Below are 55653 nucleotides of genomic sequence, written 5' to 3' on the forward strand. Positions count from 1 at the left end.
TCCGCCTGTCGCCCGTCACAAAGATGCTTGTGGCATTGGCTCACCGTCCCTGGAAGACTGCTGGCCGCCGCTCAATAAACGACTGGATGCCCTCGCGCGCGTCGGCGCTCTTGAGCACACGGTCCCGGATCGCCGGAATGCAGGCGATCGCAGCCGCCTCACCCTGCTCGGTGTATTTCGCGGCCGCTTCCTTGGTCACCTGAATCCCAAGCGGTGCGTTGCGGGCGATGATCGCCGCGATCTCCATGGCACGGCCGATCTGCTGGCCGGCCGGAACGACCTCCTGAACGAGACCGATCTCTCGGGCACGTTGCGCCGTGAATTCATCGCACAGGAAGAGGTGGTACATGGCGTTACCCCAGCCTGCGCGGGACAGATAGCGGAAGTGAGCGCCGCCCAGGGGCGCGATGCCGCGCTTGGCCTCCATCTGGCAGAATCGGCTGTCGTCGGCGGCCACTACGATGTCGCCGGCCAGCATCAGCTCGATGCCGACGGTGTAGACGATGCCTTGCGTCGCGGTGACGATTGGCTTCCTGCAGCGCTTGGTGAGGCCGAAAACGTCGACATTGCCTTCCTTGACAGTCCGCTTCTCGGCGTTCGGGCCGAAGAATTTCGGCATGTCGAGGCCCGCGGTGAAGTCCTTGCCTTCCGCGCAAATCACGCCGACCCAGTAGCCGTCGTTGTCGTGCAACTCGGTCAACGCGTCCGACAGCAGATCCATCATCTGGGGGGAGAGGGAGTTCTTCTTCGCGGGATTGTCGATGATGATCTTCAGGATGTGATCATGCGCCTCGGTGCGGATCGTGCCTTCGGTGGTCATGCGAGCGTCTCCTGTCTACCTGTCGTTCTTGATGGCGAGTGCGGTTCGAATGGCTGCGGCCCGCTCCGGCGGGAACGCCGCTGCGCCCTCCTGGAGAATGTCGAGGAAGGACAGCACGCCGCCGCGGGAGCCCCAATTGCCCTCTTCTATGATGCGGAAATTGATCCACCAGCTCGGAGAGGGCTCCTTCATCTCGCAAGCATCGGCGAGCGCCCTCAGCACATTGCGAATGACGACGGCTCGATCCTCGCGGGTCCAGCAGCAGTCCATCACGACGACGTCCACCACCATGACGTCGCTCGGCTGGTCCGAGAGCAGCTCTCCGCCGTGCGCGATCATGTCGAGCGGGCGCTCGAGGAAATGCACCTGGTAACCTCGGCGTGCCTGGGGAACGAGCCGGCCGACCTCCGGCACCAGCACGGCATCCGTCAGCGTCTTGGCAAGCACCCGGCGCTGCTGACCGGTCAATCGGCCTTGCGGGGTCATCACGTGGATAAAGGTCATCTCGAGCTCTCCGGGGCTGACTATGTCACGTGACATACATCCACACGGCGCTAGCTATGTCAACTGTCATATTGTAGCGTCGGACGACGAGGTGCCCGATGACGTCCGATACGAGAGCGAAAATGGTGGCCGGGGCCGCCGATCTGATGAGCCGCCGCGGCGTGAATGCGACGAGCGTACGGGAGGTCGTGCGCCACACCGGCACGCCGCGCGGATCGATCAGCCATCATTTTCCCGGGGGCAAACGGCAGCTCATCGAAGATGCCATTGTCTTTGCGGGCACCCAGGTCAGCGGTCCCCTGCGGCATCTCACCAGCGAACGGGGGGCCATGGCCGGCCTGCGCGCCTTCATCACGCTTTGGAAGAGGACGCTGGAGCAGACGAATTATCAGGCCGGATGTCCTATCCTGGCAGTTGCCGTCGAGGAATATGTCAGCGATCCCTCCGATCAGGAAACCGCCGGCGGACAGGCGGTCCAGCGCCATCTGCTTGATCTCGCTCAGGGCATCTTTGCGGACTGGCAGCAGATCCTGTCCAATGCGCTGAAGCAGGAAGGCCTCACCGCGTCGCGCGCACGGCGGCTTGCCACGCTGATCGTCGCATCGGTCGAAGGTACAGTCGCCATGTGCAGGGCTGCGCGTAGCGCCCAACCCCTGGAGGAGGTCAGTCACGAGCTCGAGCTCCTGCTGAAGAGCGCAATCGACAAGCCATAGCGTCGAGAAGCGAGAGCCGCACAGGTCAACGTCAGGCTCCCTCGTCAAGCGCCACCAGTTCGCGCTTTCTGCGCAGCGTCGGCAACAGCGGTCCGATCAGCAGCACCAGAGCAAGCGCGAGGCACACCGCCGAGATCGGCCGCGTCACGAAGGTGCCGAGATCGCCCTGCGAAAGGATCAGCGACTTGCGCAGATTGTTCTCCAGCATCGGTCCCAGCACGAAGGCGAGCACCAGCGGTGCCGGCTCATAGCCGAGCTTGCGCATGAAGTAGCCGATGATCCCGAACGCGATCATGACGTAGACGTCGAACACGTTATTGCCGCTGCAATAGACGCCGATGATGGTGAAGAGGATGATGAGGGGGAACAGAATGTTGTAGGGCAGCTTCAGGAGCTGCACCCACATGCCGATCATCGGCAAATTGAGCACTAGCAGCATGAGGTTGCCGATATACATGCTGGCGACGATGCCCCAGAACAGTCCGGGGTTCTGCGTGATCATTAGCGGTCCCGGTTGCAGGCCGTGAATCACGAAGGCGCCTAGCAGCAGCGCCATCACCACGTTCGGTGGAATCCCAAGCGTCATCAGCGGAATGAAGGCGCCACCGGCGGCGGCATTATTGGCGGATTCCGGCCCCGCGACGGCCTCGATCGCGCCGTGGCCGAAGCGCTCGGGAGTCTTGGAGAGCCGCATCTCCAGGGCATAGGAAGCAAAAGAGGCTACTACCGCGCCGCCGCCCGGCAGGATGCCGAGGAAAAAGCCGAGAATGGTGCCGCGGCCGACGGGGCCAGCGCTCGCCTTCCAATCCTCCTGGTTCGGAAAGAGCTGGGTGATCTTGGCATTGATAATGTCGCGCCGGATCAACTGCTCGGTGTTGAGCAGTACTTCGGCGACGCCGAACAGGCCCATCACGACAGGCACGAGCCCGATGCCGTCCATCAGTTCCATGCGGCCGAACGTCAGGCGCGGCTGCGCCGTAATGCTGTCGAGCCCGATCAGACCGAGCACGACGCCGATACAGGCCATCAACAAGGCCTTCGCCATCGAGCCCTGGCTGAGGAAGGTCAGCACCACGAGCCCGAGCGCCATCAGGCTGAAATACTCGGTGGGACCAAAGACAATGGCGACGCTCGCGAGCTTCGGCGCGACCAGCATCAAGGCGACCAGCGAAAAGGTGCCGGCGATGAAGGAGCCGAAGGCGGCGATGCCGAGCGCGGGACCCGCGCGGCCCTGCTTCGCCATCTGGTGGCCGTCGATGCAAGTGACGACGGAAGCTGCCTCGCCGGGGATGTTGACCAGGATCGAGGTGGTCGAGCCTCCATACATCGAGCCGTAGTAGATGCCGGCCATCATGATGATACCGGATTCCGGTGTTCCCGAGAGCGTCACGGGCAGCAGCAGCGACATCGCGGAGATTGGCCCGATGCCCGGCAGCACGCCGACCAGCGTGCCGATGAAGACGCCGATGAAGCAGTAAAGCAGGTTGATCGGCGCCAACGCGACCCCGAACCCATGCGCGACATTGACGAGAGTATCCATGGCGAGCGCTCAGCCGATTTCGAACATGCCGGATGGCAGTTGGATGCCAAGCCCATGCTTGAGCAGCCACCACATGCCGACGGGGACCAGGACGGAGATCGGCACCGCGAGGACCCAGCGTACCGGATCGATCAGACGCATCAGCAGCAGCATCAGCGGGATCGAGGACAGCAGGAAGCCGAAAGGATCGAGCGCGAAGGCGAACATGATGAGACACGCGATGACGATGACAGGCTTGGCCCAGTGCACATCTTTCCAGCGCGCGCCGAACGTCGGTCCGCCGTCGGCCAGCGCGGCAACGATGATCGTTGCAGCGAACGCGCACATCAGGATGCCGGTGTAGAACAGCACGAAACCCGAGCCGGGATCGTGGATCGTGCCGAGCTTGAGGTGCAGCCCCGACCGTATCACGAAGAGGCCGAGCCCGAGACCGATCAGCCCGCCCCAGAGCTCGGTGTTGTCGGGACGGAACTTGACGTTGCTGTTGTCACTCATGGCTCAGTTCTTCTTGCCGAGCCCGAGTGCATCGATCACCTTGCGTTCGGAGTCCGTGACCTCGACGACGAACTTCTTGTAGTCCTCGCTGTTCTTGTAGTTCGGCACCATGTCGTATTTGGACAGCGTCGCGACCACAGCCGGATCATCCAGCGCCCTCTTGAAGGCGTCGTGCAGCTTGGCGACGATCTTGGGATCCATGCCCTTCGGGCCGGCTATGCCGAACGGCGAGTCGTAGACCACGGGATAGCCGAGCTCCTTCAGCGTCGGCGCGTCGGGAAAGTTCGGCGAGCGGCTCGCGGTCCACACCATCAGCAGGCGCAGCTTGCCGGCGTCGACCAGCGGACGCCAGCCGGTGGCGTCGGCCTGCAGCATGGTGTGCTGGCCGAGCACCGCGGCATTCGTCTCCGCGCCGCCCTTGAACGGAACAGCCGTGAGCTTGATGCCCGCGAGCATAGCGATCTGCTCCATGCCGACATGTGGCGAAGTGCCCACGCCAGGCGTCGCATAGGTGACCTTGCCCGGATTGGCCTTGGCGTAGTCGACCACGTCCTGCCATGTCTGGAACGGACCTTCCGCACTGGTCGTGACGCCGAAGGTGTAGCCCGAGAGGTGCATGATATAGCTGAAGTCCTTCGACGGATCCCAGGGGGTTTCCTGCATCAGCGGCAGGCGGAACACTCCCATCGGGAGCTGCGCGATGGTGTAGCCGTCGGGCTTCGCGGATGCGGCCATGGTGGCTGGGCCGACCGTGCCGCTTCCTCCGGCCTTGTTGTCGATCGCGATCGGTTGTCCCAGCACCTTCGAGGCGCTCTCGGCGATCGCGCGCATGGTGAGGTCGGTCGATCCGCCGGCTGGCCAGGGAATGATCAGCGTGATCGGCTTGATCGGGTATTCCTGTGCGCCGGCGCAGACGGGCACGAACATGGCGAGCGCCGCGATCGCAATCATCAAACTGCTACGTTGAAACATAAGATCCTCTCTCCAGTGGTTCGCTCGGGGCCAAGCTCGTGTCTTCATGTGCCCTGCCGGCGGCTCGTCATCGGCACCGTGAATTACCGCCCCCTGGCGAACCACGACTGCCGATGGCTTCTCCCGCCTCAATCAATTCGCAGTGCGATCGAGTTGATGACGTCCCGCCATTTTGGAATTTCCTGCGCCATGAACGTCCCCAGATAGGCGGGACTGCTCGACAGCGCCGGGATGATTCCCTGCGCATCGAGAATCGGTTTGATCGAGTTGTCGTTCATGGCGGCGACGAAAGCCGCATTGAGCTTCGCGATGATCGGCTCAGGCACGCCCTTCGGTGCGACGACGCCGAAGAACACGCTGACATCGAAACCTTTCAGGCCCTGCTCGTCGAAGGTCGGCACATCAGGCAGAACCGGCGTCCGCTCGATCGTCGTCACGCCGAGCGCGCGAAGGAGTCCGGCCTTGATGTGAGGTGCGGAGACGAAGATGTCGGCAAAGCTCATCTGAACCTGGCCGCCGATGAGATCGTTGATCGCGGGTGCGCCGCCGCGGTAAGGCACATGCAGGATATCGGTGCCGGCGATGGCATTGAACATGACGCCAGCGAGATGCGTCGATGCGCCGTTGCCGGACGAGGAAAAGCTCAATTTTCCCGGATTGGCTTTCGCATACGCGATCAACTCCTGCACATTCTGCGCCGGCACGGAGGGATGCACCGAGAGCACGTTCGGCATCTTGCCGATCATGATGACCGGATCGAAGCTCTTGATCGGATCGTAGCTGAGCTTGGTGTACAGGCTCACATTGATGGCGAGCGGGCCCGATGTCCCGAACAGGAGGGTGTAACCGTCAGCTGGCGAATTCGCGACGAAGTCGGCTCCGACATTGGCGCCGGCGCCAGCCCGGTTTTCGACAATGACGGGCTGGCCGAGCTTGGCCCGGACCCCCTCGGCGAGAGATCTCGCCAATGCATCCGTCGGCCCGCCGGCGGCAAAAGGCACCACGAATTTGATCGGTCGCTCGGGAAATTCCGCCCTCGCCATCGCAGGCATGGATAACGCAACGGCTGACACGAGAAGTAATTTGCGGCAAAGACTGATCAATCCCATAGGCTTCTCCCCTCCCTCGAGGCAAGGCTGGCGCCATGCCGTTTCCAACTCCTCGCCGGTTGGGTGTGTGACCACGACATCATCGCGCCCCCACGTCCGACTGTTGTTCTTGGAAGATTGTCAGTTCGATCAGATCACGCGTACGTCACCGTCACGCTGCCGAAAGGTCCGAAATCCGCGACGAACGTCTCACTGGCCTTCGGTCTCAACATTCCCGTCACGGTGCCGGTGCTGATCATCTGCCCCGCCTTCAGGCCGATGCCGGTCCGGGAGAGTTCGTTGGCGAGCCACGTCACCGGCACGATCGGATGGTCCAGCGCGATCGCCGCATTGCCCTTCCGCCTCAAGGTCCCATTGCAGGTCAGCACGACCTCCTGGCCGGCAATGTCGCGCTCCCGCCAGTTCTCGATCGGCGGACCGTATGCAATCGTCCCGCTGCCGGCTCCGTCCGCAAGGATAGCGGGCAAAGGAGGAAACGCGGCGTCGTGGACGAAACGACACTCGGCCAGTTCCACGCCCGGATGCAGCGAAACGACGGCCTGCTTGACTTCTTCGATGCTGTAAGGCGCTTCACGCGGCGGAAGATCGGCGCCGAGCAGCGCCTGGTACTCGACTTCGGGAATGGGACTGCACTGGCGTGCATACTCGACCGTGACGGGTGCTTGCTTGATGAGCGGCGCGTAGACCCGGCCATAGATCGGCGAATCCGTACGCAACTCGCGCTGCAGCCCTTCCTTCATCGCTGCGATCTTCCAGCCCGCGACGGTCCAGCCGAGCTCCTCCTCGACCATGCGCGCGACGCGATAGGCGGTCGGCTTGTCCGGCGGCACGAGGCGCTGGTCGAGGCCGCTCTGCTGGCGTCCTTCGCGGCGCAGGGTCGCAAGCAGGCGAGCGAGTTCGCGCTGGGCCGACTGATCCATCGCGATTACCTCACCAGCAGCGCGGCCGCGCGCGACAACGGCACTGGCGCCTCATCCAGCAGCAGGTCGATGGCCTCGTCCTCCCAGCGCTGGCTCTCCAAGTTCAACGTGTTCGGCTCTTGCACCCGGTGCTCCAGCACGAAGCGCGCGAGCAGCAGGCGGCGGGCGTCGCCGCCGGATAGACCCAGGCGCAATCCCTCCTGAATGAACAGCGCGGCGGTGACAGCGTGATAGAGCTTGCCCGCCGCGGCCCGGCAGAAGCGCTCATTCTCCTTGCGGGACGCGACCTCTTCCGCAAAGCGCAGCGCACCATTGACCGCGCCATCGAGCCGCGTGCGAAACTGTCCGGGAATGCCCTGTGTATCCGCGAGCCGGGTGAGGAGATCGTCGCGCAGGGCGGCGTGCGCGCCGATCTTTCCAACGGCGCGCTGCACGGCATCGAGCGCGTTGATGTTGCTGGTGCCCTCCCAGATCAGGCCGAGATGGGCATCGCGCATCAGCCGTGCGTTCGGCCAGTCCTCGACATAGCCGTTGCCGCCGCGCGCCTCCATCGCACCGGTCGCCACCGTGACGTTGTCGCGGCAGACCCGGTATTTGACGATCGGCGTCAGCAGCCGCAGCACCTTCTCCGGTGCGGTTGCCGAATAGAGCAGCGCGGACAGCGCCTGCTCGGTCGGCACCATCAGTTTGACGAGCTGCCGGCGCATCAGGGGATGATCGACCACTGCGCGGCCGAAGGCATTGCGGTGACGGGAGGCCTGCAGCGCTTCGTTGAGGCAGCGGCGCATCATGCCGGCGGCGCGCGCCAGATGCGAGACACGGCTGGAATTCACCATCACCAGCATAAGCTTCAAGCCCTGATCGAGCTCACCGAGCTGATAGGCGACGGCTCCATCGAACACGATTTCGCCGCTGGCCAGGGTGCGGCTGCCGAGCTTGTCCTTGAGCCTCACGATGCGATAGGCGTTGCGGCTGCCGTCCGGCAGCGTCTTCGGCATCAGGAACAGGCCAAGGCCGCGCCCGCCGCCGACTGCGCCCTCCGGCCGTGCCAGCAACACGGCAAGCTCCGCATCGGCGTTGGAGCAGAACCATTTTTCACCATAGAGCCTCCAATGCGCGCCATCGCGCACGGCGGTCAGTTCGGCCGCACCGACATCGGAGCCGCCCGCCTTCTCGGTCATGAACTGCGCGCATTTGAACAGCGTGGCCGGATCCTGGCTCCACATGCGTTGCAGATAGCGCTTATGAAGCTCGTCGCTGCCGAAACGTCGCACCAGCTCGGACGAGCTGTCGGTCAGATTCACCGGGCACAGCAGGCCGAACTCGGCTTGCGAAAACAGGTAGTGAAACACGTATTTTGCGATCGGCGGCATCACCGAGGGCCAGCCCAGCACGCCACCTCGATTGCACATCGCGTGCATACCGAATTGTCCGAATGCGATCCGCTCCATCTCCCGGTAAGCCGGGTGGTATTCGACCCACTCCTCATCGCGGCCATAGCCATCGCGCGGATGCAGCACCGGCTGATGGCGCTCGGCCTGATCGGACAGATCGTAGAGCTTACTTCCGGCAAGCGCGCCAAGCTCGGCGAGATGCGGCCCGAGATGCGCCAGCAGCGGCGCTTCCATGTACAGGGGAAGCAGATCCCGAATGCTCCGGTCGATCGCAAAGTAGTTCAGCCCACGGCAGGTGGGCGCTAACGCGATCGAGCGTCGGGACGACGCTTCGCGACGGGCCAAACCGGCATGAACGGTCATGAGCTTCCTCTCCGGACGGACGTATCTTGGGCGGGGCGGACCCCGGGCCAGTGTTCGGGTATGACTTGACAGCGCTCCACGCAAACGACTTCTTGGGCGGGCGCCTTGAGCGAAACTCAAGGCCCGGTCATCCCGCGGGGCGCACCATCATGGCTTCACGACGACTTCCTCCACTCCATGCCGTGCGGGCATTCGAAGCGGCCGCACGACACCTGTCGATCACGCGAGCCGCCGACGAGTTGAACGTGACGGTCGGCGCAGTCAGCAGGCACGTCCGCGCACTCGAGGTGCGCATGGGCACCGCGCTGTTCCTGCGGGGGTCGCGCGGCCTCGTCCTGACCTCGGCCGGCAAGGCGTTCGCCGATTCCACCCGCGAGGCCCTCGATCGCATTGCGGATGCCGCTGAAGGCCTGCACCTGCGGCAGTTCAGACGGCTATCCGTCGGCGTCTACGGATTCTTCCTGTCGCGTTTTCTCCTGCCGATATGGCCGGGGCTCAAGGCGGCACATCCCGAGTTGGAGATCGATCTGCACACCAGCGCCAACCCGGTTGATCTTCTTGCCAGCCGCTACGATGCCGTCATTGCCGTCTCGGACGGAGAGCCGAGAGCCGGCCTCGTCACCCGGCCTCTGCTGCCGATCGCCACCGTGCCGGTCTGCTCGCCAGCTCTGCTGAAGGATGGCGCGCTGGATTTCGCGTCCGTTCCGCTGCTGCACAACAGGCCGCGGCCCGACGACTGGCGCCGCTGGCTGGACCACGCGCAGCTCACCAAGGTGCCGATCCGCGGCGGAAGCAGCTTTGAAAATCTGGGGCTCGCGATCGAGGCCGCTGCGGCCGGGCTCGGCGCCGCCATCGCCATCGAGAGCCTGCTCGCTCCGGACCTTGCGCAACTCAATCTCGTCAGAGCGCATCCCGTGGTCCGGCCGACGCGGCGCCACTTCGTGCTCGAATATGAGCAACGCATGGCGGACGATCCGGCGGTCGCGGCCTTTGCCACGTGGCTCTGCAACGCCTGCAAGCAACAGGGCGCCAACAAGGCGGCGGCCAGGACATCCTCGCGAAAGCGTGCAAACGATTGAGTTGAGTTTCACTCAAGGGACACCGCGAAAACCTCGTTTGCCAGCCTGAACCGGCTCTGACACAGACCCTCCCACAGCAATGATGGGGGAACGCCGGATGAGGCTGTATTCGGGATGCTCGTCGCGCGCGCTTGCTCCGATTGCCCGGGGCGCAAGGGACAGCGGCCGACCTTCACGCAGATCGGCGTTTATGAGCCGGTGCGTCACTATCTACAGGCCGTGGAGGCGACCGGTCGGACGACGCAAATCAAGTCGTCGCAAAATGCGCGCAACCCGGATCGAGAGCGCCTTCACGCATGGCGCCACGATCCGCGAGGACGGCCGCGTCGTCTGCGACATGTACCTCGCCGGAGGCAAGGCCCCCAAGGACTCCAAGGGAGAGTGGGATCTCTACAAGATCCTCCGCACGATTCCGGCCCAGGACGTGACCATTCCGCTGGCCGAGAGCACTTGCCCGCTCGTGAAGCGCTAATCCGATATCCGACTTCAACATCCGAGGACAGCATGACGACACCCGAGAACGAGTGGCAGTACCCCTATGGCACCAAGCAGCGCTATCACCTGCAGCATGTGCATTTGTTCGCATCCAACGTCGATGCGACAATCGCCTTCTACAAGAAGTGGTTCGATGCCGAGGTGAAGTGGGATGGCGACGTTGCCGGTGCCCGCAACGTCTTCATCAAGGTCGGCATCGGCGCCCTGCATCTCTATGACCAGTTGCCACGCGGCGAGGGCAAGAATGCCGTCCATCATCTCGGCATGCAGGTCGTCGGCATCGACGAGCTTTACGAACGCATGACCGCTGCGGGCCTGCATATTCCCAATCCCATCCGCCGCCTGGGCGGAGGCGGCGGCTATTTCATGCTCGGCGCACCCGACGGGGTCGTCATCGAGATCTTCGAGCCGGGCAAGCTCCGCGAGACCGTGGTGCGTGACTACTATGGCTTCGGGGGATGAGGCCCCTGGACACCGCTCCTCCGCTCGATACCGTCGCCGACCATGCTGCGGAAACTCCAGCCACTGCCCTGACATTTCGTGGACGTGACGGCTGACGGTCTTTTCGCCCACACCCGGCAGGTCGGCGACAACTTCAATTCCGTGCTCGCGCAGATGAGCAGCCGGCCCGGATCGGCGCGCACGCAGAAGCACGCATGCCTTCCCACGAGGTCCTGCTAAATCACAAGGCAAATTCCCGAAAACAGCAGCAAGCCAAGGATGATACGTTTGAAGGCTGCTTCGTTGATTCGACCGAACAAGACGATACCTGCAGCCGTTCCCGCAGCTAAGGCGGGCAGAGAAATGCCAAAGTCGATCAAGACTTTGAACGAGAGGCTGTGGTGCGAAAGCATGAGAGCGAGGGCAAAAAGTTGCATGACCCCGATGTAGGGTTGAACCAGGCCGCGCTGCTGCGTTTTCGGAAGACCATGAATATCGCACCAGATCGCAGGAAGTGCGCCAGGCATCGCTGTCAACCCGCCGACCAGGCCGCCGCCAAACCCCACCAGAGCGTTCCTGCTCTGGCTCTCCATCTGACGCAAGTAGGCAGCCGTCGGCCGCATCAGGGCGTATGCCGCGTAAAGCGACACGAGCGCTCCAAATCCCAATCTGAAAATACCTGTATCCACGTTCTGCAGGAGATAGATCGCAATTGGAACGCCTAATAGTCCACCAGCGATGAAAACCAGGCTGGTTCTCCATTGCATGCTCTTGCGGAGCGCATACAGATTGGCGGCTTGCACGGTGATGCTGCAGGCCATCATCAACGGCACAGCTTCGATAGGCGGAAACACGTGTAGCAGGATGGCGCCAGCGACCGCCGAGAACGCAAACCCGGAAAGGCCAGACACGAACGCGCCTGCAAACACCGCCCCGCTTAGCACAAGATAAACCGCTATGTCGGACATGACACCGCTTCCTGAAGATGCTGGTCGTCGTGGATGGCGGGACAGCGTCGGGTCGTTCGAGCTCACTCAAACGACAAACAACCAATCCATCTAGTCGCCTTGGATCGCTGCCGTTGCCGGCTCGATCGGTCGAATACTCGGCGCCTGATGCAGCGTGCGTTCTCCGACGACGTGCAAAATGCCGAAGCCAACCAGGACAGCCATTGTCCACGCCTTGAGAGGTGGCGCTGCTCGCCGGGCGCGGGGGTTATCGGCAACTCCCCTGTCCAGATTACGCATTGTGCGCGTCCGAAAATTCAACGAAGCACAGTCCTTCGCAAGCAAATGCCGGTACTCTCCGATTACGCGTTTCGCTCCAAGGCGCCGCGATACGTGAAGGGAGACGAGAATATCTTTGAGGACGCTTCGCACCTTGCTGTCGAAAATAGATATTGAGGGAGCTAAATCGCGCGATTGATGACACATCGTCTGCTTCTCATATTCGAGCGTCATGCTTTAAACTCGAAATTGATTATCGCTGCTGGGCGAAATAGCACCGTACCCAGCGACGGCGGCAATGACATCCACATGGATATCACTGAGGCAATCCGCGAGCGATACGGCAGATGTCGTATTTCGTACCCGGCTGGAAGGGAAAGCCGAAAGACCTTTGTCGCCACAGGTAGTGGCGCGGTGGGCGTCCGCGCGGAGATACAACCTCAACCGTGGCCGGTTGATCGCCAATTTTGGTAGCAAGCTACGCGTGCTTTTAGCAGCCGCTCTTGATTGATTGCTTGCGATCTACGTAGGCGGCAACAATCGCTTCATTCAATTGCTCGCCGGCGATCGGCTTGTGGAGAATACGATGACCGCTGGCGCTGGCTTCCTTGATGCGCGCCGGCGAGGTATCGCCGGTCACGATGATGGCAGGCAGGGAGCGGCCGATATAGTCGCAAAGAGCCTCGATTGCGTCCTGGCCAGTAGCACCACCTCCGAGGCGGTAGTCGGTGACGATCAGATCGACCGGCGCATCGCCGGTCGCCATTGCCTCCGCATGAATCTGTTGCACCTCGGCTGCAGACCGGCCGGCATAGACCCGATGGCCCTGCAGCGTGAGCAGCCGCACCATGACATCGAGAACATCCCCCTCGTCTTCCACGACCATGATGCTGATGGTGATATCTGCAGGTGGCGCGCTGTGATCGGGCAAGGGAGGCGCCACTGCACTGGCTTGCGGAACCGTAACGGAAAACATCGAACCGCGATCGACGACGGAAACCAGCTTCAGCGGATGTTGCAGCAGTGCGGCGGTGCGGCGAACGATGGCGAGGCCAAGGCCAAGGCCTTGGGTGCGATCCCTCGCCGGGTTCTGCAACTGCACGAATTCCTCGAAGATCATCGCTTGCTGATCTGCGGGAATGCCGGGGCCGGTATCCCATATCTGGATTTCCACCGAGGCACCGCGCCTGCGGCAACCGAGCAGAACGCCACCGGACCTCGTGTATCGAAAGGCGTTCGACAGCAGATTGCCCAGGACCCGTTTCAGCATCATGGGATCGCTGTCCACCTGGAGACGGCTTTCAACGACACGCCAATCCAGGCCGCGATCCTTCGCTTCGGGAGCGAATTCATTGCTGAGCTGGTTGAAAAGCTGGGACAGATTCACCGTCTCCCTCGCAACAGTGACGACGCCGGCATCAAGCCGGGAGATGTCGAGCAGTCCGTTCAGAAGGGCGCTGAGATTTCCGACGATGGATTTTGCCTTGCCTGCCAGATCGCGTGCATCGCCGGGCTGGACAACGCCGCGGTGGCCCAGCGCCGCCAGCGTGGCAATCAGAAGACTCAAGGCATGGATCGGCTGGCGCAGGTCATGACTGGCGGCCGCGAGGAAACGCGTTTTCGCGCGGTCCGCGGCTTGTGCGCGGTCGCGTTCTTCCTGGAGGTGGCTAACGAGCTCGACATTTTCCAAACGCAACCTGATGCTCTCATGCAGCATGCGGTACGTCGTACGGCAGTAATAGAGATTGATGGTCAAAAGCCCGGCGAGCAGGGCGAGATACGCACCGGAGATATCGCCTCCATTGGTGATCGAGCGTACCGTGAATGGCAGCATCGTTGCGACGATCGAGCCGACCAAAGCAGGCGGAAAGGCCGAGAGCGACGGAACCGTGCCGCAGATCAGACCGGTCAAGACAACAGCAGTGAATGAAAAAAGAATGGGCTCCTCGGGACGGAAGCCAACCCAACCGAGCATTCCCCACAGCAGGCCCGACACGCAGGAAAACGCAGCCGCAAGCCAAGCCCATCGCAACACTGAGGTCGGCTCTCTAACCCGCTTGAAGAACCGGCGCGCCGCCAGGACGCGTATGGCGGTGAGCAGATACACCGCGCCGAGCCATCCGATCAACCAGCTTGCCGGTACAGCGCTCCTCAGCACGGACGCTGCCGCTAGGGAGATGAGGACGTTGGAAGCCACCACTCCATAGGAATTGCGATACAGGAGTTCAACGAGCGCCTCGCGTATCTTGTCCTCTTGCATCGAGACCTCTCCGCGCGCCGGCCGGTGCGGCGGCTTCGTTTGCGAGTTGCCGTTGCGCTAACCCGCTGGAAGGCCGAGACGAACCGCGTAGGCGGTCAACTCAGCGCCATTGTGCAGGTCAAGCTTCCGCATGAGATTTTCGCGATGTTTCCGGGCGGTGAGCGGGCTGATGCCGAGACGGCTGGCGATATCGCGGTTGGTGGCGCCGTGAGGGATCATCGCCAGGATTTGCCGCTCACGCCTTGTCAGCGCAACCGGAGATACGATCGCGGCGATCGGCTCCGGGATTTCGTTCGGGCCGTCATGGTGGTCCACTGCAAAGCGAACCTCCTCCGCAACATAGAGGTTGCCTTTTCTGATGGCATCGATCGCAGCAACGAGTTCGGACGGATCGCCGCTCTTGGTCAAATAGCCGCTCGCGCCCGCGGAAAAAGCTGCTCGAACGGAACGCGGCTCGACATTGGCGGTGAGGACAAGAACCCGCAGCCCCGGCCAAACGGTTCTCAGGTGAGCTATGAATTGAAAGCCGCTCACACCCGGCATGCCGAGATCAAGGATGAGAAGATCGGCGGAGTTTTCGTTCAGAAGCCGATGAACAGCCTCTGCGTCCGCCGCCTCTCCGCTGACAATAAGATCGTCCACGGTCGACAGGAGCTGCTTCAGACCTTCCCGCATGATCGCGTGATCGTCAGCAATGATCGTCCGCACCGGTCCGCACCTGTGTTGCCTGTCAGCAACGGTATTAGGGTATCAATCAACTTCAATCAAGGATTGGCAATCCACCAATCCACTTGCCGGACGTGGTCACCTAGGCAATTTTCGGTGGCCCTGCCCCATAGCCGTGTCGCGCCGCTGGCGGCAAGTGGACGTTGATCCTGTGCGATTCTCCGTCGGATTTGAATCTCTTCTGGCGGCCGACGCCCGCATTCCGGCTTTTCAAGAGAGCGGGCATTCTACTACTTATGGTTGTGCTTACTATGCGAGGGTGGTTGCCGAGTTCTGCGTGGTCGGAGCATCCGCGCGGGTGAACCCTGGCATCGAGTTGGCACCCTATCTCTTGAAGCTACCGCTTCGAGCGGCTCCGCGGCTTAGAGCCTTTTCCGTTTCGATTGATCGAATCCTCGGGTACCCTATTCTAGCCGCGTCGGCGGAACTGCTGAAGTTGATAGATGGCTGCATGGAGAGCGGAGATGGGCCGGCTCGATAAGCAGATGGATCCCTTCCATCCTGCCGCCCATCTGACGACGGCGGATCGCGTTCCCGAGAATCCAGAGCTTGAGCAAGTCGACACGACGTCGTTCGTCGATCCGGCCCGCGAGGAAGCCACCTCGTCGCCTGCGCATTTTGGGTCGGGCCAGGCGGCGACCGGCGTAACGGGCTCTACCAATTGGATCGACCGAGGACGCCGCATCTGGCGGCGCCATCTCCAGCGCGATCAACTCCCCCGGACGACCGGAGGGTCGATGGGAAACTTCGAGCGTTGGCTGATCGCACTGCTGAGTGTCGGCTTCATCGTGAGCTGCGTTTGCGCGATCATCGTCTTCATGCAGGTCAACGCGCGCAAATTGGAGATCGCAACACTGCAACGTGACATCATCGCGCTCAAGCTACGCGTAGCCAGGCTCGATCAGATCGCAAGCACCAATGAGATACGTGAAAAGGCAAGCAGCGGAACACCCAAGCCGCCGTCGGAGACCCAACCTGACCAGGCTCCGCTCATCCTGTCACGTGAAGAGATTCAGCTTATCCGAGACTATATCAAGCCTGCACCAGTTGCTGGCCCCGCGACTGAGACGATAAAGGTCGGCGAACCCGTCGTGGGAGAAACCGTTCCCTTTCCCTCTCCGATCACGGAGAAGGTGCGGAAACTGCTCGGCGCGCGATTTACCGTTCGCAATGGCGTTGTTGTCATCATCCGGAGCGGCAGCCGTCACGCTGATGCTGTGATTGGGCCAAACTGACGAGAACTGGCCGCGATCGCAGCAGCCGATCGACCACTTAAGGCTGGTTGTTTGGTGGTCTTTCAATGAACCGCCGGCTGCCATTGAGGAGCTCGAGGTTATTGGCGATGACCGGATTACCTGGATCGAGCGAATAGGCCTTCTCGAACTTCCGTCGCGCCGCACTCAGATTGCCGCGCAGCATGTACGAGTACCCCTGGTCATTCAGGATCTGAACGGTTTCGCCTCCCAGCCGGATCGCTTGGGCATAGGCCTGATCGGCCAGGTCGAAACGACGCAGCTTGTCGTAGCTCGCTGCGAGACCAATCCAGGCCGTGACGTCCTTGGGTGATTTCTCGACGGCGTCCTTGAAATAGCGCTGTGAGAGCCCGTAACTACCGCGATTGTAATGCTCCAGGCCCAGCCGCACAGGCTCGTCCGACGGGTAGTACTTGACGTCCGTCGGCTCCTGCACCGGGTCCCCACCCGGTGGCTCGACGGGAGCCACGATGGCAGCCTCTCTCGTGGTATAGTCACATGCCGCAAGGCCTGGCGCCAGCCAGCAACAGGTCAGCAGTAGAATGGCACGTCGCATAATTTTGTCCCCCGCCCGGCCCAGCGGACGCACTGCACCGCACTCAACTGTCCCGTCGCTCAACTCATTTACCAGAAGCCGCTACCTGCCCGCTGCCCCGCCGACTGGCACCGATACTCCCGCCGATGCTCCAGCACCCAATCCAGTTACGTTGACATTCTGCGTGACCGGAGGCCGTTGGCCCATGAGTTTCGTCGGATCGCCCATGTCGGGAAGCTGATCCACCGGCTGTTGCTGGTTGCCGTAACGCGTCACGGCCGAGCCCACACGTCGAGCGTCGTATGCGATCCGGCGATCACCGACATATCGCGGCCATGGATGAATTGTATGGGTCACGGCGTTGACCTGCTTGGCATCGCCGGCGGTCATCGTGATGCTGTCGGAACGCTGAAAGTAGCGGTCTACCTCGTCATGACCGGCGACGCCGTAACATCCCCCGAGGAGGAAGGGCGCAAACAGAGCCAGATACCTGATCGTCATCTCGCGCGTCCTCTAGTTTAGAGTTTTGACGACCGTCTGATCGGCACTCGCGGCCGGGACGACGACGGGGGTCCTGACTTCAGGCGCGATGATGTGGCCATACGGCCCCTTCACCTCGCCTCCCGAATTGACGTAGTCATTGTACCGCTTGCGGACTTCCATCTGACCATTGAGGAAGAAATCGACGTCGTTGGCCGGCAGGCGGGAGTCGAGTGGCGACGCCAGTTGCTGACCGGGTGCCGCCGGCGCGACCAGGCGCGGCGTCACGATGATCACCAGATCGGTTTCTTCCTGCTGATACGATTTGCTGCTGAACAGGCTTCCAATCACCGGCACCGAGCCGATCCAAGGCAACTGCGAGACGTCCTGGCGATTGCGGGTCTGCAACAGGCCGGCGATGGCAAAGCTCTGGCCATCGCGCAACTCAACCGTGGTTCGCGCGTCGCGGCGGGTCAGCGCAGGAACGGTCGTCCCCTGGATCGTCACAGCGTTGGCGAAATCAAGTTCGCTGACCGACGGCTCGACGCGAAGATTGATCACACCGCGCGAGAGCACAGTGGGGACGAAGGCGAGCTCAACACCGAACTTCTTGTAGTCAATTGTGATGGTGGGAAAGCCGTTCTGCGTCTGGGTCGGTATCGGCACTGGAAACTCGCCGCCGGCGAGAAAGCGGGCGGCATCGCCGGACAGCGTGGTCAGATTTGGCTCCGCCAGCCGGCGTGCCAATCCTTTGGTTTCCAGCGCCGAGATCAACAGGTCCACCGAGCCCCCGCTGCTGGTCCTGATAATGCTGGTCAACAAGCTTCCGAACGGCGCCGGCGCAATGCCTCCCGCAGTACCGGCGAGCGTCCCGAGTGTTCCGAGTATCGGAAGGCTGCCAGCAGGATTGGCGCCAACAGGAGTGCTGCTGGCGCTAAGGTTACTGGTGCCGCCGGTGGTGGGTACCCTAGTGAGACTATTGACGCCACCGATGGGTGCCCGCCCGACGGCCGTGGTTGAACCAAGACCGGTATTGCCGACGTTGGTACCATTGGCATTCGCCGCGTACAGATTGACGCCCAGGTTGCGTCCAGCCTCCCGGCTCACCTCTAGAAAGCGCACCTCGAGCATCACCTGTTGCGGCGCCGCGACGCTCATCGCGTTAACGACGACGCCCCCTTTCGCGACCGTGCTTGTGGCGATCGCCATGGCCCGCTCGGCCGTAACTGCGTCGGCGGCGACCCCGCTGAGCACCACCTGGCCCTCGGAAGCCGACACGCGGATACCCTGCCCGCCGGTGCTGGTCCGGATGTTCTGCTGTAGATTGCCGGTATCGATCACGACCTCGACGTCGAGGATCCCGATCTGCTTCATCGAGCTGTCGAACAGGATGACATTGGTGGTGCCGGTCTGCTTGCCCTGCACGTAGATGAGATGATCGCTCAGCGACTTCACGTCGACGATGTCAGACGAACCCGCCACGATCGTCGCAAAGGCCGTGTCGACCTTGAAGGTACGTGACTTGTTGACGACGAGCTTGACCCGCTGGACGTCATTCATCTCGCTGACGATGACGCCACCGGAGGAGCCCCGCCGGTCTGCAGCCGCCGCGCGGTCGGCGAACCCAGAGGAGGCGAGTGCCGCGCCCAGACCCATCACGCCGAAGGCGAGAAGCCTCCCGGCCCAGTTACCCGATACGCGATCGCCACTCATCCCCAGTCCCCCCACTGCGATCCACGGAGATCCCCGCAAATCTACGTGCCCGACGTCCTCAACATTTCCCCTCTGCGCACCACGTCGCAGAGCTTACAATCTGTCCCACTACAATTCGTTACTTCGTGTTTCCAAGATCATCCTCCCTCATGCAGGCAGCTTGCAAGACGAGATACTTACCGCACCGCCGCAAGCAGAAAGAAAACCCTTCGATGTTGCCAGCGCGCATCATTCTCACTGGTTGTGGGGAACTATCCCGCAGCACAACCGCTCTTGGCGCGCGCTCTCGTCGTGGCTTTGCGATCGAAGGACAGTCGGTGGCAGCTTGGCGATTCGCCTGGCCGAGTAATTCCGCCCCCGCGCGTTTGGTCCGCACGCCGCGTCCACGAAAAGCTGTCGAGCGAAACATGTCAGTCGTACTGCCATATTTGTGCTAGAAGGGAATTTGGTTGGAGGCGCTCGGCGCATTGAGCGCTGCGCCCCATATGGGCATCAGCATCGTGAAGTTTGCCTGGGAAGCTGTAACGCTCAAGCTGTTGCTGTTGGCCCCCACGGTCAGCGTTGGCGTCAGACCACCGAAAAACAGGAAGGGGGCCGCGTTCTGCTTGGCAGCGGTGGACAGGGGATCCCCGGTGCAGCCGGCCGGCGACTGCGGCGGGCTTTGAAGCAACGCAGGCGTATAGCAGCTGATCATGACCGCACGGGCGCCAGCACTCGCGAGCGTCCGCAAGGATTGCATCGTGATGGCATAGCGCCCAAGATCGAAGATGGCGAACATCAATGTGAAAAGCGCCACGGACACCATGATAAATTCAAACGGCGCCATACCGCGATTGTCGAGCTTTCTCATCATTGCACCAAAGCGACAACCTGGGTGTATACGATGGTGGCCGGCGCACAGCCTTCCGTGCTGAGGTAGCCGCCACCGCTCATGTCGAGCGTTTTGGCGATCACTTGCGAACAGGTCGTGTTCGTACTGGCAGTCGTACCGGCCCAGCTAACGTCGACGTTGGGGAAGTAGATAGCCCCGCCCAGGCTCACCAGACCGCCACCGTTTATGGTGACCTTGTTGCTGGTCTTGCTCGGAGCCTGATCATCAATCAGGACGCCATTTAGATCAGAGGAGAACGTGTTAGTGGCAGGTGCGGAGAGATCAACCGTACCGCCGTTGATGGTAAGCTGCGAGTCTCCGAGCAAGACGAGGGTTACGCCCGCGCCTTTCAGTTGTCCGCCGGTGACCTTTATGTTTGCCTTGTAGAAGACATATGTTCCCGGGTCCAAAACGTACTTGTCGCCGTTCTGCACCGTGAAACTGCCGTAAGCTCCAGTCCCCGCGCTATTCGGCGCGCAATGCTTCCAGCCATCCGCCTGAAGGGTGCATGGCATATTTGTATTGCCCGTTCTGCTGTTGAACGATGCGGTGTCCAGTTTGCTGAGCGGATTGTTAGCGTACGTCATGAAATAGTTGTACGGTACGCCAACATTGCTGCAGCTGCTTGAGGGGGTGCAGCCATTTACACCATAAACTGCCCATCCCGAGCCGGTGAACGTTGGAGTGCTGGCAAGTTGAACACTGGTATCCGACATCAGAGCGCAGCCAGTTCCGTTGTTGCTGAGGTTACCAGCAAGCTTGAGTGCGCCTGAGTCAGGTCCAAGCGCCAGGACGCAGGCCTTGGTCGGCTGCTGAACCACTGCAATGGCTTGGGCGGGGATGTCGACGGTGGTCAAACCCAGCACTGCCGCCAAGTACGCCGGTTGTTGCTGGCTGACTCTAGCGCGAACGGCGTTGCCGGTGCCTGCAGGTGGCGTTGTGAACGTGGTCCCATTGTAATCGCCGATATCGATCTGCACGGCCCGCGAGATTCTGGTCGGTAGGCTTGTCGGACAAGTTCTGCCCGGATAGCCGGTAGCGTCGTTGGGACTTGAGTTGCAAAACCCATTCTGTGCCGCGAATTCCTTGCCGCGATAATCCACTGAGTACGTGTCGCAGGCCGCACCCACCATGATACATGAAAGCCGCAATGCGCCCGAATAGGCGGCCGAGTCGGCGGCGTTCTGCGCATGCTGACGGGTGACGTACCACGATCCGGCCTCAGCCCCGAGTGCGACTACTCCGATGAGCGGCACGAGAGCGATGACCGTTGCGAATGCGACGGAGCCTCGTTGGGAACGGAGCAGACTACGCATGGAAGCACCTACTGGAAGCGTTCTGAGTAAGGCAGCGTGTAGGTACACGTGGTGGGACACAGCACCCCTCTCCACACAATTGGAGCCAAAGTGATGGTTGTCGAAAATGTAATGTACTTGGGAGAAGCCAGATTGCCTGGCGAACAGGTGGCTCCTGCGTCTCCGCACAAAACCTGAAGGTTGCTGATCGCATGACCAGCGACTGTCGTCTGTAGCCCTGTCTTCCAGCTCACCGTGCCGTCAGGGGCGAGCGGATTAGCGTACTGCACATACTGCCCGAAGGAGCGCAATGCGCTCCATGCGGAGATAAACTGGAAGCCCGCAGCAGCCAGGTCGGCGAGCGGCATGAGCAGGAACGCCACCAAAACCGGGTAGACGATCAATGTCTCAAATGCGACGGCGCCGCGCTGATCCACGACGAACGACCTCTTGTGGCTCATGAGTTGACCTCGACCGATACTCACCTTCCGGTCGTCGACCGGAACAGAACTCACCAAACGTAAGGGATCACTCTCCAGCGCGATGCTTCGTAACCAGAATATTCCGGGCAGTTGCGACGTAGCAGGTCCTCTTCGTAATAAATCCGGCAAACCTGAACGCCGATATGCAAGACGAGCAGGACCGCTGTCAGCGGCGTCGGGCTTCTCAGCACCACACCCAACACGGCGATTTCTTCCGCAAGGTAGAGCGGGTGCTTGATCCATCGATACGGACCCGTTTGCACCACGTTGCGCGCCTGTGGCACCAGACTGAACGACCTGCCAAGATGTCGGATGGTGACCAACATCATGATCATGCCGATCAACACGCACACGGTGGACGCCAGGTTTGGCAACGCCTTGTCGGTTTCGCCGAAGAAGGCGATCGTCCAGGGCATATAGGTGCCGACGAACGCCGCTATCCTTGGGAGACGGCCGTTCGCTTGCGCCTTCGCCGGCGGCCGCGTGATGACCAAAAGCGCCAGGAGCACGTAAAAGACAGCGAGGCAAACACTCGACAGGAGCGACGGCCAAGGATCATGAGCCGATGATCCGATCTTGATCGCCACGCCAAGCGCCAGCAACATGAACCACATGCCGCCGAACAGCTGCATTGTCCGGTCGTAAGAGGACGTTTTCGGAAGGGCGATCGTGCTCATGGCTACTTGCCGAAGCTGGCGAACGAACGCACGAGGTGCAGAATGGGACTTCCACCCAAAATGACGAACATGGCTGGAAGCAGGAACAACACCATCGGAATGGTCAGCTTGGCGCCCAACTTGTGTGCTCTTTCTTCAAGCTTGGTAATACGTTCGCGCCGGAGGTCGACGGCGATACTCCGCAGAGCCTGCCCCACCGGCGTTCCGTATTGCAGGCTTTGGCCGACCATGATTCCGAATCGGCGAAGCCCATCCGATGTAGATCCCAGTTTCTCGAATGCGTCGCTGCGGCTTGGCAGGATCCGGAGATCATCAAGAAGGCCGCTCATGACCCGGGCTATAGCGGGATTGGTCTCTTGCATTTCTTGCGCGACGCGTGCCAGCCCGCTTTCCAGGCCCATTCCCGCTTCGCTGCACACAACCAGCAAATCGATCATGTCCGGCGTGCCCAGTCGAATGGCGGCATCAAACCGCCGCTTCAGTACCGCCAGTATCAATCGCGGCGCTAGAATCCCGATCGCCAAGCCGATAAGGGTGAAGACCATCACATCCAGCAGTGCCTTCCCGAAAAGCTGAGCGACACACCCGGCGATGATCGGGGATAGCGCCATGCTGACGGCTTTGACACCGATCCAGGTCGGCAAGGCTCGATGATGATTGAAACCTGACGATTGAAGGATGGTTCGTAGCTGATCCAGATTTTCCTCAGCGTAGAAGCGACGATACCGCATGCCGAGTGACGAAAACCAACCGGTCAAATCCTGGAAGGGTGCAGACCGGCCGGCAACGCCCATCACGGCGTTTGATACCCGGGCGTCCAATGTACGAATGTGTATTTCGCGGATAATCAACATGCAGGACGCGGTTGCAGCCACGACTGCGAGGGCCACCAGACTGAGACCAGAGGTCATAGTTCTGTTTCCCTTCTGACCATCCAGCCTATCACCAGGGCTCCGACAAGCACCGAAAGGACTGCGTAAGCCAGCAGCTTGTTTCCAACCGGATCGGTGAACAACAGATCAACCGTTTGCGGATTGGCTGCGTACAGGACCCCACCTGCAATCAAGGGGGAGACTGTCAGCGCTCGTGAGGAAAAGATCACCTCTCCTGCCAGCGCCTTGGCGCGAGCGGCCAGCGCAACACGTTGCCTGACAGTGTCTCCCAGGTTCTGCAAGGTCTCGGCCAGGCTGCCACCGGACTTCAACTGCACGGCAAGTGTCACCGCAAAGATCGCATACTCCGCCACCTGCGTTCGCCGATAGACAGCTTGGATAGCTTCCTCGGGGGGTCTTCCCAAATTCACTTCGCTGCATACGATGGCAAACTGCCCGGCCGTTGGCTGCGGCATATCGCGCGCGAGGGCACGAAATGCCTCGTGCACAGGCAGACCCGAACGCACGGTACTTGTCACCAACTGGATCGCATCAGGCAGCTGTCGAAAAAGCTGAAGAGCGAAGCGACGCTGCTGCCATCCGAACAGGCCTCGTATCACAATGAGGGCCGCGATTGCGGCTACAATGGACACGTAGACAATGGAATATCCCAGCTGGCTGTTCGCATAAAGGATCGCTGCTGCTCCGAATGCACCGGCAAGCAGCACATAGGCCGGATGCAACGTGTAAGGTATATCGGGATTGTAGTTGGACAACCGATTGAGAAACTGATCCTGGGACCCGCTCTCCAAGCGGCGAATGGATGGCAGGTTAGCCGGATGCGACGTTGGCAGAGCAACCGCCAACCGGCGATTGATGCGTCTTTCCCGAGCGTCGAGCCACAACGAAACGGCCGCTGCGCACATCGCGAGCGCCAGAACAGTGACGATCACGGACTCCAGCGTCATATTTGCCTCATGGCCTCGGCCCAAGCACCATCTAGCCCGAAATAGACGAGACGGCTCTTGAACTTCGGAGTTGCAAGGTTGGACTTATAGCTGCCCGATATCCGCCCGTTCACATCCTCCTCCTGATACTCGAAGGCTGCGATGTCATTGGTGGTGATCACCTCCCCTTCAAGGCCGATCACCTCGCTGATCTGAACGATGCGGCGCTGTCCGTCCCGCATGCGTTCGACCTGCACAATGAGATCCAGCGCAGCGACGATCTGACTTCGAATGGCGCGCGACGGAAGATTGACCTGTCCCATCTGCACCATGTTTTCGATGCGGGTCAGGGCATCCCGGGTACTATTCGCGTGTACCGTGGAGATCGAACCATCATGGCCGGTGTTCATCGCCTGCAGCATGTCGAATGCTTCGGCACTGCGCACCTCGCCAACGACGATCCGGTCGGGACGCATGCGCAGGGCATTCACCAGCAGATCGCGTTGTGTCACCTGACCCGTGCCCTCGAGGCTGGGAGGCCGGGTCTCCAGGCTGATCACGTGCGGCTGCTGAAGCTGCAACTCCGCCGCGTCCTCGATCGTGACAATACGTTCGGTGAGATCGATGAACTGACTCATCGCGTTCAGGAGCGTCGTCTTACCGGATCCGGTACCGCCGGATACCAGAACATTGAGCCGCGAGCGGGCGGCGATCTCCAGCAATTGACCGATGGCCGCGGTCATCGAGCCGTTCTCAATCAATCCGGCGATGTCCAACCGGCGGCTTGGAAATTTTCGGATGGAAATGCACGGACTATGGATCGCCAGCGGCGGGAGGATGATGTTGACCCGGCTGCCGTCCAGCAGGCGACAATCCACCATCGGACTGGATTCGTCGACGCGCCGACCAACCTGCGCGGCAATCTTCTGAGCGACGGAGGCGATGTGGTCATTGTCGCGGAAGCGCACCGCGACTCGTTCCAGCCTGCCGCTTCGCTCCACGTAGATATTGCTTGGACCGTTCACCATGATATCGCTGATCGATTGGTCCAGCAGTAGCGGACGGAGCGGCCCGTAACCTGTCATGTCGTCGGCAATTTCGTCCGCGAGCTGCAGCTGCTCGCGGCCCGACAGCTCCAGCCGTTCCTGGTTGGCAATGTGATGGATGATCTCTTCAATCTGCCGCCGGAGAACTTCCCGCGAGACGGTTGCGGCCACCGATGGCTCGATCTGCTCAATCACCCGCTCACGCAGCGAAGGCGGGATGACGGGTTGGTGGATCGCTGGTTCGTCGCGCCTTGGCGCAGGTGACGGCACGCTCGGTGCGGATGCAGCCGCGCTGGGCGACGGCAAAGGCAAGCCTATCGCAGATGCAGGGAGACCTGCCGCCAATGCAGATACGTGAGCTGGTGCGTCGTCTTCGCGCCTACCAAACTTCTTCATCGCAGATGTGCTGTGAGCACCCTCCTCCACCAGCTAACCCGCTCGGCAGCGACACCGCTGATCTCCCGCACGATCGGTGCCAGGTGACGCCGCAATTTTCTGACGTGTTTCAGAGCTGGAATTCCGAGATTGAGCGCCTCGGTCATGCCCTTGCCGAGATCGGGAACGACGATATCGGGCTCTGCACCCAAGGCCTTGACAACCGCCGCCCTCGGAAGGCCCCCGGGACGACCGGCCCGGTTGAGCAAGGTAAAGACCCGGTCCTTGCCCGCGATGTTGATCACGGCGGTGCGTAGCGCATGGGCATTGCGAAGTCCGGTCACCTCGGATTCGAGCAGCACCATCACATGACGGGAAAGCGCAATCACGGGATAAATCGACGGCGGAAACGGGACGGGTACATCGACGACAATGTAGTTGAACCGTTGACGCAGCAGACCCAGCACGTGTCGTATGCCAGCTTCCGTAATTTCGAGCTGCGCATCGAGGTCCTCGTCGGCCGAGACCAGGCAAACCCTTTCGTTGACTTCGATTGCCGCGCGCTCGAGGAAGAGTGTGTCCGCCCGCGTCGGATTTTCCAGAGCGATACGCAGCCCCGGCCCGGGACGAACACCCAGCATCACGGCGGCTTCGCCGCCCTGCAGATGAAGATCAAGCAGGGCCACCTTCGCCTTGGTTGTCTCGGCAAGCTGCAGCGCCAGATTGATCGCGATGCTCGTGGCGCCGGCGCCGCCCTGCGCCCCGCAGATCGAGACCACGTGCCCGCCACGATCGATCTGGTTGGCTGCGACGTCGCCGAGAAGCTTGGGGCGCAGCTTGTCCAGCACCAGATCGCGCGTGAGCGGCCGCGGCAGATACTCGGTCAAGCCGAGCTCCAGGAGCTCACGGTAGAAGGTGATCTCCCGGTTGTCGCCAATCACGGCTACGCGGACATCGGGCGGACAGACGCCGGCCAGTCTTTCCAGTTCAGTAAAGGGATCATCGATGCCACTGATGTCTACCACCAGCGCGAACAGATCCGTGTCGGTTTCGAGCATCCTTATGGCATTGCGGATCGTGCCGCGCCTGATCGATAGATTGGCGCCCTCGAGCCCCTTGCGCAACGCCGCGGCGCTGAGTTCGTCATTTACGAAGCCGATGATGCGGTTACGCGTAACGATCGACGTCGATTCTTCAGGCGGGGTGGCTATGGCAATGTTCATCACCGTTTCTCCGACAACCTGTTATCGTAACCCGCCGCCGTCGCAGTCGGGCGTACAGCTTCCGATGCACCGTCGCAGCTGACGAGAGCGTCTTCCTCTTGCTTCCTGACCGTGTATTGCTTGACCTCGCCGCCTGAATGAACGACCACTGCCGTTCTCTGTGCGGAAATTGCATACTGGCGGGCAAGTTCAGGCGACACATCACAGCTCGACATCGCGCCGGTGTCTGCCTTGTCCCACTGATCGACTGCTGCGCGCACGGCCAAGGAAAGCGTCCCGAGCTGCTTTGCGACAGTGACTTTCTTGACCTGCACCTGCGTAAGCTCCAGTGACACGGTCTGGGTTTGCTTACCTGCCATCCCGCTGATGGGTCGCGCGCCCTGCACGATCTCCTGATCAATCGCGATGACTCGAACATTACGCAGAACGGTTTCGCTGAGGGCGCGGCGCGCGGTATCGACTTTCTCGAAGACCTGGGTCAACACGACGTCGACGTGATCGCCTGGCCTGATGAGGCCCGAGACACCGGCCTCCTCGTCAACCTTGATGCTGATGGCACGGCTGTCTGGCGCCAGGACACTGGCGAGGAAACCTCGATCCCGCGGACGCAGGATGTCCTGCAACGTAACGGGACTGCCCGCTTCGACGAAGTTGCGGATGAGTGAACCGGGAAGTCCGGCCTTGGACTCGGGGTTTTCAAGGATAGCCCCTTGGGGAACGCGCTCCGGTGGCACCGAGCGGACGGCGAAATCCTCTTCGCGGGCCAACGTCCCCCTCGGCAATGGTCGTGCCGCGACAAAGTACCCGGCGGTCGCTGGCGCCGCCGGCGCGAGGGGCGCCGCTGTCACCTGTACTGGGACCGGAGTCTGCGCCTTCGGCAGATTCATGCTATAGGCGATCAATCCGAACGCTGTGGTTGCAAGCAAAAGCACCACGATGATCGACAGACGCAGCGCGGATGACATTTCATGATCCTTTGCTCAAAATGGTCCAGATACCGCCGCAGGCGATAGCGGCTCCGTAAGGCAGCGGGGCGTGTCGCAAATGGCGCCAACGCTCGATCGCGTAGATCCGGCGCGCAAGCGACGATCCGGCGGGTGCCAACCTGGGATATGGCAGGTGACGCATCATCAGATGCACCAAGGCAAGAACGCCGCCGGCCAGCACGGTGACGGTCAGCAACTGCATCACGCCGCTCGGCGGAAGACCAACCGCCAGGGCAACCAGCAGCTTGACATCGCCGCCACCAATTCCTCCGCGCGCGTATAGGACAAAAAGCAGCAGAAACAGGATCGCGGCTGCGATCAGCGACACAGCGACTTGAATCGGGCTGGGCAATTGACCGGCGATCCCGAGGAGCGCCAGCGCAAGACAAAATTCGTTTCGGATCAAGCGGGTCGCAACGTCCATCGTTGCGACATAGAGCAACAAAAGGATTTCCAGGATCGAGGCTGTGGGAGCAATCCAACTCATGAAATGCACGTTTCAAAAAAGTGGAAGGCAAACTGGCGGGAGCACTCCTGCGGGAGGGGGGCAGCTGGATTGCCCCCCTCTGGCGCCAAAATGGCTGTATCAGCCAGCGATCGCGGTAGCGAAAGCGGTGGTGATTGCGGTGATCCCGGTGGTCAGCGCCGCCCCAATCTGCCCGCCGGCTCCACCGCCGAACACGGCACCCACTGCGCCAACGATGCAAACCGCGACGATGATGTACTCGAATGACACCACGCCGTCCTGGTCCGTCCGCAGACGCTTCAACGCTTCCTTGGTCTCGATGAAATGATGCAACATAGGAAGAATCCCTTCTTTCAAGATGAATTTGCAGACACCTCGGCAACTTCCAGCGGCCGCGGATTTATGTCCGGCCCCGCCAGCGATAAAACTATCCATTAAATGTTTATTATCGTCAACATTTAATATATTAATGACCTTTCTGAGTTAATCGCGCGCGAAACAAGCCACCGTGAGAATCCATAAACCGGCAAAAACGTCGAAATATGAAGATGATGGCAGACTCCGCAATCGAACCCCGCGGAGGGCGCCGGCCAAGGGTCGGCAAAGATTCACCGGAATAGTACGGGTGACCAAGGGTATAATTTTGTTATTCTGAGCTTCGAGAATAATGTGACGGCAACAGCTATCGCGCTGCAGCAACCTGTCAGTGGCGTCGATGCTGAAGTCGCCGTAGCTGCCGTGCGCATTGCTCTGCGCCACGACATGGGCTTCGCCCGCATCCGGGTCAGTGATGCTGAGCTGCCCGGTGGTATTGAGCGCCGCCGCGGCATTGCCCTCGGTGACGGACTTCGCCTCGGAAGAGACCGTGGCCGCATCGTTTGTGTGTGATCGTGACAGTCACCGTCTGGCTATCTGTCGGGCCGTGGCCGCCATTGATCGTCACCGGGAAGCTCTCGGTGATCGCCTGGTCCGCAGCGAGGTACTGGGCGGCCCCGTTGTTCAGAACGTAAGGCCATTCACCGAGCCGTTGGCGGCATTGTGCGTTAAGAGCGAGGCGCGTCGCCAGACCGCTGACGCATCCAATGACCGGGTCATGGCTCGGTAGCCGGCGCACGTGCCCTGGGTGCGGCGTGAAGAGCCCTCGGTTGGGATTTCTGACATTGCGATGCTCGCGCACGAAGCTTCGCATCACCTGGTGCTGCCCCGCGCACGCTTTCTCGTTCGCTTTAACGCGCAAAAGGGCGCGGCAAGGCGCATTCGAAATCCATGTGAAGCTTAAACCGAAACCAGTTCCCGCTTGACTCGGGAAGTCGGTCAAATCGACCTGCCATTAAATGATATATTTGATTATCGTATATAATCATGATGACTCCATCGCAAAATTGAAAAATATGTTGGGGAAAAGAAAACATGGGAGGTTGGAATGGAAGCTGCCCGCCGCTTTCGCGCAATGGCGTTGCTTTGCCGACAGACTGCCGCACTCCAACCTGAGAGAAGCTGGAAACTGCTTGCAGAGGCAGAGTACTGGGAGCATCTGGCGGCTGCGGCTTTAGCTCATTGAGCTTCGGTCGAGCGTTCTTTGTGTCTTTCGCTTTTCGTCGACTTCTTACTTCAAGTCATTTTCTGAGGCATGTGATGTCGAGTACGCGTCGATTTTTTTCGAGTGCTGTTCTGAGCGAACGGCATCAGGCGCTTCTGGCGGAGCTTAGAGAGGTGGAGAAGCTTCGAAGTAAGCTCCGACATGTAGAAGCAAAAACAATCGGCAGAAGACGGCGTATCAAAGCGAGCGGCAGAGCAAGAGCCGGTTAGAGACCCCCGCCGGGTCCGAAGGTTGACCCGCGTTGGCTCACTCGCGCGAATCGATGCACGGATTGCCCGGGTTCCTGGCATCTGCCACTATCTTGAAAGAGACTGGGCGCCTTCATCCCGGCAGTAGCGAGCCTCGGCTATGACGTCGCTGCGACATGTCGCCAACCAGCCAACGCTTTAACTAACTCGGCGGCGAGACCGGCCACCTATTCAGGATCGCGCGTTAGCTCCGACGTTCATTCGACGTTGCGCTTCGGAACACAGCAACGAGTCGATCGCCTTCCCAAAGCTCAACGTCGTGCTCGTCATGCATTTGCTCGGCTCGGCGTCTCGCCGCCTGCTCGTCAATGCAGTCGAGCTTTGCTGTGCAGATTACTTGCCGGCTGCCGTCCACCACGAACACCTTGTACCGCATGATGCAGTCCGATCCAAAAGGCGACCGTCATCATACTCGAATGTCCGTCTAGGACAGTGTAAAACTAAGTGACGACACACGGAACCTTGGTACGTGTGGCAGTTCGGCTATACCTGCTCGTTCAATCCCTCGGTCGCGCGGCCGGCAGTACCTTGTACTACCTCAGTGGCGTAATCTCACTGCGTGCCGAAGCGTGCGGTTCGAGCTTAAAAGCGAGAGACCACCAAGCGTCATCAGCAGCACACCGAACCAGGCCGTCCAGCTGCGCGCTTCGCCGTGCGCCTCTGCAGTGCGCGCGCCCAGCGGCATATCTTGAGGTGGGTCGGCGGGCGCGGCGGCGAGAAGCTGCCCAGCGTCGACTTGGCCCGGCACGGAGTGTTCGGGCGTGAGCTGGTTGCTGGGAAGATCTACGATGGGGGCCGCCGACATCAGGGTGGGGCTCGTGCCAGGATCGGGGGCGGCATCTGCTACCTGCATTTCGGGTACAGGCGTCTGAGATCGCTCGGGCGGTGCGGAGCGCAGCAACTCCGCGCGCGCATCAACGACCGCGCTCCGCCTGGTCTGCGTGGTCCGGTTTTCGTCCAGACTGGCGCTATGGTCTTTGGCCGCGCGAGCCCGAATGGGCTTCTTCACCCTCGCGATGCCCTCGGCCAGGAACCAGCATTTGCGGCGACCGTCCGTTCGGTAGACCCAATGCTGTCCGCCACTGGTCGAGCTACCGGGACGCGGCACGCATTCGGCTTGCGGCGGAGGGGTTACCGTGGGTTGGGACGTAGCAGTATTGAAGAAGTCGGCAACAGGATTGGAAGACGCGGGCGCCGCCGAAAAACCCCCGACAAGGACCAAACTGGCTAAGTACAATCGCAATTGACCGGACATCGAAAACTCCCGGGTGCGCCCCACCCCCGCTTGAGCCTCAGCGGCGACAACGGCCCCGATGCGGCTTAAATCGGGCGGCGCGATGAATTAATTATTCTCTTGGCCACCTAATTTAATATGCCGGCCCGGCACTCCAGGGGTGCACACGAGGCGGCGCGATCGATAGATCGATCCATCTGAATTCCGCCGGGCCTCGCTCCTGCCCACGATCCGCGCCGCGGCCGCCCGCTCGATCGCCAACGTTGCGCTCGTCGATCACGAAAGCGCAACTCGCCGAGGGATGAGTTTGTGGATGTCACGAGACGTGGCTACCCCTCGCGGCGAATTAAATACTGCGCCACGATATTACCACTGTCGCGCCTTTCTCCCTGCCACCTCTCGATTTAAATGTGGATTTCACGATCAATATTTAACTGACGGCTTGTCTGCTCCCGGATTCCCGACTTGTCTGCCTGGGCCTTCTGCCCAAGATTCGGATGGAGCCATGAACACCGCGCATTTTAATTCGCTCTCCGTTGACGAGCTCTGGATAATTCATCAAGAGGTCGCCGCCAAACTCACTCAGAAAATGTTGGTGCAAAAAGCGCATTTGGAGGAAAGGCTCCACAGGATTGCACTGGCCAACGAGGTCACGCGGCTCAATCGTAAGCGCCGCCGTGCATACCCGCCCGTTCGTCCCAAATATCGCAATCCGAAGAACCCAGCGGAGACATGGTCGGGTCGCGGCAGGCAGCCGCGATGGCTGCGTCCGCAGCTTCGAAGCGGCCGAGCTCTGGACGATTTTCTGATCGATCAGGCTTCAGCTCAAAAGCGGCAGACAAATTGAGCGCCGATTGCGGCATTTCGGGATGGGAATGCCGGCGCACCCTGGGGCTCTGAGCTTTTCACATTATCGTTTCAACGCGGGTCATAACCATGTTTGGAGGCATGGCCGTAGCGAGCGCACTTGCGATCTGGCTGATGGTTCTCGCTGAATCGCTCGGGGGGCCCGCGGCGCAGTGAAGACATCGACGAGAATCTCAAGCGCGCGATGGCCCACGTCTAGTCGTGGTGCCCTCTGAAGTGCCGCCTAACCGCATTCCACGCTCGAAGGATTGGAAGGAGGAGGACGAGGAAAAGAACTCTGATTGAAACCGGCGTCATCCCGCGCTGCAGGAGTGGTAGGTCGTGATCGTCCGAGCGACCGGCCGTCGTGTTGATCGTCACCGGAGATGGAGTTCCTGCTCGTCGAGTAGGTGCCGGTCTGCGCGAGGGCAGGACAGCTACAACGAACAGAACGTTCGCCAGTAGCCATATTCCCACAATGAGAAGGAAAGTACGCACGAGACGACCATCGTTGATCTAAAATCTGTCGAGCTTAATCCTGCCTCATACCCGGCACGCAGCCGGCAACACTGCGTTCGCGGACGGAGCCGCTTCAGCGCAGCGCCGGCACAATTTGGCATCCCCCCGAGGCCGTTGGGCCCTGAGCGCTTCGCGAGCCTGCAGGATCGCTCGCAGCCTAGTCGGGCGCAACACTCGCGTCTGTGCGCTTTCGAACATTCATGCCCCTTCAGGTATGCTAGTTCTATGCGTCATCCGGCGAGAGCCGGACAGGGATGGCTCATCAGCCAGCGGCGTCCTCCAGCCCGCAACCCCTGAACAGGGGCATGGTCATAGAGCATGGCCTAAATATCGCAGCACGATGAGCGGCGAATTTGGCGGTCCGCCTAGAACCAATATCGAGTTTCGGCAGTTGACTCCCGGTGGATCCGAACAAGCAAACTGATTGTTCGGGCCGATAAAGTTTAAAAGCTAAGCTGGCACACATGAAGGACTTCCGACGACGTTTGCAAAAGGTCCGCGCTGACGCCAGAGAGTTTACGCTGATGAGTCAGCAGGCCACGGACATGGAAAAGCGTGAGCTGTTTAGGCGCTTGGCGGATGAGCTCGCCTTCGAGGCTCTCGAGCTTGAGCTAATCGTGAAGAAAAATGAGCCACCTGATCCGAGCAACCCGCACGAGGTCGTGGAGTTTAAGCCACCCTCTGAGCGAAAGCGCGGCTGACGCGGAAGAGGTTAAGCCGGCCAGATCGTGCGTGCACGCTGTGTCCACCCCACACAAAGAACGTCGCACGAGACGCGCTTTGTTCTGTCGAAGAATCTAAAAAAGCCCTTGCGGGCCAATCTCTTAAGGATGGTGGGCGCACCAGGGCTCGAACCTGGGACCCGCTGATTAAGAGTCTGCGGGTCTACCGGAAATCAGCTCCCTCCGGAAGGATTAGTGGGAAGCTAAGCTCTCAAGAATGTTTCTGAGATCTCAAGGAATTAACCCTGAATCGCGCGGTGCCTGAACAACGACGGGCCTTCGTTGACTCCTTGGCGTTGTTTCGCGACTTTGCCCCCGGCTCGCCCCCGATTTCCGGCGGGGGCAAGGGGGTGAGAGTGGCCGACATCATCACGCAAAAGACCATCACGAAGGCGTTCTCCGATCAGATGAAGGGCGTCAGCCGCGACATCGCCGACGGCCGGGTCGCCGGTCTCGAGCTGCGGATCAGGCCGCGCAGCGTGAGATGGTCGATGAGGACGGCGCTCCACGGCAAGCGGACGCGATACGACCTCGGGCTCGCCGTTGTGGGATCCGACGACGTGGGGGGCCTTTCCGTCGACGGCGCGCGCTCCCTCGCCAACCAGGTCGCCACTATGTGCCGCAAGGGGCACAACCCGGCGACCTTCCTCGCCGCCCTCGCCTCCGGCGTCTCCATGGAGACCCAGCTTCGCGTCGAGGCGGCCAGACCGAAGGAGAGCTGGACGTGGGAGAAGGCGAAGGACGAATTCCTGGCCGACGTGAAGCGCACCCGTCGCCCCGACACTCACCGGGACTACCGGGGCAAGCTGCAGGCGGCGGAGTTCGACACCTTCGCCGGGCGCTTCGTCAACACGATCACGCGCAACGAGATGGCCGCCGCCGTCGCCGCGGTCCACAAGCGAAAGAAGGAGGTGATGGCGGAGGGCATGGTGCGCGTGATCCGGCGGATGTGGAATTGGCTCGCCGAGGCCGCTCGCCAAGATCGTACGTCCGTGGCCGAGGGCGTCATGGCAGGACTGAAGGCGCCGGACCGAACCCGAAAGGAGATCGGAGAGCCCACCAGGCGCAAGCGCGCGCCGGCGCCGGTGCTAGATAACGATCCGAAGGTCGGGGTCGGCAAGGCTCCACCGGCCATCGAGATCGGTCGCGTCCTGGTCGTGTCCAGGCTGGGCTGCCTACCCGCCCGCATCGGTCTCGGCCTCGAGCTCTTGATCGGGACCGCACAGCGACGGCGCACCGTCACCGGCGCCAACAGCGCCGACTTCCATGAGCAAACCGACGACGAAATCCTCTGGCGGATCCCGCCTTACTTCAGGAAGAGCGGCCGCTCCGCCCGTGGCGAGGACACGCACTCCGTTCCATGCATCGGCTTCGCCGCCGCCGCCGCACGCCGGCTGGAGGAGCTCGCGAACGCCGACAACACCAACTGTCTGTTTCCAGCCGGCACCTCGGCGCGGTCCGACGACGGTCACGCCGAATCCGGACTTTTCAACGATTGGTTGGCAGCTATCCCCGGCGTGACGTGGTCGCCGCACGGCATCAGATACGCCTTCGCCACCTACGGCGAGCGCGACCTCTGCTTTCGGCCCGGCGAAGGCGGCGTGATCCTCGATCACTTGGAGGGCACCGAGCCGGACAACGTCACCAGCCAATTCTACAGCAGCGACCCTCAGATCCGGCGCAAGCGCGAGATGATGCGCGCGTGGATCGATCGCTGCGAGGAATGGGCGGAGATGGCTCTCAAGGCCGATCCGTCACTCGCGGATTCCGACGGCCTGTACCGAGCGATCCGCGCCGAGCGCTACAAGTTCAAAAAGAAGAAAGCCCCCGCCGGCCAGGCGGGGGCCCTTCTTGGGTAAGCAGGCGCTCGGTCTACCCGCCTGTCGGCGGAGGGTCTTTGAATTTGACGACGACGATGCCGCTGTCGTCGCGTAGCCACTTGGTCGGATACCGCCTGACGTGCGTCCATTGCACGCCGGGCCCTGCCCAGCCATAGGGGCGGAATTCGAGAATGGCTCCGCTCTCGTCCTCGACGACGACGAGCAGCTTGCTCCGATCGGTCGAGATCACCTTCGCCGCTCGCCTGACGCCGTCGCGCTCGCGCAGCACGGCTGCGCTTCCGATGGCCGGATATGGATAATGCGCCATGGTGTCACTTCTCCAGTTCTGCGATCATCTTGCCGGCCATGAGGCCGATCTTCTCGGACGCCGTGATGAGCCGCTCCGACTCGGCGAACAGCGCGTCGGCGACGTTGCGATAGACATCGTCGGACACGGGCTTGGCGCCGGTGACGATGAAGCTGAGCATCTGCTTCGAGACGTCGGCCGCCTTGGCGAGCTGCGTCAGGCCGCGATTGCCGTACGCAACCTCGGCGGCGGCCTTGATCCGCGCGCCCTGGGCGAAAGCTTAGCCATCGACGAGAGCCTCCCACTTCCCGGTCGCGCCGCTCCACTGGTGCGTCTGCTTCCAGCCGTCGTAGCGCGCCTGCTGGGCGGCGATCTCGGCGCGGCGCTGCTTGATATCGTGGTCGCGCGCATCGAGGTCCTCAGCCTTGACGCGGTCAAAGCTGTCCCACCTCTCGACCCGGAAGCGGGCCTCGTCGGCGGCGCGGGCCTCGGTCCAGGTGGCGCGGGTCACCTCGATCACGCAGCGCGGTCGGTTGCCCATGGCGTCGCGGGGGGCGTCGTAGTCGACGTAGCGCAGGACCACCGGCGCCCTCTCGGCGGCGACCTCCTCCTGGTTCGCCTCCGCCATGGCCAGGCGCTGCTTCATGCGCTCGAGCATGGCGCCCAGGGCGACGCGGTCGACCTCGAAGGGCAGTTCCTTGGCGCCGAAGCAGGACGCAGTTTGCCAGCCGTCGCCGGGGCGTTCATAGCCGTGGTGGGCGATGGTGCCGGTGTTCGCCAGGATCGGGCGGGCACAGCACTGACACGTCATGGAGTTGGCCTCGCGCCAGATCTGCTCGGCCGTCTTGGGCTTCGGCGGCAGGCGGGCGTCTCCGCGCTTCACGATCAGTGGCTTTGCGTCCTGGATCAGTGCGTGCAGCGGCAACAGGTGGTCCTCGAGGAAAGAGGCATATTCGACTAGGCCGCCGTGCTTCTTCGCCCGCTTGATGAAGGCGGGAAGGTTGTGCGCGTCGAAGCTAGAGATCGATGCGTTCGCTTCGTAGGCGAAGTGGTCCCAGGACTTCCTGTAGTCCGGCTCCGGGCAGGACTTCAGGAAGGACTCGGCGGACTCCTCGATGCAGCGGTTGATGATTTCCTTGGCCTTGGTGAAGTCCTGGTTGCGGACGAGGCCCGCGGCGACGTCCGCCTCCAGGCCGGCGACGCCGTCGCGCAGGGCGGCGTGCAGGCGGGGGTGGGTGGGGTCGAGGCGGGCGATGATGGCGGTCAGGTCCATGGTCGAGGCTTTCCAGATCAGGCCGAATAGTCGAAGCCGTGGTCGGCCTCGCGGTTGACGATGCGCTCGGCGTGCTTCCAGGCCGCGAGCTGCGCGCGGCGGCTCGTCATGGCCGGGAACTTCCGGCCGTTCCAGTACGGATCGAGCCGGTCCTCGAGCGGGCGACGTAGCGGAAGAAGCTTTTGCGGACGGGCTTCGCCGCGACGGCGGCACCCTCTGACGCCCCGAGCCCGGTAGCCGGCCCGACGCGACGTGTTAAAGAGACTAACGTTCAAATGCATAGAGCTCTCCGTAGTTGGCTTGAAGCAAGGGTGATCGAGCCGCCGTGAGAAGGTCACGGCAGCGCCTGCCGCTCGGGCAATAGTGCCCAAGCTCGGGGCCGCTAAAGAGCGGAGAAATGGCAGACCCGCGAGAGCGCGGAAAAAGACCACCGCCAAGAGACGGAGCCACGCCGGAAAACAATCCAGCTGCACACGAATGTGTGCGCCTCCCGCCCAGAAATCAAGCCCAAACGCGGGTATGGTTAACGTAAGCCTGAGCGCAATACGGCACTTGTCGCCAGCGCTAACGCGGGAGGCAGATTGCAGTGCGACGGCTCGCATTGTGCTAGACTTAGCGCGGCGCAGATATGTTCATCGGTGATGTGGAAACCTAGCTGGACACGTACCTAAGGGTTGGCGTTGCCTATATGCGAGCTTCCGCGCTGAATTTGGTTATGGCCAGTCGCTCATAACGGTCTGGTTACAGATTCCTGTCGGGCTCATCGGACTAGACTATGGCACTTGTGTGCGGACCCTTTGAAAATGACTCGATTTCCCTTTTGAAACGACTCGATTTCGCTTTTGAAACGACTCGATTTCAGATCCTACTGACACGACTGGCGAATTTTGCCTCTATTTTTTCCCGATTTTTGAGCGCGGAAAAAACCGAGGGGGGTCTTTTCTCGCTCCAGACCTTCATTTGCAGTCCCGGCAGATGCATGGCGCTGATTGACCAGCGCTCGCTTTTCTGAATCAATCACCCCGATTTCAGGCGGCTTTTTTCAACCCAGGAGCGGGTATGGATTCGGTCTTTCGCGTTCTCATGCCCTTTTTCGGGCCGAAGAACTATTCAGAGATGCTTTGGAAGATTGCACTAGCCGATTTCTGGTTGACGTTGGCCTGCACGTTCGTGGTGAGGTATGACCCTTGGGTCAATGGCCTTTTCTTACGACTTGAGCATTTGCCCGGCTTCAAGGAATTCGCCACCGCCATTAAAGCTCCCGAAGTAAACGTTGGCGGATTTGCAGTCGCTTTGCTGGTGCTAATCTTCAGCAGAGTCACCCGTTTCCACGATCGGATTTCGGACATCTTTAGTATCAGGGCGAGATTCGATCGGGCGAATATCCTTCTCCCCCTTGCTGTTATGTCGGGCACGCAAATGTCTGCTCGGCAGGTGGCGAATCTCAAACGCGACCGTCATCCCCTCATGAGACAGACGTTCTACAAATATGCCTCCAGCCGGAGCGAGCATCCGCTCGTCGACAAGCACGACATCGAAAGTGCCTTAGAGGCTTGGCACACGTATTGGGTGGCGCTGGAGTGGCTCTTCATCCTCACCGGCTTTGCGGCCTTGTCGGCATTCGCTAGAGCAGATTGGTTGTTGATCATTTTTTGGATCGCTTCGATGGGCGCGCTCCTGTTTATGCATTTTCGCTATGCGCTCCTGGAACGAAGGGCCGATCCTCAGATACAGCAGATTGCCGGGAATGCCGAGGCAAATGCCGCCAACCGCCAAGCATTCGCGGAGTCGGCCATCTAATGCGGTACAAGATCGGGAAGGATATCATCGTCCGGAGCGAAAACGCGGCCAAGCCAGAAACACAGAGTTCGGCCTACCTTAATAAGCTGATCTCGCGTCTCGAGCCTGTTCGCTCCAGCTTCGACTTCGGATGCGGAAAACTGCGTTACGAACGAGCGATAGCCAAGACCACCGAGGAACTTGCGCTAGTGGACTCGGAGGTGCAGCTTTCAAGGACTCAAATGATCCGCGGTCGTTCAACGAACATCCGCAATCACGTCGGGAAATCAAATCATGTACACGCTTATACGGTGGGCCAATTTGCTGCCCTGGACAGGAAATACGATCGCGGCTTCTGCATAAACGTTCTTTCTGTTATCCCATCCGCAAGCGTCAGGCTCGGGATCGTTCAACTGGTGAGAGCCAAACTGAAACCACGGGCCACTTGCCTCTTTGTGACGCTCTATCGAAATTCCGATTTCACTAGGATGCAGAAACTTCCCAATTGTCAGCCATACGGGAACGGCTTCCTCATGGATTCGCTGAGGGGCTATTCCTTCTACGGACTAATTCCACCTGACGACCTTGCCGGACTGGTCAAACGTGCTGGCTTCATGATCGAGTCCATCGTGCTGGACGAAGGCTCCGCATACCTATGGGCTCGGACGCCAGACGGGGAGCCTGGACCCACCCAGTTCGAAATCCGTGAAACTACGGAAAACTTTCAAATACGCGCGACCTAGCCGGCTACGCGAGTCCGCGAGGATAGATCCGTGGATCTGACCGATCGCCTAATTGACACATTCCAGTACAGCTGCAGGTAATGCTGTCTGCAGCGCATTCCTTTGAGAACGACCAAGGATTCCCGGTTTCATTAGAGAGATGCGCCGCAAGATTCGCAAAACCTTTGCTTGTCTAGGGCTGGCGAGGCTAAACTGAGCTTCGGCTGGGGGAGACGATGGTCGCGGAAGTTGCGCATCTTTTGGCGCGAGACGCGGCGCCCGAAAACGTTCGGGCGCTCATCCGAACCACCATTTCAGAAATTGAAACCGCGTTCGCCGCGATCGACCGTCTGCAGGCGCGTACCCGGCTTGCCCTTACCCTGTCGCTCCTGGAAGGCAGTGCCCAGCAGGTGTCCCTCCGGTACGGCCGAGTGACGGCGACTCTGCGCGGCGAGTTGAATAAGCTGGACGTGGACGACCGGCACTACTGGATCAGCACCTTCTACACCCTGTTGATGAGCACGTCCGCGCGACGAGAAAAGGCAACCTACTTTACGCCGCCGGCCATCGTTCGTCACCTCATCAGCCAGGCCGAGAAAGCCGACTTGGACCTGAAGACGGCTCGCATCATCGACCCAGCTGCCGGGGGGGCCGCATTCGTGTCTAGCCTTGCAGGCCGGATGACCGAGCTCGGTTGCGGTGTCGGAGACATAAGATCCAGAATTACCGGCATTGAAATCGACCCTCATCTCGCGCTTTTGGGCGAAGCATTGGTTCGTGACCGACTGGGGTCCCTGCGGAGCAAAAGCAGGCTCATCCGCACGGGAGATTCTCTGACCGTCAACGAGGCCGCCAGGTACGATGCTGTCTTCGTCAATCCGCCATATGGCCGAATCCTTGGTCTGAAGAACGAAATTCCCGCCGAATGGCAAGATTTCTCCGCGCCGGGGCATGTAAATCGCTACGCGCTTTTCATGGATCTCGCGTTTCGCATGACGAGGCCCGGCGGGCTGGTCGCCACCGTGACGCCGTCGAGCTTCATTTCCGGCCCTCTCTTCGAGAAGCTGCGTGAAAGCATTCGGATGCGAACCGATGTCCTCCGCATCGACGTGCTTGAGCGCAAAGATGTGTTCCACGACGTTCAGCAGGACGCGTGCGTTTCAGTCTTCCGGATGAAGGTGGCGTCGCGAGGGGCAAAACCGTTTGCCCCGAAGGTCGGTCGCCTGGACCGAAACTGGAAGTTCGCCGAAGACGGCGTGGTGACGACAGGTGATGATCTTTTGACCTCTCCTTGGATCCTTCCAGGAAAAGACAGCGCGTTCGAATGCTGCCCCGGAAGGCTTAAGGATTACGGCGTCAGCCCGAAAACCGGTTTCTTCGTTTGGAATCGGGAGACCGATCGTCTGCAGCGCGGGAAGAAGACCGGCAACGCTTTCCCGTTGTTCTGGGGCACGAACATCAAACCGGGAAAGCCCTGTCTGCCGCGGAGCCGGGACGATAGGGGTGTCGATTTTGTCGCATTCGAGAAGGACAACTCTGGGATTACCCGGAAACGTTCAATCCTTCTGCAGCGCACGACCAACAGCAAACAGCCCCGCCGTATCGTCGCCGCTGCGGTTCCCCGCAAGGTGTTGACGAAATACAAGGGATACGTTTGCGAAAACCACACCATCGCTCTCATCCCCGAGGGGCGCACGAACCTTTTCCTCCTCGCTAAGCTGCTAAACACCAACGCGGTCGACAAGCGCTTCCGTCGCGTCGGCGGCACATCGAGCGTTTCCATCGCCGCGCTGCGCAACCTACCTCTCCCCACTCCCAAGCACCTACGCAGCGCCTTGAAGAGGACGGACGATTTCGAGGCGGCCGTCGAACTCGCGTACTCCATGTCGGGACGTCCTGCCTCTCATCGTAGGGCGGCATGAGACCGGGAAACAAAAATTACAGGTTCGGACGCTCCGACCGTGATCTCAACCCCCTCGCTCGGCAAGAACAATCGCGGGCGCAAACTGAACGCATTCGGACGCTCTTGCAGTCGAACCGGGCACCAGCAACACCCGTCCAGATGGTGCGGCCCGGCATCTCCATGCCGACCGTGGTCAGGTACGCCACGACGGCGGATCCGACGCATTGGACGTCGATCGAGGCTGGCCGCCCGCTTCTCGACGCCATGTTCACAGGCGTCAAAGACACTGCCGACAGGGCCATCATGTCGTGGCCGTCCAAGCCGGGCGGCGCCTTTGTGGCTACCTGCATCTTCCTCAGGGAGGCGCGGGCATCAGGACGCCTCGCCCACGCCACGGTCGGATATTGGCCTTGGCGGGAGGGAGCGCTACGCGCGGCGCGATCCATTCTGGTCAACCCCGACGACGTCGCTTGTACGTCCCTGAATGCCTACAACGACGCAAAGAAGGGCGAATGGCAAGCGGGCGCGCTGGCGCATCAGTCCCTTTGCATGCTCGAAATGCGGCTTAGAGACCTCGTCAGAAGTCGGGCGAGCTCGACCACGATCGCGAACGTGAAATCCATTGTCATCCGCAGCCCGACGCTCCTGGAAACCACATCCGTATTCGCGCCCGGACGCCAAAAGGGCGCCACCCCGTATGAAGGCGCTCCCGAGCAGGTCCTGCGGCGGGTCCGAAAGTACACCTCGATGGGCGAACCCAACGCTGGGTTGGTCGAACACGTTGGTGCAGTTGGCGATCCAGCGCGCGCGCCTTTTGTTCTGTTGGGGCTGCCGGCAGCGCACACCTCCGAAGGTTTGAACCGCCACCTGGGCTCCTCGCGCATTAAGCAGCATGGTCTTGATCTGGTCGTCGCCGACCTGACCCGCGTTGGCCGATCCGAGATTCATGAGGACTGGGAGAAACGGCTTGAAGCCCTGTTGGCGGCTATAGATTCGATCGAAGGTCGCCGTCCAAGCGTCCTCGTCGTTACAGAAGAGTCTTTCGTCCAGCGCCGTGCTTTCCGCCTCTTGAAGGGCCACGCGGAGACGCGCCGTCCAAAGCTGAAGGCACAGCAACTCGGACTCTACCTCGAACATCCGACTCTGCTCGGTCCTGCACCCGAAATACCGTCAGAGATCGGCCCGATAACATTTCAGGCGGACATCAAGGACGCATCTCTCGCGCCGCTACGGACGGAACTTGTCACTTTAGGTCGTCGGATGCGCGAAGAAGGAGCCTCCTACGCCGCCGAAGCCGTCTCTCGCACGCTCGCCTTCGTCAGGCGCTGCGCCTCGCTTCCTCTGGGTCTCACAGAAGCCAGAGAAATCGCTGATGTTTTGTACGACGAGGACGAAGAGTTCGATGCCGCGCTGCGGGCCATGTTCCGTCCGAAGATGGTTCTTTCGGACCTCCTCGCGGCCTGCGAGGTTCACCCGACCTTCGCGAACGACATCAGGATTGCAGTCCAAAAAATTGAAGCCAAGGTGTCGATGTGGGAGCAAGACACGCCAGTCGCTGCGAAACTTGCTGAGCTATTGGCGGCACCCGGTATAGACACACCAAAGACGACTGTCGCGCTTCCGGACCGGCGCGTCGGCGAGGTGTTCTTGGCATCCGATCGCGCCGTACACTATCGCTGCGCGGTCGTCGACCATCGCAACCTCGCGTCTCACTTGGCATCAGAGGCGCCCGAGCGTCTAGTCGTGGTTGGTCCAACGCCTGAGGCGATCCAGGCTCTCCTGACGACCAGAAGCTCATTGAAAACGGCCTATCTCCTGGGCGACGCCTCAGGCAGCGCCCTGCTCTCGGCCGAACTAACTTCGATCGAGGTAATTGCCGCCTTTTCAGCTTTCGCAGCGCGCGCAAGAGCGCTCATTGCCGCCCTGAAGAGAGGCGGTTCGGACGAAGCACTTGATCAGGCCGAAGCTGAATTCAGCGTGGCGAGTGTGATCAAGGAACGCGAGATCGACCTCACTCAATCGGACGAGGCCTATCGCGGCGAGGTGGTTCAACTGACGATGCAGAGTGGGCTCCGCCTGGATTATCGCCCGGGCGGCGAGATTCTCCTGCTTTCGCCAGGCGAACTGCGACCGTTCGAAAGGATCCAGGCCAGAGAGGTCGAGCCAGGCCAGCGCATCCTGGTCTTGGACGCATCGATCCGCGAGCCGTTGCGGTTGGCGATCGCCGGCTCTCGAAAAAGCCAGCAGCAGCTCGCCCAATATCACGCGCGCATCGCGGAAATCTACTCGAAGACCCCCGGCTCTACGAAGGCCGACAAGGCACGTCGTGTCCTCGAGAAGATGCGCGAGATCGACCCATCCACAGGCGATGAGATCGACAACATCAAACGCTGGCTCACTGCGGACGTCGCGCGCCCCACGCCCGAGGGAAGTCGCGCGCCCGGCGCCGCACGCGATTGGAAACGGTTTCTCGTCTTCATGAAATCCGTAGGAGTCGATGAAAACCTGGCTTCGCTCTACTGGAAGTTCGCCGTTCTTCCCGCGCGGTCCTACCGAGCCCAGGAGGGCCATCTTTTCAATCAGCGCGTCGTCCAGTTCGTCCTGGATCCGGAGTCGACAGGCGTCTGGAAGGTGATGCAGGGCCTCTGGCAGCAGGTCATGGAATCCGTCGACGTCGTCGAGGAAGTGACCACCATCACTGGGGGAGACCAGAATGGCTGAACCGGACGCTTTGGCCGGAATGACTTCCGACGAACGCCAGGAGCTCAAGGAAGCCGTGTGCGACGCGGTGCTCGAACGCACGCGTCAAGTCGTCAGCGGCGCCGGGGAATTCGGCCGGATCGTTTTCGGCGACAGGCCCGCGCGGAAGCTGTCGAGCGGTTTCATCTTGCCCCGCCTGAATGAGAGCGGAGACGACGAGTCGAGCGACATCAGGATCGCCACTCACGGGCTCGATTTCCGCATTCTCCCCGGCTCTGGCGAAGCTATCGTAGTCCAACCAAATTTCGACGTATACGTGCGCGCGCTTCCGACGACGGACGAACTATTCGCACGCAATGGCTGGCTGGTACCACCGGCCGGCTTCAACCAAGCCGCAAAGGTGCAGATCCGCAACGCCATCCGTCAAAGGTCTGACGCGGAAATTCCTCAGGACGCGAGCCCGAGCGAGCGCTTGCGGCTTCGCTCGGTAATCTCCCGCGAGGTCCACCTGGCCCTGGGAGTCGCGATACCGCAGGGCGCCGAGGCGCCGCCCGTTGGCGATGATCCGGAAGCCGAGCCGGGAAGGCCCGAGGTGACTGAGGAACCGGCACCCCTCACCCGCCCCGAAAGACTTCAGATACCCAGCCGTATCTCGCAGCGATACGACGTGCCTCCAAAGTGGATACGGCTCGCCGTCAACGTCGAACCTCTTCAGCTTCCACTTCCTTGCGATCCGGAGGCGTGGACGGCGCTCGCATTAGCATACAGGCAGGTCCTCCAAGCGGCGATTAGAGCGACCTTTCAAGGTTGGATGGCAACGCCGGAGGGACAGGAAAACGCCTGGCGCAAGTTACATCCGCCCTCCGAAGCATTCTGGTCCAGAGAGCGTTGGGATCGCTTTCTAGTCGATGCTCGTGGACGACCCATCGTCGGCAGCGACCTCATCCCCGACTTCGACGTTCAGATCTTGGCTCAGGCGCTGCCGGACCCGATCGTCGACGGCGCATTCTCCGTACGCGTCGCGATCGAGAACCTCCAGGACAACGATTCTTCACAGGAATCCGGTCTCTTCGGCGTGACCCTGTCCATCGAGGTCCCTACGAACGCGCTCGGACCGATGCGTCTCGAACGGGTCCGACGCAGCTACCATCTTGCCGGGTTCATGACGATGCCGGCGATCGGAGTGAACGGGGGCGTCGAGGACCTCGGCGTGTCGGCCGGACGTAGACGGCTCCGAACCTCATGGATGCCGCGATTTGTCCTCCCAAGGACAAAAGCCACCGAGATTCCGGCGGTGGCGACGCAGTACGATGCGTTGTGCCGAGCGGACACCGACATCGGGTCGCTCGGAGCGCTCCCAGCCGAAATGGACAGCTGGATCGATCGTGTCGCCCGCACGACCGTACTTTCTCAACCTGGCGAAGAAGGGTCGGAAGCCGACGAAGCCGCACAAACAACACGCTTCGAGGATGACCTGCAGGCTTGGCGCCGAGAGGCGGGCCGGATCAGAAAAGGCATCCTTTTGCTCGCCCGATCGCAGCAGGCATGGAGAAGCTCTCCGACTTCCTCCGCCGCCATTCCGTACCGCGCTTGGCTGCTGCTCAATCAGACCTTCGCCCGGGCGAATCCGGTTTCGCAGGGCCAACGACCGGGCTGGCGTCTCTTTCAACTTGCGTTCGTTCTCGCGCACATCCCGACATTCGCGTCCCGTGTGCCCGAATACGCCGTCGAATTCGATGCCGCATTCGACGAGGATTCTGCGAGTCTCCTCTACATGGCGACCGGCGGCGGCAAGACCGAAGCGTTCTTCGGCGTCCTGGTCTTCGCCCTCTTCCTCGATCGGCTACGCGGCAAGGCCCGGGGCGTAACCGCGATGATGCACTACCCGTTGCGCCTGTTGACCGTGCAGCAAGCGCAGCGACTCGCGCGCCTGCTGGCCAGAGCGGAATTGGTTCGACGGCGAGAAGGCGTCGGCGGAGCGCCGTTCGAGATCGGATTCTGGGTCGGAAGCAGCAATACGCCGAACGCGACCGAAGGAAAGCCGGGTACGCTCCTCGAGCAGATGAAGTGCATCCCGGTCGCCGGCGGGGCGCGGGGCCGCGACGAACAGGCGCTCCTCAATGGGCAGGAGAAAGCGGACCGCGAGTATGTCATCGCGAACGAAGCGTGGAACAAGCTGCCTCGATGCCCCTTCTGCAATTCGTCGCGGGACACCGGCCTTCGCCTCTTCCCGCAGCGTCACCATCGACTTGGCATCGTCTGCTTCAACCCGCAATGCGACTGGAACGTCGAGGCCCCGGATCAACCGCTTCCGTTTCTTCTGATCGACACCGACATCTATCGGGCCGCTCCCTCCGTTTTGCTGGGAACGATCGACAAGCTCGCGCTCCTCGGTCAGAACGTCCACACCATCGACCGTGTTGCCGGCATGTTCGGTATGGCGCGCTATGTCGAGGGCGGCCCTCTCGGCCTGCTGCACATGATTTCCGGTCAACAGATCAACGAGGTGCCCGCGCACTATCAGAGGGTGGCCCCCTCGTTCCGATCGGGGAGCGAGGTCTTCTTCGATCCCTTCCCCAGCCTAATCGTGCAGGACGAGATGCATCTTCTCGAAGAGAGTCTCGGCACTTTCGGCGGCATCTTCGAAACCGCGCTGTTCGAGTGGTTGAATCGCTTGACGCCGCTGCTCGGGGAGCGCGTCATTCAAGTTCCCTCCGCACCTGGCCGCCCCCGTTTGCCGCATGTCGTCGGGGCAACCGCCACGGCGGCGGACGTGGCGAAGCACACGAAAGCACTCTATCAGCGCAGGGTCGTTCAATTTCCTCATCCCGGCCCGGCTCTTCACGAAGGCTTCTACACGCGGATGGCTATCTTCGAAGCTGGCGGCGCGGCCGCGGCCGCACGGGCGGCCGCCGGCGGCAGCCCTCGGGGACTGGAGCAGGCCGCGCCCTGGGGGCGCGTGTATGCGAGCCTGATGACGAACGGCCGACTGCACACCGTGACGACATTGTCCGTTCTCGCCGCCCACGCTGCCACGATAACGCGCTGGCAGCGCGATCTCAGCTCCGGCGACCTATCCCGCCGTACGCGTGCCGCGAACGAGATGGTCGCAAGCGTCTCGTCCGCTCCTTGGTCAGACCGTCGCATCGCAGCGCTCCGAGAGGCCGCCGCCGCGGGCCGGCATGACCGACTGGCCGAGCTCGTCGATCTGCATCGGATTCAGCTTACCTATGTAACCAACAAGAAAGGCGGCGACCAAATCCTGTCGGCTCTCGGCACGGAAGTCCGGGAAGTGCATGCGGCGATGGGCGACGATTATCTGCTCTCCGACTTCTCGATGGAGCTCATCTCCGGCGGCGTGGACATCGCCGGGGTCCAATCGGTCATCCGGCGCGCGGAGCAGCGGTTCGATCCAATGTCGGGCGATATATCGACAACGTTGCGCGGCATTGTTGCGACGTCGGCGATATCTCACGGCGTGGACGTGGAGTTCTTCAATGCGATGGCCTTCGCCGGCATGCCGCCCGACATCGCCGAGTACATTCAGGCGTCCTCGCGGGTCGGCCGCACCCACGTCGGCTTCTCGCTGTTCATCCCGACGCCCCAGACCAGGCGGGACCGATTCGTCGTCGAGGTCCATGAATCGTTCCACCGGCTGCTCGAACGCATGATCTCGCCACCGGCCGTCGAAAGGTGGGCCGACCGCGCGATCGGACGCACCATTCCGTCCATGGTGCAGACTTGGCTGTCCGGCGTGCGGCACAACGAGCGCTTCGTGGCCGCGACAGACGAGCAGAAGGCATCGGTAGCTCTTCCTGGATCCGTGGAGTCCGCCGCCAGATTGCTCCGCGGTCGCCAAGACTTCGACGATTGCGTCCGGTTCGTCGCTGCGGCCATTGGCATTGGCGCCCCGACGGGTGCTCCGAACAATCCGGAATATTACAGCAATCTCGCGCGCCAGGAAGCGGAGCGGATCAGGCAGGTCCTGGACAACAAGAACTACACCGGCGGATTGAACGATTTCTGGAAAGCGACAAATACGGGCCTCATGCTCCCGATGACGAGCCTGCGAGACGTTGACGTCCAAGGGCGCATCGAAGGAAGCAGAAGATCGCAGATGAACCGACCGATCACAGACGAGCAGTTGGTCGACGCCATCACCATGATCCGCAACCGAGGCGTCGCGCGCAGCAGGCGAAGCTCCGCGAGCGAGCTCGACAACGGCGCCGATGGAGACAATACGTGAGCACCGCCAAGCCCCCGACGATGCAGCGATCTCGAGGTCAGCTCGCAACCGCCTACGCCCCCCATAGCCTTTTCACTTTCGAAGGCGGGTCCGGCGCGTGCTTCGCTCTGCCAAGCCCCGGCAATCGGACGACCGGCGACGATCTTCGGCCGAACACCCAACGGATGATCGCCGAGCAGATCCAGGAATACTTCGATGCCTGGGCGCTCCGCGCGACTCGCGGCACAAATCTCAAGCATGCCGTTCCTTTGAATCTGGCGGTCGACGGCCGCGTTATCAGCGATGATTCGGTTCGCGTTCGCCTCGGCGAACTTGCCTTCCAGGTACCGGATCACGTCGGCTACGTGCCTTTCCCGCTCTCGTTCGTCTGCACACGATGCGACCTCCACAGACACAGCGATCGGGTCGAACGTCTGGCGGAAGACGCGTCGAGGTTCAGAAGCGCCTGCCCTTCGGGCTCCGAAAACTGCGCGAACGACTGGCAGCAGCTCGACGTCGTTTTCGCGCACTGGTCGGGGAACGTCGAGGCGATCACGCCGAACTACAGATCGTGGCACGACGGCGCCGTCCGGGAAATGGGTCGCTGCACGTCGTGCGGATCCGATCGGTTCTATCTCCGTCGACCGCCCGGGCGCCTCGGCAACTGGGAATTCCAGTGCGCCGTTTGCAGGCTACCAAGGCAGATGCAGCAGAGGGACCTCCTAACTCTCGAAGAGCTCGGCCCTCTGATCCCGCAGAATCAGGCGCTTCCAGCAGAAATCAACATGGAGCCTGTATCCTACCGGGCCTCGGCCGCCTATTACGTCCATGGGGACAGGCTTCTTGTGTTCGACCAGGAACGCTACATCCAGTTGCTCGGCGCGCCCCATATGGCGCCGTTGAGCGCGGCTCTGTCGAGCGAGTACGGCTATCCCCCGACGCAGATCGATGACGTTCAGAAGGAGCAGCTCCTCCGCGCCGCGGGACAATCGGCACAGTGGGACAACTATCGCCACATGCGCGATTTCATCCCGCAACTCGAAACCATGGGGGCTCCGGCCGAGGTCATCGCCGCGCAGCGAGCAACAATCGTGCGGACCGAGGCCGAATGGAATGCCACCGTTTTCGCCGGTCATCACCAAGCGGTCGACGGCATCGAAAGGGCATGTCGGGAACGATCCGACTACGTTCGCCGGTTCGACCCGGTCCGGATGGCTCTCGAACACAAGACGCTCACGGAAGAACGCCTCCACGGTAGGCAGATGCCCGACGGAAAGGACGTCTCCGTGGACCTCACGATCCTCGATCCTTTCCTCTTCCCGGACGACGTACAAGGTGATGAGCGTTCGCGCCTGCTCGACCAGGTCCGTATTCGCCGCGATCTCCTGGGCATGGCAGAAATCCGGTTGGTCCGCGACGTGCGCGTCTGCGAGTATACATTCGCCTACACGCGAACCAGCTCATCGCCGACCGTCAGCCGCGAAAAGGCTGGCCCCGCCGAGATGCCCGTACGCCTCCGTCTCTTCGACAAGGTTCAGGTCGGCGATAGAGCGCAGCATCCGGTCCTGTGTCTTGTTCAGTCGAACGAAGGGTTTTACGTGCGCCTAGACGAAGCCTGCGTCCTGGAGTGGCTCGAAGCGAATGGTATTCGCCCCGCCCCCGCCGAGCCGGGGGTCCGGCTTGGCGGACGACTGATAGAGGAATTCGCTCGGATGCAAGCCGACGAAGACGTCCGCTTCACTCGCTTCCTTGACGAGTACCGGCGCGAACGCCGCATCCCCCGCCTCGCTTATCCGTACGTGTACACTCTGCTGCATACGATGGCGCACCATCTACTGGGCATTTCGGCATCGATGTCCGGACTCGACCTAGGCTCGTTCGGCGAACACATCTTCGTTCCAGACCTCGCCTTCCTCGTCTATCGACGCGGCATGACGATGGATCTGGGCAACCTGTCATCGATGTGGCGCGACCGAGGAGATCCCGCATACGGCAACGAAGTCCTCGACCGGATGGTCGATCCCGCAAGTCTGCGCTGCGGATCAGAAAGCGTCTGCAACCATCGAGGCGGGGCTTGTCCCGACTGTCTCCTCATACCCGAGACTGCTTGTTTGACTCGCAACGAGTTGCTTTCGCGTTCCGTGCTGATTGGCCGAGGCTCCCCCCGGTGGGATGTTCTGGCCGAACCGCTGATCGGGTACTACGAAATTGCAAGGCGACGACGAGGCGCCAGCGCGAGCGGATCGACATGAGGGCCGTCCTCGGAACTTCCCTATCGCGCTCGCTGGTAGTTTCGCTTGGCGGCGACTGCGGGACTGCGTCCGAAGTGGCGAGGCTTATAGCTGAACGCCCTGATGGCACATTAGATGAAAAGAGCCTCGCATTCGCTTCCAAATCGGCCTTGACGCGGATCGCGGACGATTTCGTTCGGCGCGGATGGCTCACCACAATAACCTCCGGTTGGCGGGTGGGTCCCCTCCCGATGCCTCAAGCGGTCGTACCGTTTCTGGAAGGCGCTGCGGTCATGCATGCAATTGATCCGGACAGACCGACTTCGATCGCCGTCGTGACGCTTCCACCCAGCCCGAGCTCTATCGCCGCCGCGCTGCCGCAGACCGGACTTGCTCACGCTTCGCTCGTTTCGACCGGCGACGCGTTCGAGCAGATCGCCGATGCCGCAGTAGAAAACTTCACAATTCTCACCCCGTTTCTGAATCAGGACGGACTAGAATTCGTGCTGCGGCTCTACGAGAGGACCTCGGCCAAGACGAAGTGCCTGATCGTTCGACAGGCTGGGGACGCTTGTCGATTAGTGCAGCAAAATTCGGCGCAAATCAGCGCTCTCGGAATATCTGCTTTCGATTACACAATCGAACTGGGCTTCGGTTTCGAGACCTTTCACGCCAAGGTAGGACTCGCCGACAACGCGCTCGCCTACGTCGGAAGCGCAAACATGACGATGTTCTCGAGAAACTCGATGGAGTTAGGATTACTCAGCGGGGGCCAGGCCGCCCGCGTAATCGCGAACGTCATCCGCGCTGTAGTCAAAGTCGCACGCCCGATTCCGCTCCTTCAGTGAGAGTGACCGGAATTCCCTCCGTTGGCCTGCCGCCGAGACAGCCGAATTCTTTAGAAAGCTCTAGCTTGGACCGACTCGCGGCTTCCCGCGGCGCCTCAGAAACTCCCTTGCCGCCTGCTCCATGATGTCCCAGGCGGCCCGATGCTCATCGATGGCGACCTGCTTGATGTCGGCGATCACCTCCGGATGCATCATCGTCAGGAAACTGAACCCTCTCTCCGATCGGGGTTCGCTTGCCCCGTTTCGGCGCCTTCCTTTTCCCAACCAACCATCCGTCCGGCGCGCGAGAATGGAATCATCGATCAGTGCACCTCTCCTTCTTTCGCCTGATTCAGCATGCTCAGATGTTCATCGTCAACGACTGGCGCGGCCCGATCTCGACGACGAGCGTCGGATCGAAATCGGGGTTCTCGCGCATGCCGTTCGCCAAGGCGTATCCGCGTGGATTGCAGACCACGCGCGTGCAACCTCCGATTGCGTAGTCAAGCGACTTGTGAACGTGGCCGTGCAACCAAAAGCTCGGCGCGTTCGGGCCCGTCATCAAGGCTTCAATATCCTTGGATCCATACAACCAGGCGTGCATCCCAGGCTCAACTGACGATGCCGGGCCCATGTGCGATACGCAGACCGTCGCGCCCTCGTATGGTGTTTCAAGCACGCGCGAGAAGAAGCCGAAGGATTCATCGTGCAGCTTGAGCCACTGCGACGGCGTGAAGCGATGGCCGCTGTTGCCGGCGCCCGTGCGGATCTCGATGAAGTCGTTATGCTTGTCCCTGAGCGACCAGCGGTCGTCGCGCAGGCGCCCATTCTGCGAAAAGTACATCGCCATCTTCCGCGACCAGCCGGGCGGCAGCAAGCTGAAATCGGACCAAAGCGTCCCGCCGACGATGCGGACGCCCATATCGTCTAAATGGAGGACCTCGTTCTGCAGGAGATCGATGCCGATGCTCGCGGCGATCTCACGTCCGCGCTTCATCTGATCTTCGTAGAATGTGTGCTCCTCGCCCGAGCCCGGCGGACCGCGGTAAAAGCAATGATTGCCGGGCACGTAGACGCAGCGCCGCACTCGATCGCAGAGGTTTTCCGCAATCCAGTGCAGAGAGCGCGTCATCGCATTCGTGGTGTCGCCGATCACGACCAGCACGTCGGCCTCGACCGGCGGCGGCTTCGGATAGCCGTTCCGCTCATGGTCGATGTGCAGGTCTGACTGGACTGCGAGGAGCGTCATCCGAACCTCCGCTTCGCTCCAGAGTCGCCCTCGGCGTAATCGGGCAGGTCCTCGCCCGGGGAAAGTACCTTCGAAAAAAGCAGCAGGCAGTGCTGCAGCAGCTGAACGAAGACAACAGCGTCGATGCGGCGTCCTGACGTGCCGGGAATAAGCCTGATGATCGCCGCCGTGCTCGCCCGCAACAAGCGCCCCAGCTCGTCGACTTTGAGAGCCGTGAGCGAGTTCATGATATCCTTGGACATGCGCAGTGGCAGCGCAGCGCGCTGGGGCTCGCTGACGGTGGCGTGCGCGCTGACGTAGATCTGCCGCGCGGTCCGGCGCTGGTCGAGATCGAGAGCACGCCGAAGCTCGCGCGGGGTCAGCGAGTTGTCTGTGTCGGCGGTCTCGACGCTCATGGCTTCAATCCATCGTTCTCGAAGTCGTCTCCGCCCTCGGGATCCACCAACGGCGGCAGGGTAGTGAGGTGCGCCTTGATCTGGTTGAGCCTGACGGGCGCCGGACCGAACACGTCGACGCCGACGTCGCACGACTGCTGGTTGCCGGGCATACGGCCGTGGTGGTGGCCGAATAACATGAGCGCTCCACGCTTCATCCGGGGCCACGAACGCCACGGATAGTGAGCCAGGACACAATACGTGTTGTCGATAGTCACGCAGGCTACGTCACGGACGCTTTCCCACGGCAACGCGAGCGTGTCAGGGCCGTCGTGATTACCGATGATCAGATGCTTCCGTCCCGGCAAGGAATCGAAAAGCTTGCGCAGCGCCTTCGGTTCGGCGCGATGGCTGAAGTCTCCGACCACGATCACTTCGTCGGTCGGCTTGACGACCTTTCGCCACGCCGACGCCATGGCGTTGTTCATCTCGGCGACGTTCGCGTAGGGACGCGTGTCCGGGCAGAACTTCAGCATGGAGCCATGGAAGAAGTGGCTGTCTGCGGTCAAGAACGTGCTCACTGCACCCTCCCCTTCGGTTCGAAACACATCGCCTTGGCCGCCGCGAAGTCGGTCGGGTTAACGTGCAGATCGGTGTCGTCGTCTCCGTCGCCGGGTTCGTAGACCAGCTCCGCCATGCGGCAGAGCAGGACGTCGCCCGGCTGCGTGACGAGGACGTGGCCCGCCGCGATCTTGTAGTTAGAATGAAGCCTCACAGCCCGGTCCTCCTCTTGGCGTCGTCGACGATCCAGCGCTTGACGTGCCGCATCGTGTCGGGATGCGCGCGCAGCTCCTCGCCGACGACGACGGCGTGGCCAACGATGACGAGCGCCTCGACGGTCGGCACCACGGCGATGATCCCACCGTCCTTGCTGATGACCACGCGACCGCGGTCGATGGACTGGTCGGTGAACCTCACGACGCATCCTTCGCGTTTTCGATGAAGACCCGGCCCTTTTCCGTGGCGCCCCGTGCGGCGCCGCCCGCCCTCCCAAGGCAAAGCGGCGCCGTAGCCCTCACTAGAAGCTGCAGGCGGCGTCGACATGCGCTGCGATGGCGTCCGCTTCCGACAGCGGCTCGCTGATCTTCGCCGTGATCTCGGTGACCTCGGCCTTCGCCTTGGCCTCGATGTCGGCTAAGTGGCTCTCGACGTACTGCAGCGCCGAGCGCAGCGCGCCGCGCGCGTTGGCGAGCCAGGTGCTGGCGGTCTCGCCGACGTCGTGCAGGTCGATGTGCGCCTCGATCTCGCGGATCATCGCGGCGATGTCGGAAACGTGCAGCGCGCCGTCGGTCGCCGGCAGATCGGCGCCGGCAGACATCGCGCCTGCGGCCAGGTTGCTCTCTTCGGTCATGGGGTGCCTCTCCCGTCTGAGAAAAGGGACCGATCGCTAAAAGGCGATGGATCCTTGAAACGGAACGTACACCGACTGTGCGCTAAGATCAACTATGTCGGACGATAGGCGTCCTGACGAGTCCTTCCGGAGGCACCCCCATGTCAGACTCCCACACCAACTTCGACGGTCGCGCGTTCACCGCTTGCGCGGCCTGCGGCTCGCTCACCCTCGCCGCCGCGTTCGTCGGCGCGGTCCGTAGCGCGGCGCAGCTCAACGCCGGCCGCTGGGCGAACTGGAACCGCGGTCAGCTCGAGACCGCGCTCAACCTCTCGGAAGAGCTGAGGCGCGACGCGTGCGAAGAGCGCGACGAACTCCGCGTCGAGAACGCGAGGCTGCAGGCGGCGATGCGCCGCGTGACTATGCGCCGGGTCGCGGCGTAGCAGCGAGCACGAAGTCCGGCGCCGGCCCGATCGAGACCGGCGCCGGCGACCACTCCGCCGCCGTCAGCGGCTGCACCGGCCGGACGCCGGGAAGCGCGTAGAGCTTGCGGATATGCGCTGAAATAGCGGTCTTTTCAGACGAAATGACGCGCTCGCACTCCGCTCTCGACAGCCCCTTGATCCACTCCTTGACGTCCCTCGGCAGCGCCGACGGCACCGGCACCGGGCGGTCCGCAACGATCGAGTCGGCGCACCAGAGCAGCACCATGCGCGCCGTCTTGTCGTGGTCGACGGCCTCGCCCTTGCGCGCGGCCAGCTCTTCTCGGAGCTCGCTGACGAGCGGGCTGTCGCCTACCGGCGGGGGCGTCAGCGACCCTCCGAACAGGCCGCCGAGGAGCCGGCCAGGCAGCCCGATCAGCCAGGCGAGAGCGGCGGCGATGGCGGAAAAAATGCGACGCAGCATGACGAGACCTCCGTGTTTATCCGGAGCCAGAATTTCACGGGGAGCTGCAAAACCAAAACGCGGCACCCCGCGAAGGATTCGGAACCGCGGTTGACAAATGCCGCGAGCCGAACGCATAGTGTCCGCCGTACCCTGACCTTGTTACCCCTTCGCGAGGAGTTCCAGGAAGTGCCGAAGCCTCAGAAATCGACCCTGCCGGAGCGCATCGAGCTCGTCGGCGCCGCTCTCTACGGAGCCGGCCGATGGACCGCCGCCCTGGCACGCGGCCTGCGGATGAGCCGCAGCCAGCTCTTCGAGTATCGCCGCGCGGGCCGCATCAAGTACGGCCGCGACATCGACGGCGAGATGCTGGCGCTGATCGATCGGGAGCGCGACGCCGCCGCCGAGCGCGGCGTGGCCCTGACTAAGCTGCGCAACCTCCTCCTCGTCCTGCGCAAAGGAGCGTCCGATGCAGCTTGATCTCCTCGCGTGGTCGGCGCCTGTCGCCGCGCCGGCGAAGT

General features: G+C 61.6%; 57 protein-coding genes (1 of these 57 cut by a window edge). 19 read left to right on the top strand and 38 right to left on the bottom strand.

Annotated features, from left to right (window positions below; all coding sequences use genetic code 11):
- Nucleotides 1–40 precede the first annotated feature (40 nt).
- A complete protein-coding gene (locus GGD61_RS08830) occupies nucleotides 41–820 on the bottom strand; it encodes a crotonase/enoyl-CoA hydratase family protein (protein WP_092253196.1) in 780 nt (259 codons plus the stop codon).
- A 15-nt stretch (nucleotides 821–835) separates the two neighbouring features.
- Entirely contained in the window at nucleotides 836–1324 is a 489-nt protein-coding gene (locus tag GGD61_RS08835; RefSeq protein WP_092253198.1) for a tautomerase enzyme, read from the bottom strand.
- Nucleotides 1325–1446: 122 nt separating this feature from the next.
- On the opposite strand from GGD61_RS08835, the gene GGD61_RS08840 reads away from it, so the two are divergent.
- On the top strand, nucleotides 1447–2037 hold the full coding sequence (locus GGD61_RS08840; RefSeq protein ID WP_244550611.1) for a TetR/AcrR family transcriptional regulator: 591 nt from the start codon (nucleotides 1447–1449) through the stop codon (nucleotides 2035–2037).
- Between the two features lie 31 nt (nucleotides 2038–2068).
- On the opposite strand, the gene GGD61_RS08845 is transcribed toward GGD61_RS08840, so the two are convergent.
- From GGD61_RS08845 to GGD61_RS08870, 6 genes are all read right to left on the bottom strand, one after another.
- On the bottom strand, nucleotides 2069–3577 hold the full coding sequence (locus GGD61_RS08845; RefSeq protein WP_092253202.1) for a tripartite tricarboxylate transporter permease: 1509 nt from the start codon (nucleotides 3575–3577) through the stop codon (nucleotides 2069–2071).
- Between the two features lie 9 nt (nucleotides 3578–3586).
- Nucleotides 3587–4072 (bottom strand): tripartite tricarboxylate transporter TctB family protein, encoded by a 486-nt coding sequence (locus GGD61_RS08850; protein ID WP_092253205.1) that lies wholly within the window; start codon nucleotides 4070–4072, stop codon nucleotides 3587–3589.
- A gap of 3 nt (nucleotides 4073–4075) precedes the next feature.
- The gene (locus GGD61_RS08855; RefSeq protein WP_246785915.1) at nucleotides 4076–5023 is read right to left on the bottom strand and encodes a tripartite tricarboxylate transporter substrate binding protein; all 948 of its coding nucleotides are present in this window, start codon (nucleotides 5021–5023) and stop codon (nucleotides 4076–4078) included.
- 149 nt (nucleotides 5024–5172) lie between these two features.
- Nucleotides 5173–6096, bottom strand: a complete 924-nt coding sequence (locus GGD61_RS08860; RefSeq protein ID WP_244550612.1) for a tripartite tricarboxylate transporter substrate binding protein — start codon at nucleotides 6094–6096, stop codon at nucleotides 5173–5175.
- A gap of 191 nt (nucleotides 6097–6287) precedes the next feature.
- Nucleotides 6288–7073, bottom strand: a complete 786-nt coding sequence (locus GGD61_RS08865; protein ID WP_183230540.1) for a 2-keto-4-pentenoate hydratase — start codon at nucleotides 7071–7073, stop codon at nucleotides 6288–6290.
- A 5-nt stretch (nucleotides 7074–7078) separates the two neighbouring features.
- Entirely contained in the window at nucleotides 7079–8830 is a 1752-nt protein-coding gene (locus GGD61_RS08870; protein ID WP_210311011.1) for an acyl-CoA dehydrogenase family protein, read from the bottom strand.
- Between the two features lie 149 nt (nucleotides 8831–8979).
- On the opposite strand from GGD61_RS08870, the gene GGD61_RS08875 reads away from it, so the two are divergent.
- From GGD61_RS08875 to GGD61_RS08885, 3 genes are all read left to right on the top strand, one after another.
- Complete coding sequence (locus tag GGD61_RS08875; RefSeq protein ID WP_092253214.1) at nucleotides 8980–9909, top strand: LysR substrate-binding domain-containing protein; 930 nt, start codon at nucleotides 8980–8982, stop codon at nucleotides 9907–9909.
- A gap of 262 nt (nucleotides 9910–10171) precedes the next feature.
- Nucleotides 10172–10381, top strand: a complete 210-nt coding sequence (locus GGD61_RS08880) for a hypothetical protein (RefSeq protein ID WP_092253216.1) — start codon at nucleotides 10172–10174, stop codon at nucleotides 10379–10381.
- Between the two features lie 32 nt (nucleotides 10382–10413).
- Nucleotides 10414–10866, top strand: a complete 453-nt coding sequence (locus tag GGD61_RS08885) for a VOC family protein (protein WP_183230541.1) — start codon at nucleotides 10414–10416, stop codon at nucleotides 10864–10866.
- A 215-nt stretch (nucleotides 10867–11081) separates the two neighbouring features.
- Here the strand turns inward: GGD61_RS08885 and GGD61_RS08890 are convergent, their stop codons facing one another.
- From GGD61_RS08890 to GGD61_RS41420, 4 genes are all read right to left on the bottom strand, one after another.
- Complete coding sequence (locus tag GGD61_RS08890) at nucleotides 11082–11813, bottom strand: sulfite exporter TauE/SafE family protein (RefSeq protein WP_092253221.1); 732 nt, start codon at nucleotides 11811–11813, stop codon at nucleotides 11082–11084.
- 90 nt (nucleotides 11814–11903) lie between these two features.
- A complete protein-coding gene (locus tag GGD61_RS08895) occupies nucleotides 11904–12305 on the bottom strand; it encodes a hypothetical protein (protein ID WP_092253223.1) in 402 nt (133 codons plus the stop codon).
- Between the two features lie 256 nt (nucleotides 12306–12561).
- On the bottom strand, nucleotides 12562–14331 hold the full coding sequence (locus GGD61_RS08900) for an ATP-binding protein (RefSeq protein WP_177236950.1): 1770 nt from the start codon (nucleotides 14329–14331) through the stop codon (nucleotides 12562–12564).
- Nucleotides 14332–14388: 57 nt separating this feature from the next.
- Nucleotides 14389–15039 carry a response regulator transcription factor gene (locus GGD61_RS41420; RefSeq protein ID WP_092253227.1) on the bottom strand — a complete coding sequence of 217 codons (651 nt, stop codon included), beginning with the start codon at nucleotides 15037–15039 and terminating at the stop codon, nucleotides 14389–14391.
- 482 nt (nucleotides 15040–15521) lie between these two features.
- Here GGD61_RS41420 and GGD61_RS08910 point away from each other — a divergent pair, with 482 nt between their 5' ends.
- Nucleotides 15522–16292 carry a hypothetical protein gene (locus tag GGD61_RS08910; RefSeq protein WP_177236951.1) on the top strand — a complete coding sequence of 257 codons (771 nt, stop codon included), beginning with the start codon at nucleotides 15522–15524 and terminating at the stop codon, nucleotides 16290–16292.
- A gap of 37 nt (nucleotides 16293–16329) precedes the next feature.
- On the opposite strand, the gene GGD61_RS08915 is transcribed toward GGD61_RS08910, so the two are convergent.
- The 15 genes from GGD61_RS08915 to GGD61_RS41615 all read right to left on the bottom strand — a co-directional run bounded on the left by GGD61_RS08915 (nucleotide 16330) and on the right by GGD61_RS41615 (nucleotide 29037).
- Complete coding sequence (locus GGD61_RS08915; RefSeq protein ID WP_246919628.1) at nucleotides 16330–16779, bottom strand: tetratricopeptide repeat protein; 450 nt, start codon at nucleotides 16777–16779, stop codon at nucleotides 16330–16332.
- Between the two features lie 168 nt (nucleotides 16780–16947).
- Nucleotides 16948–17346 (bottom strand): hypothetical protein, encoded by a 399-nt coding sequence (locus GGD61_RS08920; protein ID WP_092253229.1) that lies wholly within the window; start codon nucleotides 17344–17346, stop codon nucleotides 16948–16950.
- Nucleotides 17347–17358: 12 nt separating this feature from the next.
- Nucleotides 17359–19038, bottom strand: a complete 1680-nt coding sequence (locus GGD61_RS08925; RefSeq protein WP_183230542.1) for a type II and III secretion system protein family protein — start codon at nucleotides 19036–19038, stop codon at nucleotides 17359–17361.
- A 433-nt stretch (nucleotides 19039–19471) separates the two neighbouring features.
- Nucleotides 19472–19891, bottom strand: coding sequence for a TadE family protein (locus tag GGD61_RS08930; RefSeq protein WP_018318128.1), 420 nt, complete (start codon nucleotides 19889–19891; stop codon nucleotides 19472–19474).
- Nucleotides 19888–21225, bottom strand: coding sequence for a pilus assembly protein TadG-related protein (locus GGD61_RS08935; protein ID WP_092253233.1), 1338 nt, complete (start codon nucleotides 21223–21225; stop codon nucleotides 19888–19890). The genes GGD61_RS08930 and GGD61_RS08935 overlap by 4 nt, the downstream gene beginning before the upstream one ends.
- An 8-nt stretch (nucleotides 21226–21233) precedes the next feature.
- Nucleotides 21234–21665, bottom strand: coding sequence for a hypothetical protein (locus tag GGD61_RS08940; protein ID WP_049814884.1), 432 nt, complete (start codon nucleotides 21663–21665; stop codon nucleotides 21234–21236).
- A 50-nt stretch (nucleotides 21666–21715) separates the two neighbouring features.
- Nucleotides 21716–22363: an isoprenylcysteine carboxylmethyltransferase family protein gene (locus GGD61_RS08945; RefSeq protein WP_018318131.1), complete on the bottom strand. Its 648-nt coding sequence runs from the start codon at nucleotides 22361–22363 to the stop codon at nucleotides 21716–21718.
- Between the two features lie 2 nt (nucleotides 22364–22365).
- Complete coding sequence (locus GGD61_RS08950; protein ID WP_018318132.1) at nucleotides 22366–23274, bottom strand: type II secretion system F family protein; 909 nt, start codon at nucleotides 23272–23274, stop codon at nucleotides 22366–22368.
- Nucleotides 23271–24203 (bottom strand): type II secretion system F family protein, encoded by a 933-nt coding sequence (locus GGD61_RS08955; RefSeq protein WP_183230543.1) that lies wholly within the window; start codon nucleotides 24201–24203, stop codon nucleotides 23271–23273. The genes GGD61_RS08950 and GGD61_RS08955 overlap by 4 nt, the downstream gene beginning before the upstream one ends.
- Nucleotides 24200–25624, bottom strand: coding sequence for a CpaF family protein (locus tag GGD61_RS08960; RefSeq protein WP_092253237.1), 1425 nt, complete (start codon nucleotides 25622–25624; stop codon nucleotides 24200–24202). Before GGD61_RS08960 ends, GGD61_RS08955 begins: the two co-directional genes overlap by 4 nt.
- Nucleotides 25621–26826, bottom strand: coding sequence for a pilus assembly protein CpaE (locus GGD61_RS08965; protein WP_092253239.1), 1206 nt, complete (start codon nucleotides 26824–26826; stop codon nucleotides 25621–25623). The genes GGD61_RS08960 and GGD61_RS08965 overlap by 4 nt, the downstream gene beginning before the upstream one ends.
- The gene (cpaB, locus tag GGD61_RS08970; RefSeq protein WP_092253241.1) at nucleotides 26826–27791 is read right to left on the bottom strand and encodes a Flp pilus assembly protein CpaB; all 966 of its coding nucleotides are present in this window, start codon (nucleotides 27789–27791) and stop codon (nucleotides 26826–26828) included. The genes GGD61_RS08965 and cpaB overlap by 1 nt, the downstream gene beginning before the upstream one ends.
- Nucleotide 27792: 1 nt before the next feature.
- Entirely contained in the window at nucleotides 27793–28299 is a 507-nt protein-coding gene (locus tag GGD61_RS08975) for a prepilin peptidase (RefSeq protein WP_177237000.1), read from the bottom strand.
- A 99-nt stretch (nucleotides 28300–28398) separates the two neighbouring features.
- On the bottom strand, nucleotides 28399–28713 hold the full coding sequence (locus GGD61_RS08980) for a hypothetical protein (RefSeq protein ID WP_244550615.1): 315 nt from the start codon (nucleotides 28711–28713) through the stop codon (nucleotides 28399–28401).
- A 48-nt stretch (nucleotides 28714–28761) separates the two neighbouring features.
- On the bottom strand, nucleotides 28762–29037 hold the full coding sequence (locus GGD61_RS41615) for a hypothetical protein (protein ID WP_409362357.1): 276 nt from the start codon (nucleotides 29035–29037) through the stop codon (nucleotides 28762–28764).
- Here GGD61_RS41615 and GGD61_RS40410 point away from each other — a divergent pair.
- Nucleotides 28948–29166, top strand: coding sequence for a hypothetical protein (locus tag GGD61_RS40410; RefSeq protein ID WP_244550616.1), 219 nt, complete (start codon nucleotides 28948–28950; stop codon nucleotides 29164–29166). The two genes, GGD61_RS41615 and GGD61_RS40410, sit on opposite strands and share 90 nt — an antisense overlap.
- Nucleotides 29167–30664: 1498 nt before the next feature.
- On the opposite strand, the gene GGD61_RS08990 is transcribed toward GGD61_RS40410, so the two are convergent.
- On the bottom strand, nucleotides 30665–31381 hold the full coding sequence (locus GGD61_RS08990) for a hypothetical protein (protein WP_092253252.1): 717 nt from the start codon (nucleotides 31379–31381) through the stop codon (nucleotides 30665–30667).
- Nucleotides 31382–31865: 484 nt separating this feature from the next.
- Here GGD61_RS08990 and GGD61_RS08995 point away from each other — a divergent pair, with 484 nt between their 5' ends.
- From GGD61_RS08995 to GGD61_RS09005, 3 genes are all read left to right on the top strand, one after another.
- Nucleotides 31866–32207 carry an H-NS family nucleoid-associated regulatory protein gene (locus GGD61_RS08995; RefSeq protein WP_092253254.1) on the top strand — a complete coding sequence of 114 codons (342 nt, stop codon included), beginning with the start codon at nucleotides 31866–31868 and terminating at the stop codon, nucleotides 32205–32207.
- Nucleotides 32208–33189: 982 nt separating this feature from the next.
- Entirely contained in the window at nucleotides 33190–33426 is a 237-nt protein-coding gene (locus GGD61_RS09000; RefSeq protein ID WP_183230544.1) for a hypothetical protein, read from the top strand.
- A 377-nt stretch (nucleotides 33427–33803) separates the two neighbouring features.
- Nucleotides 33804–35306, top strand: coding sequence for a hypothetical protein (locus GGD61_RS09005; protein ID WP_183230545.1), 1503 nt, complete (start codon nucleotides 33804–33806; stop codon nucleotides 35304–35306).
- Between the two features lie 13 nt (nucleotides 35307–35319).
- Here GGD61_RS09005 and GGD61_RS09010 read toward each other — a convergent pair whose 3' ends face one another.
- The 3 genes from GGD61_RS09010 to GGD61_RS09020 form a co-directional block, all read right to left on the bottom strand.
- Complete coding sequence (locus GGD61_RS09010) at nucleotides 35320–35595, bottom strand: hypothetical protein (RefSeq protein ID WP_183230546.1); 276 nt, start codon at nucleotides 35593–35595, stop codon at nucleotides 35320–35322.
- Between the two features lie 4 nt (nucleotides 35596–35599).
- Entirely contained in the window at nucleotides 35600–35755 is a 156-nt protein-coding gene (locus tag GGD61_RS09015) for a hypothetical protein (RefSeq protein WP_183230547.1), read from the bottom strand.
- Between the two features lie 99 nt (nucleotides 35756–35854).
- Nucleotides 35855–36847, bottom strand: a complete 993-nt coding sequence (locus GGD61_RS09020; protein WP_183230548.1) for a hypothetical protein — start codon at nucleotides 36845–36847, stop codon at nucleotides 35855–35857.
- Nucleotides 36848–37906: 1059 nt separating this feature from the next.
- Here GGD61_RS09020 and GGD61_RS09025 point away from each other — a divergent pair.
- The 7 genes from GGD61_RS09025 to GGD61_RS09055 all read left to right on the top strand — a co-directional run bounded on the left by GGD61_RS09025 (nucleotide 37907) and on the right by GGD61_RS09055 (nucleotide 51255).
- Nucleotides 37907–38647 carry a hypothetical protein gene (locus GGD61_RS09025; RefSeq protein WP_183230549.1) on the top strand — a complete coding sequence of 247 codons (741 nt, stop codon included), beginning with the start codon at nucleotides 37907–37909 and terminating at the stop codon, nucleotides 38645–38647.
- Nucleotides 38647–39369, top strand: a complete 723-nt coding sequence (locus GGD61_RS09030) for a hypothetical protein (RefSeq protein WP_183230550.1) — start codon at nucleotides 38647–38649, stop codon at nucleotides 39367–39369. The genes GGD61_RS09025 and GGD61_RS09030 overlap by 1 nt, the downstream gene beginning before the upstream one ends.
- A gap of 215 nt (nucleotides 39370–39584) precedes the next feature.
- Nucleotides 39585–41270, top strand: coding sequence for an Eco57I restriction-modification methylase domain-containing protein (locus tag GGD61_RS09035; RefSeq protein ID WP_183230551.1), 1686 nt, complete (start codon nucleotides 39585–39587; stop codon nucleotides 41268–41270).
- A 161-nt stretch (nucleotides 41271–41431) separates the two neighbouring features.
- Nucleotides 41432–43972, top strand: a complete 2541-nt coding sequence (locus tag GGD61_RS09040) for a hypothetical protein (protein WP_246785902.1) — start codon at nucleotides 41432–41434, stop codon at nucleotides 43970–43972.
- Nucleotides 43965–48197 (top strand): DEAD/DEAH box helicase family protein, encoded by a 4233-nt coding sequence (locus tag GGD61_RS09045; RefSeq protein WP_183230553.1) that lies wholly within the window; start codon nucleotides 43965–43967, stop codon nucleotides 48195–48197. The genes GGD61_RS09040 and GGD61_RS09045 overlap by 8 nt, the downstream gene beginning before the upstream one ends.
- Complete coding sequence (locus tag GGD61_RS09050) at nucleotides 48194–50428, top strand: hypothetical protein (protein WP_312012632.1); 2235 nt, start codon at nucleotides 48194–48196, stop codon at nucleotides 50426–50428. The genes GGD61_RS09045 and GGD61_RS09050 overlap by 4 nt, the downstream gene beginning before the upstream one ends.
- Nucleotides 50429–50658: 230 nt before the next feature.
- Entirely contained in the window at nucleotides 50659–51255 is a 597-nt protein-coding gene (locus GGD61_RS09055; RefSeq protein WP_246785903.1) for a hypothetical protein, read from the top strand.
- Between the two features lie 340 nt (nucleotides 51256–51595).
- Here the strand turns inward: GGD61_RS09055 and GGD61_RS09060 are convergent, their stop codons facing one another.
- From GGD61_RS09060 to GGD61_RS09085, 6 genes are all read right to left on the bottom strand, one after another.
- Nucleotides 51596–52483 (bottom strand): metallophosphoesterase, encoded by an 888-nt coding sequence (locus GGD61_RS09060; RefSeq protein ID WP_409362456.1) that lies wholly within the window; start codon nucleotides 52481–52483, stop codon nucleotides 51596–51598.
- The gene (locus GGD61_RS09065; RefSeq protein ID WP_183230555.1) at nucleotides 52480–52878 is read right to left on the bottom strand and encodes a hypothetical protein; all 399 of its coding nucleotides are present in this window, start codon (nucleotides 52876–52878) and stop codon (nucleotides 52480–52482) included. The genes GGD61_RS09060 and GGD61_RS09065 overlap by 4 nt, the downstream gene beginning before the upstream one ends.
- Nucleotides 52875–53438 (bottom strand): metallophosphoesterase, encoded by a 564-nt coding sequence (locus GGD61_RS09070; RefSeq protein WP_183230556.1) that lies wholly within the window; start codon nucleotides 53436–53438, stop codon nucleotides 52875–52877. Before GGD61_RS09070 ends, GGD61_RS09065 begins: the two co-directional genes overlap by 4 nt.
- On the bottom strand, nucleotides 53435–53632 hold the full coding sequence (locus tag GGD61_RS09075; RefSeq protein ID WP_183230557.1) for a hypothetical protein: 198 nt from the start codon (nucleotides 53630–53632) through the stop codon (nucleotides 53435–53437). The genes GGD61_RS09070 and GGD61_RS09075 overlap by 4 nt, the downstream gene beginning before the upstream one ends.
- On the bottom strand, nucleotides 53629–53835 hold the full coding sequence (locus GGD61_RS09080; protein ID WP_183230558.1) for a hypothetical protein: 207 nt from the start codon (nucleotides 53833–53835) through the stop codon (nucleotides 53629–53631). Before GGD61_RS09080 ends, GGD61_RS09075 begins: the two co-directional genes overlap by 4 nt.
- A gap of 100 nt (nucleotides 53836–53935) precedes the next feature.
- Nucleotides 53936–54268, bottom strand: a complete 333-nt coding sequence (locus GGD61_RS09085; RefSeq protein WP_183230559.1) for a hypothetical protein — start codon at nucleotides 54266–54268, stop codon at nucleotides 53936–53938.
- Nucleotides 54269–54408: 140 nt separating this feature from the next.
- On the opposite strand from GGD61_RS09085, the gene GGD61_RS09090 reads away from it, so the two are divergent.
- Complete coding sequence (locus GGD61_RS09090) at nucleotides 54409–54690, top strand: hypothetical protein (RefSeq protein WP_183230560.1); 282 nt, start codon at nucleotides 54409–54411, stop codon at nucleotides 54688–54690.
- Here the strand turns inward: GGD61_RS09090 and GGD61_RS09095 are convergent.
- Entirely contained in the window at nucleotides 54668–55153 is a 486-nt protein-coding gene (locus GGD61_RS09095; RefSeq protein ID WP_183230561.1) for a hypothetical protein, read from the bottom strand. The two genes, GGD61_RS09090 and GGD61_RS09095, sit on opposite strands and share 23 nt — an antisense overlap.
- A 168-nt stretch (nucleotides 55154–55321) precedes the next feature.
- Here GGD61_RS09095 and GGD61_RS09100 point away from each other — a divergent pair, with 168 nt between their 5' ends.
- Complete coding sequence (locus GGD61_RS09100; protein ID WP_183230562.1) at nucleotides 55322–55612, top strand: hypothetical protein; 291 nt, start codon at nucleotides 55322–55324, stop codon at nucleotides 55610–55612.
- Nucleotides 55602–55653 carry the 5' portion of a hypothetical protein gene (locus GGD61_RS09105; protein WP_183230563.1) on the top strand. Its footprint extends 284 nt past the window's final position, so 52 of the gene's 336 nt are visible here — the first part of the coding sequence; its start codon is at nucleotides 55602–55604; its stop codon lies beyond the right edge, outside the window. Before GGD61_RS09100 ends, GGD61_RS09105 begins: the two co-directional genes overlap by 11 nt.

This window comes from Bradyrhizobium sp. SBR1B, from assembly GCF_014198205.1.
Classification (GTDB): domain Bacteria; phylum Pseudomonadota; class Alphaproteobacteria; order Rhizobiales; family Xanthobacteraceae; genus Bradyrhizobium.

Excerpts from the sequence above, each read along its gene's own strand:
- GGD61_RS08865 (WP_183230540.1), bottom strand. The coding sequence starts at position 7,073 with ATGGATCAGTCGGCCCAGCGCGAACTCGCTCGCCTGCTTGCGACCCTG.
- GGD61_RS09035 (WP_183230551.1), top strand. The coding sequence starts at position 39,585 with ATGGTCGCGGAAGTTGCGCATCTTTTGGCGCGAGACGCGGCGCCCGAA.
- GGD61_RS08850 (WP_092253205.1), bottom strand. The coding sequence starts at position 4,072 with ATGAGTGACAACAGCAACGTCAAGTTCCGTCCCGACAACACCGAGCTC.
- cpaB (WP_092253241.1), bottom strand. The coding sequence starts at position 27,791 with ATGTCATCCGCGCTGCGTCTGTCGATCATCGTGGTGCTTTTGCTTGCA.
- GGD61_RS08880 (WP_092253216.1), top strand. The coding sequence starts at position 10,172 with ATGCGCGCAACCCGGATCGAGAGCGCCTTCACGCATGGCGCCACGATC.
- GGD61_RS08940 (WP_049814884.1), bottom strand. The coding sequence starts at position 21,665 with ATGAGCCACAAGAGGTCGTTCGTCGTGGATCAGCGCGGCGCCGTCGCA.
- GGD61_RS08925 (WP_183230542.1), bottom strand. The coding sequence starts at position 19,038 with ATGAGTGGCGATCGCGTATCGGGTAACTGGGCCGGGAGGCTTCTCGCC.
- GGD61_RS09020 (WP_183230548.1), bottom strand. The coding sequence starts at position 36,847 with ATGGACCTGACCGCCATCATCGCCCGCCTCGACCCCACCCACCCCCGC.
- GGD61_RS09000 (WP_183230544.1), top strand. The coding sequence starts at position 33,190 with ATGAAGGACTTCCGACGACGTTTGCAAAAGGTCCGCGCTGACGCCAGA.
- GGD61_RS08870 (WP_210311011.1), bottom strand. The coding sequence starts at position 8,830 with ATGACCGTTCATGCCGGTTTGGCCCGTCGCGAAGCGTCGTCCCGACGC.
- GGD61_RS09065 (WP_183230555.1), bottom strand. The coding sequence starts at position 52,878 with ATGAGCGTCGAGACCGCCGACACAGACAACTCGCTGACCCCGCGCGAG.
- GGD61_RS08960 (WP_092253237.1), bottom strand. The coding sequence starts at position 25,624 with ATGAAGAAGTTTGGTAGGCGCGAAGACGACGCACCAGCTCACGTATCT.
- GGD61_RS09095 (WP_183230561.1), bottom strand. The coding sequence starts at position 55,153 with ATGCTGCGTCGCATTTTTTCCGCCATCGCCGCCGCTCTCGCCTGGCTG.
- GGD61_RS09025 (WP_183230549.1), top strand. The coding sequence starts at position 37,907 with ATGGATTCGGTCTTTCGCGTTCTCATGCCCTTTTTCGGGCCGAAGAAC.
- GGD61_RS08930 (WP_018318128.1), bottom strand. The coding sequence starts at position 19,891 with ATGATGAGAAAGCTCGACAATCGCGGTATGGCGCCGTTTGAATTTATC.
- GGD61_RS08845 (WP_092253202.1), bottom strand. The coding sequence starts at position 3,577 with ATGGATACTCTCGTCAATGTCGCGCATGGGTTCGGGGTCGCGTTGGCG.
- GGD61_RS08975 (WP_177237000.1), bottom strand. The coding sequence starts at position 28,299 with ATGAGTTGGATTGCTCCCACAGCCTCGATCCTGGAAATCCTTTTGTTG.
- GGD61_RS09010 (WP_183230546.1), bottom strand. The coding sequence starts at position 35,595 with ATGGCGCATTATCCATATCCGGCCATCGGAAGCGCAGCCGTGCTGCGC.
- GGD61_RS08855 (WP_246785915.1), bottom strand. The coding sequence starts at position 5,023 with ATGATTGCGATCGCGGCGCTCGCCATGTTCGTGCCCGTCTGCGCCGGC.
- GGD61_RS09090 (WP_183230560.1), top strand. The coding sequence starts at position 54,409 with ATGTCAGACTCCCACACCAACTTCGACGGTCGCGCGTTCACCGCTTGC.
- GGD61_RS08955 (WP_183230543.1), bottom strand. The coding sequence starts at position 24,203 with ATGACGCTGGAGTCCGTGATCGTCACTGTTCTGGCGCTCGCGATGTGC.
- GGD61_RS09045 (WP_183230553.1), top strand. The coding sequence starts at position 43,965 with ATGGCTGAACCGGACGCTTTGGCCGGAATGACTTCCGACGAACGCCAG.
- GGD61_RS09060 (WP_409362456.1), bottom strand. The coding sequence starts at position 52,483 with ATGACGCTCCTCGCAGTCCAGTCAGACCTGCACATCGACCATGAGCGG.
- GGD61_RS08890 (WP_092253221.1), bottom strand. The coding sequence starts at position 11,813 with ATGTCCGACATAGCGGTTTATCTTGTGCTAAGCGGGGCGGTGTTTGCA.
- GGD61_RS08935 (WP_092253233.1), bottom strand. The coding sequence starts at position 21,225 with ATGCGTAGTCTGCTCCGTTCCCAACGAGGCTCCGTCGCATTCGCAACG.
- GGD61_RS08910 (WP_177236951.1), top strand. The coding sequence starts at position 15,522 with ATGGGCCGGCTCGATAAGCAGATGGATCCCTTCCATCCTGCCGCCCAT.
- GGD61_RS08885 (WP_183230541.1), top strand. The coding sequence starts at position 10,414 with ATGACGACACCCGAGAACGAGTGGCAGTACCCCTATGGCACCAAGCAG.
- GGD61_RS08980 (WP_244550615.1), bottom strand. The coding sequence starts at position 28,713 with ATGGATAGTTTTATCGCTGGCGGGGCCGGACATAAATCCGCGGCCGCT.
- GGD61_RS08875 (WP_092253214.1), top strand. The coding sequence starts at position 8,980 with ATGGCTTCACGACGACTTCCTCCACTCCATGCCGTGCGGGCATTCGAA.
- GGD61_RS08900 (WP_177236950.1), bottom strand. The coding sequence starts at position 14,331 with ATGCAAGAGGACAAGATACGCGAGGCGCTCGTTGAACTCCTGTATCGC.
- GGD61_RS08965 (WP_092253239.1), bottom strand. The coding sequence starts at position 26,826 with ATGAACATTGCCATAGCCACCCCGCCTGAAGAATCGACGTCGATCGTT.
- GGD61_RS09015 (WP_183230547.1), bottom strand. The coding sequence starts at position 35,755 with ATGCTCAGCTTCATCGTCACCGGCGCCAAGCCCGTGTCCGACGATGTC.
- GGD61_RS08945 (WP_018318131.1), bottom strand. The coding sequence starts at position 22,363 with ATGAGCACGATCGCCCTTCCGAAAACGTCCTCTTACGACCGGACAATG.
- GGD61_RS09040 (WP_246785902.1), top strand. The coding sequence starts at position 41,432 with ATGCCGACCGTGGTCAGGTACGCCACGACGGCGGATCCGACGCATTGG.
- GGD61_RS08920 (WP_092253229.1), bottom strand. The coding sequence starts at position 17,346 with ATGACGATCAGGTATCTGGCTCTGTTTGCGCCCTTCCTCCTCGGGGGA.
- GGD61_RS08830 (WP_092253196.1), bottom strand. The coding sequence starts at position 820 with ATGACCACCGAAGGCACGATCCGCACCGAGGCGCATGATCACATCCTG.
- GGD61_RS08950 (WP_018318132.1), bottom strand. The coding sequence starts at position 23,274 with ATGACCTCTGGTCTCAGTCTGGTGGCCCTCGCAGTCGTGGCTGCAACC.
- GGD61_RS09030 (WP_183230550.1), top strand. The coding sequence starts at position 38,647 with ATGCGGTACAAGATCGGGAAGGATATCATCGTCCGGAGCGAAAACGCG.
- GGD61_RS08835 (WP_092253198.1), bottom strand. The coding sequence starts at position 1,324 with ATGACCTTTATCCACGTGATGACCCCGCAAGGCCGATTGACCGGTCAG.
- GGD61_RS08840 (WP_244550611.1), top strand. The coding sequence starts at position 1,447 with ATGGTGGCCGGGGCCGCCGATCTGATGAGCCGCCGCGGCGTGAATGCG.
- GGD61_RS09085 (WP_183230559.1), bottom strand. The coding sequence starts at position 54,268 with ATGACCGAAGAGAGCAACCTGGCCGCAGGCGCGATGTCTGCCGGCGCC.
- GGD61_RS09055 (WP_246785903.1), top strand. The coding sequence starts at position 50,659 with ATGCCTCAAGCGGTCGTACCGTTTCTGGAAGGCGCTGCGGTCATGCAT.
- GGD61_RS08990 (WP_092253252.1), bottom strand. The coding sequence starts at position 31,381 with ATGTCCGGTCAATTGCGATTGTACTTAGCCAGTTTGGTCCTTGTCGGG.
- GGD61_RS08895 (WP_092253223.1), bottom strand. The coding sequence starts at position 12,305 with ATGACGCTCGAATATGAGAAGCAGACGATGTGTCATCAATCGCGCGAT.
- GGD61_RS08995 (WP_092253254.1), top strand. The coding sequence starts at position 31,866 with ATGAACACCGCGCATTTTAATTCGCTCTCCGTTGACGAGCTCTGGATA.
- GGD61_RS08860 (WP_244550612.1), bottom strand. The coding sequence starts at position 6,096 with ATGCCTGCGATGGCGAGGGCGGAATTTCCCGAGCGACCGATCAAATTC.